The following is a 56,935-nucleotide window of genomic DNA, read 5'->3' as shown; positions in this document are numbered from 1 at the left end:
CATGATAATTAAGAATAACTTTATTTTCCGTATAACTATTGCCATAATTATCTTGTACATAGCTAGTTCCATAATATTCCACTGGCAAGTAAGTAATCACATTAGAGACAATAACTTACAAATTTTGTCAATTCAGTCGCGCGCATGGAAGCGCATAGAGGAAAGAGCTTTTCGTTATATGGGCCACATACTAGACAGTTTGGTCCATGAAAACACTTCCTTGCCTTTATCAGATAAACCCCAAATTTTTACTGGTGCATATTATGGTGATCAAAAGGTCTATTATTGGCGTACAAATTATTCAAGCTTGTCTAAATATTTTTTGTTGGGAGAAAGAGAATTTCAAACTTTTAGATCAAAGAAGGTTTGTGGATTGTTTCCAGATCGTAAAATTCATATGGCATGGCTTTGTTCTTATCCAACAAAGGCAGGACTGATAGTAGATTTTAAATTTATTTCTGAGGACTTAAAATTTATCTCTACCATACTTGGATTTTCTTCCGCTGTAGTTGATACGAGAAACCACTTGCTGGAGGGAGAATTTTTCAATTTGGATATTTCTAGTGTCAGCCATTCATATCCAACATCTTTTGATTCCCACAATAATGGGCATCACTATTTATTTTTGACACAACCACTTTTGGATATGCACTCATCACATTTGGCAACTCTTGTTTCTAGGGTTGACCAAACAGAGTTTTATACCAAAATAAGGCAGGAATACTTCGCATTTTTTATACTCTTAGGAATTTTGCTTGGAGTTACTTGGTTTTGGTTGATCTTGAGTATAAATGATGGTTTATCTTGGTTGACCAATGTTTATGGTCTTCTCTCCTCACTATCACGAGGAGAGGTTATTCCCCCTATATCTGGCGATTTGCTCGCCCATGATAGTGAATCAAGCCAATTCTTTCAGCTAATTTACGAGCTTAGGGAGAATCGTCTAAGGTACGACATGTTTTTGCAAGAGCGTGATCGTGTTACGGAAAAGCGAGCACGTTTGGTTAGAAGACAACTGGAGATTTTGGCTCAAACCCTGGACCATGAATCCGAAGAGCAAATTATTCAGGAGTTGGGGAGAACGCAGCAAAGAGGGCATAGTAAGAGTGCTTCTGGCGGTGGTTTTTTTTCTGATTTCGCTAGTTTTACCGCTCTTTTTAAAAAATTGACCAACATGGTTGTTGATCAGCAAAGCCGTCTACGTGTATTACTCAAACAGCTCCAGGTTGCTCTTATAAATGAGGCTCAGTTTCGTGCTTTACAGCAAGAGTTAGATATTGCTAGAAGTATTCAGGAAGCAAAATTGCCTAAAGATCCGCCATCGTTTAAGGAAATAGACCTGTTTGCCAAAATGATACCGTTTAGTGATGTCGGGGGGGATTTTTACGACTACTTTGAGCTTGGCAATTCATCCTTGTGTTTTGTCGTGGCCGATGTGTCAGGTAAAGGTATACCTGCAGCCCTTTTTATGGTTATTACACGTACCCTCCTTCGGGGGCTTGCAACACAAAATAGACCACTAGATGAAGTCGTCGATCAACTAAATGATTTGTTATGTTCTGATAATACTCAAGCTATGTTTGTTACCCTTTTTTGCGGGATGCTTGACATAACCACTGGGCGCCTGTCCTATGTTAACTGCGGACATCCATCACCCGTTTTAATCAACAACAAAGGGTCTGCCGATTTCTTAAAAACAGAAAAGAATATGGCGTTGGCTGTGATCGAGGGTTTTCGCAACAAGTGCCAAAGCTTCCAATTATTTCCCGGAGATGTGCTGTTTATTTACACTGATGGACTATCCGAATCACATTCTAAGGACGGTACGCTGTTCTACGGAGCTGATCGCCTGAAGACGCTCATGAGCGGCCAGCCTACAGTGTCATCAGCACAACATTACGCAGAGCTGGCGTTCAACGACATAGAAGAATTCTCAGGAATGCTTGCAGAGGGAGACGACACCACCTGCCTTGTAATAAGGTACCTAGGCTAGCCTCGTATAGCACCCATTCGCGCTGCAGGTGGTGTGGGCCTAGTAGCCCCAGTGTGCGACGACTGCGGGTCGCTTCTGTCGTAACCACCCCCAAGCTCTGGTTCTTCCAAGCTTTCCAGGCCTCTCTCCAGCCGTCCTCGCCAGCGTTCTACTTGATCTAGAAATTGCTCCAGGACTCCACTCAAGTACTGCGCAGTAGCAATCTTGAGGTCAACGCGCTTCCACAGTATGATTTCGTGATGTAGCTCATCCCACGCGAAACTGGCACCGCCAGTCTCGTTTCCATAAGCGTTGAGAGCCATAAGCTTGCGGCAGACCACGTCAGACACTGGTCCATCTAGATCCATTACCTTGGAATACAGGTGTATGACACCATCAACCGCGGAGTATTCTAAATTAACGGAGAAGCTTTTGTCAGCAATCAGAGCAGCCACACCCTGATCGTTGAGTTTAAGACTGGGTAATTTCAATAGCTCGCCAAGTTCAGTTATTAGGTTCTGAGCATCTTCCATAGTGTTCATTTGAGCACCTTTCCTACTTAATGTATCCCATGATCCCATTATCAGACAGACGCTTGTAGTGGGAGACTGAGAAGACGATAAGCACCTTTGTACTTCTTATTAATGGTATATCAGTACATGTTACATGTTTTTGTAGTTTTGCATGATAAAAATTTTTTCAATTACATTCTCTGTATAATAGCTTTAAACAAATCACTAATATCCTTTATTATAGCACTGGTGGTTTCTATAACAACTGTCCACGTTTGTATGTACATTTGAAGCGATAACATATCTATTGCTGAAGGGTCTGGTTTGGAGCCAATTTTTTTTATCATCTCTCTAAGGCGAGCGTCTGAAGCCTCTATGGCATATGACATAAGGGATGCTGCGTCCTCAAATCCTAGTGCGGATGTGCCAAACGGGTTTTGCATGACTGCTCCTTTTATTATTAATTAAATTTATCTATGTCTTACCGAAGCCTTATTAGTAGTTCCTACTACGACATCCTGTCTAAGAAAGAAATAGCTGAACAAACTGCCTTCAGGCAAGACGTATAGGACTCAAAGTCAGACTTTTTTGTTCCTTCTTTGATAACTTTCTCTAATCTCTTACGTGACTCAGCCAGCGTGTTACTATATTGTTCTAATTTTTTGCTCTTTTTGTTGCCAAGCTCTTTTCCAAAGTCAGTTAGTTTTGTATTTTCCATAGTTTCTACCTTCTCAGAACCAATTTCTGAGGTCCGTCAAGGACTATTTCGTTGTCATTAATTTCTGCCAAGCGGAAATTCCCAATATTACCGCCGACCATAACACGTTTTCCTCCTTCAGTGATGATATACTTGTTGGCCCCATTGACAACTCCATAGATACCATACGCACCATAGTCCTTTGTGCTTTTGTATATAGCGTTGGCATACTTTTCTTTATCTGTATGCGCTTCTTTTTGATTAGATGTTTGGTTATCCGGTGTTTCAACTATATTGGCTGATACAGAAACTAGAGATTTGTATTTCTTACCGAACTCACTTAATAGTTGGTCCCACACGTGCATGGATGAAGAATTTAGTGATCCCCTAACCTGTATGGTGTTGTTATAGTACTGAAAAGACAGTGATCCCAGTCCCCTTCTTATGGCCTCTTTCTTAAGTTCGGATGATATATCTGATCCAGATTTGATATCTCCATAATCTACAGATGATACTCCTGTGACGCTAGTTTCTACCGTAGTGCCAACTCCAGCTATTTCACTATTCGATCCGAATCCACTTAAACTTACTACACCTTTTAAAGATACGTTCTTGAGGTGGATATTGGGGAATTTGTCTTTTAAAATTTCTTGCACGCTCTCTGCAATTTCAGATACCACGAATACACGCAGCAAAACTTGTCGCGATAAAGATGATAGTTTGCGTTCGATTTTATGTACATCAGATCTATCTGGCACATATCCTTTAATAACTATTTTTTGTGAATCACTTCGTTCAATATGTATGTTAAACCGTGAGAATTCATATGCAAGAATTATTTTAACGCTTGCTTCTAGCTTCTCCAGTTTACTCATGGCTTTTTGATAGCTGCTGACCCTCTTGCTGTTAGAGAGTACGAAGTGTGATCCTATCAGGCACAGCACTACCGTAAGAAATACTATTAGCATTACAAGTGCTTTAGAGCGATTTTTCTTATTTACAACAGTTTCCGTAGTGCTACTGATTTTAATGACATCGTTTGCTGTATCGCCCGCAGCACTCCCACTTAACACAGTGTCTTCTATATTGTCATAATCATCGTCATCATCTTCGTCTTCATTGGGTGACGGAGATGCTTGATATTGCTTTGTCTGTTCGGGAGATGGTATTTCTTGCGGCCAAATTTGGCTAGACAAGGCTACACTTATTGGAACTACACCAAGCCAAAATACATCACCTGGGGATAGGGTAACTGGGAATGCTTTATCAGTTAGCTTTATAGACCAAGTTGATTTATCTATTGTTACAACTGCTGCCTCTGGTAGCATCCCAGGGTCACTGAGAACAATGTCACATTCAGGGGCAGAGCCTATTGTAATTGAACCAGACGCAGTCATTTTTGCACCGGCATGAATGCCAGCTAATATTCTGATTTCATGAGACATCTTTTCCATAATCCGTTCCGAGTTTCATTTCATCGCTGGTTCGAGCGTTTTTCTTTATTTCTCGACCCGCATAATGTATATTACTTCCTTTTGCTTACAGTGGTGGAGGTTCCCGTGAGTTGGACTGAGGGTATTGAGGATGGAGTTTATGTAATCCACCTCGCCGATCGCTTGGATGGCGCCTCTGCTTCTGATTTTGAGAGAGTTGTTACTCTTGTTTCAGAAGGGCAACACACTAAGGTGGTTCTTGATATGTCTGGTCTTGTATACATTAGCTCTGCTGGTTTACGAGTGGTTCTTTTGCTTGGCAAAAAAGTACGTTCCATGAAAGGTGTTTTGGTCCTGTCTTCTCTATCTAGCATGGTTCGCGAGATATTTGATGTTAGTGGGTTCTTGTCCCTTTTCCCCGTAGCAGATAGTCTTGAAAAAGCCAAAAAAATCTTTGAAGAAGAAGGTGAAGACTAAAGTTATATTATCCATTACATTTCTATACGTCCAAGAGGTTGTATTGTTACGTCTTGCGTTAGTTCTTGATACGAAAGTACTGGTATCTCATACAGATCTTGCTCTATCAATTTTCTGATATACCTACGAATGTCCATAGACGTTAGTAAAATTGGCTTTTTCGCAACGTTTTGTACGTCCCCAATTGTCTTTTTAATATTTGCTACCAGGCGCTTACTTGACTGTGGGTCTAGTGCTAAGTAGCTACCAGCTGATGTTTGTCTAATAGCGTTTCTTACCATATCCTCCACCGTTGGCGAAAAAAGGTAAGCTGGAAGAGAATTCTTTTCTTGAGCAAATTTATGGCTAATTTGTCGTTTTAATGCAGTTCTTACGTACTCTGTGAGTAAAACGGAATCTTTTTCTTTTTGTCCCCACTCGATTAGTGCCTCAACTACTGTACGAATGTTTCTAATTGAAATGTCTTCCGATACAAGTCTTTGTAAAATTTCAGCTATTTTTTGAATCGGCATGACCCTCATCATCTCTTTGATAAGGTCAGGGAATTTTGATTCCATGGATGTTAGTAGAGCCTTGCTTTCTTGAATCCCAATGAAGTCAGTAGCGTATTTTTTCAAAATAGTAGCTAAGTGGTAAGTCAAAATTTGAGTTATTCGCATGCATGTGATACTAGCTTGGGTCAGTGTGGGTTCAAGCTCCTCTCGAACCCAAATTGTTGCAATTCCGCCCAAAAAGCTCTCTCCTTCAACAAAATCTATATTTAAAGTTTGAAGGGTCTGTTTCGATTCACGAACCAATACATGCCGCGGCTTAAGTTTTCCACGAGAAATGGGGACTTCATTGAGTTGTATTATATATGTTTCACTAGGTAATCTGTCTGTATAACGTAATTGTATCCCAGGGAAGGGGACGCCCAAATCCAAGTACAATGCCCTTCTTATTTTTATCAATTCTTCGTTTAGTATATCTGTGCTAAATGTTTGATCTAAATCATTTGATACTTCCAATATAAGCGGAACGGTGGGAGAAAATTCGCGATCATCTTCGGCCTTTCCATCTGCAGATTTAGCGGCACCAGCAGCCGCTTTTCCTGCATCTTTTTGTTCTCTGGTTTTTTGTGCTTTTACCACCTCATCTTTACGAGTTAATAAGATGTATCCAATAGAACCTATTACAACCGCTATTACGAAAAACACAGTCGCTGGCATGCCTGGTACCAAACCTAGTCCAAGCATTATAGCTGAGCCAATTAGAAGAGCCTTAGGTTGAGCAAATATTTGTTCTCCTATGTCTTTACCCACGTTGCTCGGTCCACCATCCACAGACGATACCCGAGTTACAATCATACCTGCACAAATCGAGATAAAGAGAGCTGGAATTTGGCTTATTAGACCATCACCTATGGATAATACTGAGTAGGCACGCATGGCTTCACCTGCTGTTAGGTCTTTTTGCAGCATCCCTATAATTATGCCGCCTATCAAGTTAACAGCTACTATTATTAGCCCAGCAATTGCATCTCCCTTAACGAATTTCATGGCACCATCCATGGCACCGTACAATTGGCTTTCTTTTTCTACCATAAAGCGGCGTTTCTTGGCTTCTTCCATATTTATAGCGCCAGCACGCATATCGCCGTCAATTGACATTTGTTTTCCAGGCATAGCATCTAAAGAGAAACGTGCAGCTACTTCTGAAACCCTTTCAGCACCCTTAGTAATAACTATAAATTGCACTACAGTAAGAATTAAGAAAACAACAAGGCCAACGACCAAATTACCACCAACTACAAAGAAGCCGAATGTATAAATAATGTGCCCAGCATCACCGTTAAGAAGGATTAAACGAGTGGTTGCAATTGAAATACCTAGACGAAATAAAGTAGTTATAAGTAGTACAGACGGAAAAGATGAAAATGCCAATGGATTTGGCAAATACAAAGATACCATTAACAGTATTGCTGCGATACTCATGTTCATTGCAATGAGCACGTCGACCAGAGAAGTAGGCAACGGAATGATCATCATGAAGACAACCATAACAATAGCCGCTGCCACGACTAAATCGTTTCGCTTAGTTGCGGAAGAAACGAGTCTTATTAGCAATTGCTGCATAGAGCTTCCTGAAAGCAATTTAATTTATTATTAGAGCACATGTTTTTCGATGTTAAACGAAAACAAATACAACCCAGAAATAGCCAGGTTAGCCGATAGCACTAAGGTTTTTCCCCACTAACAGCATTTTCCATGGCCTGTTTTTGTTTCATTTTTATACGAACATACTGCTTATAGTGTCTTCGGGATTCATCTACATTACCAACCTCTTGCAAAACTTGAGCCATTAGCAAGTAATATTCCGGACTAGTCCATCCTCTTTTTTTAAGCTCATGCATGATCCTTAATGCATTTTTAGACTTTTTACAGCGAAGTTGTGCATATGCTAATAGTGGTAAAATAGACAAATCTCGTGGTCGTGATGTGTGAACCCCGACCAGAAGATCTTTTGCTTGATTAAACTTTCCATAGTGTAAGTATTGGTAGCTTAGCAAAAGCATCGTATCCCGTTCATCTTTTGACAGATGAGTAGATTTTTTATTTGCATCCTTTTGGTTGTCCATTGATACCAATTTTTAGCGAGCTGTTATACGGAAATTAACGAATTTCTTGAGTTTGACATTAATTCACGCAGAGCCATTTCCTCAATAAGGACATGAACTGCTTTGTGAAAATTCTTATTGCTAGTTTCCTTTGCTAGCTGACGAAAACATTCATCGGCTGCCTGCATATGCATTAAGAATACGTCGGTTAAAAATAGTTTGTCATTGTTTATCTTAGGCTCCAAGGATTTTAGAGTTTGCTCTGCCAAATATCCTTTGAAATCTAATGCTGTTCCTGCATACGGATCTAATAATTTGTCAGGAGGAAATATTCTCAAATCTTCAGGAATATCAACAGTTTCATCCGTTAAAATATTTTCCTTATGATGATCAACTGACAAAAGACCATAATCGAACGAGAGAAGTTTTGGTCCCGTTGAGTTTAGCTGATTGTCCATTTTTCCTCCTCCTATGTCCGATATCATAAAAGAAGGCTATTAATTTTTTTTAAAGTACGTGGTGGTAAATGGGTATTTCTAGCTAATTATTACCGTTAAGAATCTTTGCAAACTAATAATACAATCGTCTATTACATCAATAGAAGCCTTTTGAGGAGAAATTCTCATTATTGCAACCAGCCATTCTTGGTTGTTTATTTCAGACATGCTTACAGCCAGTCCAGTCATACTTCTCTGGCGTCGCATATCTACTGAAACTAGAGCTTTTTCTTTTTTCTCTGTGTCAAAATATATAGCAGGGGCTGCATAGAAAGGAATCACATGAACACGGTCACTATCAAGCCCAAATATCCATCCACGTGAAGTATCCTCCAGTTGAAACGCTGAACCACCTATGTCATCTGGTAGTTCCATATCTATATACCTTTGGTATTCAGCTATCGCTGCTTCTGGTGACAAAGCACGCCCCCTCTTGTATTAGCCGACTACTGGGATTTTACTCGTCGTTTCTCTGATTGCAAGAAATCAACCGACTCTACAGTGGTCATGTCAGTATCTAAGGTCTCTTCCGTGTCAATGAGAGAGTCCATGACCACAATTGCCTCATCAATGGTTTTTACCCTGCTTTCATCACCGTCAGGCATCATTTCTGCAGGTACCTCGCGAACACCACTTAGCATTGCATTCATAAAACATATAGCCAAACGTGTTTTGGAAAGACTGGCCTTGTCTGCTTCGTTGTTAGGATCATACACTTTGTGCCTAGTTAAGATTTGACTGTAATGGTTGCTGGTAACCCAGGCTTCCGTACTCAAGAGAACACATTCATCTGTCATGGTAGCTTGAGAAATTTCAAATCCGTGCTGTTTTTTCATGAGGGCCGTATGTTCCTTGCATGATTCATACACATTGCGGGTAGCGGCCAGGATCTTGAAATCTCTAAGCATTAAAGTTAGGTTGGTGGATCCTATGGATGGTTGCGAGCTATTCATGTCTGCTGATATTGCTTTTACCACCTCACTAAAGCCAGATTGAATGTTATCCAACCCAAATCGTTGCCTAACCATCAAGTATAGGGAGCGAAGAGATGAGTTTTGCAAGGCTTCCTCATGCAGTGCCTGCATTCCAGTTTCAGTATCTGGGGAATATGAGTCTGCTAGATTGGAGTAAACAGATTGAAAAGTTTTTACCCCAGATTTAAGAGACTCCTGATCTTTTTTATCTAAATTAGAACTTTTTATCGATTCTGCAAAGCTACGCGCCGCTGATGCTACGTTAAATTTAGCGCGGATAGTTTGTCCATGTTCCAAACGTAGCTCACGTAGTTGTTCCATGAGACTGGAAATATTACTTTTTAGCTCACGTATTTTACTCTCAGGAGTATTAGGGTCACTCTCCGCCTCCTTAAGGGCACGTTCAGCAAAGTTTAAGGAAAACTGAAGTGCCATATCCTGTGAAACCTCGTCATCTGGGTATTCCATTTCTGCCATTTGACGAGCACCCTTAGGCCTTTTAGATAGCTTTTTGGAAAATAGCATTAGGCCCGATAGATCAGACAGGGTAACTTCCGAGTATTTTTGAGCTTCAGTTTCTGATAGTTCCTCAGGGCGTTCCCCCTCAATCTCAAACTTACGTTCCTTGAGCGAGCGCACCCGCTTTGTTAGGGTTGATGCTGCCATGGACAACTCCTCAACCCCTGCTGAGGAAGTTGCCATATCTATGTAAGACAAATTAGCTACAAACTTTTGTGAGTTAAAGGTGCGAGTTGAGTGCATATGCTGAGCAATAGGGTTGCTTCTACGGGTTCGTTCATTTCTTATGCCACTAAGGTCACGATCCTCTGATGCCAGATCTTCTGACCCTTGCTGAGAGCCTCCTTGGGGAAATTTCAAGGCCTGAGTGGACACCGTCCTTGCTATACGACCAATCTGAGAAGGACCCATTGTCTTTTTCTCCTTTACTGTTGCCATCCTAATTTGTTTCTTTCCTACTGCACACAAGATGGTGCCTACCAATTCTATGTCCATGTGAGAAATTTGTCGTGTAACAAATTCCCTCTCATGGTAATTACTAATAGTAAATACACCACAAGTAGTGGTTTTTTGTTGTTGTATTAAGTTCGTCAGAGTTTATATATAAAATAACCAACATTGTTTGTTATGTCATATATAAATTAGATTATTTCGTTATGCTATGCTGCTTTACACTATCGTTATGTTTTATCCGTTATTTGATTTGCGTATGTAAAAATATTATGGGCGTCATTGAATTGATTTTTTTTTTAAATTTTTCAGGTAGGATCCATTCTTGTTATTCAGTTTGAGTCTAGACGTCTTCGGGATGTCTCGGAAAAGGGTGTTATGTCAGCCGATATATTAGAGATAGCGCGGGAAATTAAAAAAAGGGAGAGGCTGGTTAATCGAGCCCGTGAGATTGTTGAGGAAAATAAAAAGAATCTGGAGCTGGCCCTTCAAGCAGAAGGTGTTAGTATGGAGTTTCTGGATATTGCACAAAAACATCTTACTGATAAAGAGCGTGATACTATTCAGAAGATGTACGATGTTATCCAGAAGGAGATCTCCCGAATGGCAGAGGAAAAAGCTGATTCTTCTCCGGTTTCTAATCAGGAACAAAATGGAGAAAAAGATATTGTCACTGATGCTGATAAGGATGTGTCCGTTGCTGAAGTTCCTGTGGATGTTGCTCTTAAGGGAGGATTCGCTGCTGCAGGAGACAAGAAGGTGCGTAAAAAGAAGAAGAAGGACTGGATTTAGCTATTTTAGCTATACTACACTGTTTTGCATTTGATTTTAGGCGTTAAACGTAACGGAGGTTAGGAATGCCTACGAGTGATCCATGGTATGTTTCTTACAATTTTTCTTATCAGACACCACAAATTCAGGCTCTATTTGCACAAGGTCCAGGGGACATTGCTATGCAGGTGCTGATCCTGCTTGTTGGTACTATGAGCATGAAAAACCAAAATGATACAGTTAGTTTGCAGCTTTTGGAGATGGATAAGAAAAACAAGAGGCTAGCGCTTTTGAATAAAACTCTAGGTGATTTGCAGAGCTATAAGGCTACTTTTCCTCCTGATACAACTCCAGATAAGTCGGTTCTTCCTCTGCCTCAAGATATCGTTGATGATTTGACTGCATTAGGGCAGGATCCGACTAAGGTTACTAATTATGGTGAGCTGTTAGGAGCAATTGAAAAGGTTCGTGCCGCTATTGACCAGCTTAATTCTCTCAGCCAGCAAGACGCAACGCGCTTGCAGATGGGTGTTAACCAGTCTCAAGTTTATTCTGACATGACCACTAACTCCATGCAGACCTTCTTTAACTCCCTCAAGGCTATCGTTCGTAACCTTGTTTAGTTTAGTGTTACTGGTATGTTATTACTTATCAGGAATGTTATTACTTATCAGGAACAAACTGAGCTTATAGCAGACAAAAATACGTAGGCAAGCTTTTTGTGAGCTACGGGTGCTTAGAAGAATAAATATAAAGAGAGTTACCATGCATGGTTCTAGTGGGGATACGAAAAGTGACGAGTCGTTGTTTCATGATTTTAATCTATTGTTGTCGCATATTTTTAGTGGTGGTACCATGGCGGAATGGGAGGGTCGTTCGCCAGAGGCAATTAAAATAATTCATTATAATGCCATAAAACTTTACAATTCTGGGAACTATGATGATGCCCATATTTTGTTTCATGAGCTTGTTCGCCTAAATCATAGCAATTATGAATTTATGTTTAGCTTGGCTGCTTGTTTGCAAAAGAAAAAAAGATATGCTAACGCGGCAAATGTATATTTATCATCAATTATGCTTAACGAGGGTGACACTAATTTAGAACCATCGTTTCGTATTGCAGAGTGCCTTATTGCATCAAATTCACATTTGGATGAGGCTGAAAGATATTTGGAGCATGTAATTAAACATTGTCCTGATGAAGGTGAATTATCAGAGTTTGGTCCTATTGCAAAAGCAAAGTTGAAGCTTCTTAAAAAGAAGGGCGCTCAAAAGGAAAAAAATAAACAAAATTGAGGTGCTATATGCAATCTAATGTTAATTCAACTGGTTCTAACAGCACTTCTACTGTTTCTAGTAATAATGATGTTGTATCTGAATCTGCAGAATCTGAGCAAGCAAAGCAGGATAGGGCCGCTGAAGACATAAATGTAACCAAGGTTTTGAGGGCTGCTGCATCTGATACACAGGTGACTAATGATGCTGCCCAGAATGCCGTGAGAGCGCTTGGGGAAATTATAAACAAAAAGTCACCTTTTGATTCTTATGGGCCAGCAAAGCTAAAAATGCCATCTGGATATGAATATTTGGAAAACATGTCTCCAGAAGATGCGATGGTGGCAGTTAATAATGCTAGTTCTGAGATTATAGATAAGGCTATACAAGCTTCTGTAACACGGCTAAAAGGAAGCCAGCACGATTATAAAGTACTACATGATAGAAACATGCAAAAATTAGAAGAGTACATAGAAGAAGGAAGTTCTAGTATAGGAGATTTAATCCTAAAAATATTGTTTTTTTTAGTAATGATAGTAATAGCAGCAATTGCCATTGCTGCTGCTGTGCTTGTTCCTAGTCCAGCAACAATAATAGCTGCAATTTCTGCCATTATGGGCTTAATTAATTCAGGGCTATCGATAGCGAGTCAAGTGTCAGGTGAGGATATAACCTTTTCTGGCATGTTAAGACAAATGGCTGAAGGTATCAAAGTTTCATTAGTTAAAGATGGTATGGATTCAGAAAAGGCGGAGGGTGTTGCTAAAGCTATAGCTGGTACTACTGGTATTGTTACTGGGATGTTTTTAGGTGATCCCAAGGTTTTGTCTATGTACTTTGAGGGTATAGCTCAGAGTATGGGTATGACACAGTCTGGAGCTCAAATTTTTGGCATGATTATGTCGTTTATAGTGATGATAGCTTTGATGGGTGTAACTATGAACGCTGGTGGTGCTATTTCTTCTACCGCCACTAGTGTATCAGCAGCTACTACCTATTTAGGTTCTGTTGATGATGTTTCTAAGTTTGCTCAGATGAGTGCTGATATTTCACAAATTGCTCAAGTAGGGTTGCAAGTTGGTCAAGCCGGATATGCTATGTATCAGGCAAAAACTCAGTATGACAAGGCAAAAATTAAAGCAGATCTTACCAAGATGAGGGGTTTTTTAAACGCGATGAGGGATAGTCGTAAAAGAGAACAGGACATGATGAAGCAACTAATTACTCACATGGCCGAGATGCAAGAGTTAACTAATCAAACTATTCAGAGTGCTTTGAAGTCTTCTGGGGTGGCATTTCGTAACATGGTTTGAACTTACACTAACAATGCAGTTAGGGAGAGTGAGGATTATATGAATATAAATGCAAATGTCGGTGCTACACCTGATACCACTATAGATCCAGCACAAAAACCGTCCAATAAAGAGCTTGAAGAATTAATGGCTGAACTGGCTAAGATCATGTCCGGGAATTCTGACTCCAAGACTGGTTCCACTGCAGGTGGAGTGGCCGATTCTAAAAATGTGGGAATCACATCAATTGTTGAAAGTGGTTCGAGTGTTAACATAGCCGCAGCTGCTAGTCAATCAATGGGACTACCGGCTGAGCCGGTAGTGGCAAGTGATAGCAACGCCATATCAGATCTTACCTTAGGTTTTTCCAATGAGCAAAACTTCCAGGCACTTCTTGCTCAGGTTATGTCTGTTCTTATTGAATCCTCCGCTGAGGAATCAGCGAGCAACTGGAATGAACGAGCCTTAAACTCGCAAGAGGCCCTTCAGCATAGTATATCAGCTTCAGATCATATGCTTGAGGGGGCAAAATCAGCTTTTGTTGCTTCTATGGTAGCTTCTGGTGTAAGCATGGCTGCTGGCCTTGGAAGTATGGGGATGTCTGTGAAATCCATGCATTCTAGCACTAAGGCTGCTGACTTGAAATCTCAGGCTTCAGCTTTGCAGAATCCGGAGATGGCAGGTCTTGCAACAGCTAGTGGTTCGAATACGGTTAATGCTGCAGATGCGGTAGCTGAGACCGGTTTGGGCTCAGTTGATGCTACGAAAAAAGCTTTGTTAGACAAAGCATTGCTTAAAGAGCAGGAAGCGCAAAAGCTTTCTTTGGGAGCTGATGCCTTAGGCAGGACGGGTATGCCTTTAGGAAATGCCATTTCAGCTGTTGGCCAATTCCAGAATGCGCAATTTTCTGCAAAGCAAGCTAAGGAAGAAGCTCTTGGTCAAGTTGATCAGAATGAGGCAGGCATGGCTGCTGATTGGCAAAGTCGTATGAGCGAAGTTCGTACTCATATTCTGCAAGTTTTGCAAGAGGCAAGTCGTGCCAGTACGCAGTCACAATCATCTGCTTTTCGTAATACCTAGTTTTGCGGTAAAAATAGTAATGATAATGATAATTATAAATTAAGAGGTGATTAATGGGTAACGAGGTATCTCAAATTTACGCTCATGTTGATGAACTTGAAGATGTAGGTAAGAAAGCAATTTCGGATGATTCTGCAGAGATGATTTACTCTATTGCTCTTAATTTCTGGCGCAATAAGAAGTTTGATAAGGCAGAAGGCACGTATTCTTTTTTATTGACCATGAGGCCTCGTAACCATAAGTATTTGATGGGTGCAGCTCGTTGTTGTTACGATATGGGTGATTATAGGAGGGCTTTGGCGCTATATAGCTATGCGGGAGTGTGTGGTGCTGATTCTGCTACTTCTATGTTACGCATTGGCCAGTGCTATGTGATGTTAGGGGAAATTGGAACGGCTCGGGCCATGTTTAATTATGTGGTACGGTCTTCGCAGATTGATTCATCTTTTGTCGATGAGGATGTTTTGCAGCAAGCTGAAGCCTTGTTTTCTATTTTGTCTGATAAATCAAGTGCTGAATCAAATAATTCCTCTGAAGATACTAACTCTGCTGAAAGCATAAAACGCACAAAGGAGTAAAATTTTGGTCAAGAAACTTTGTTTGGCCAAGAAAATTGGATCTCATGAATAACTTTTTTTGTAGGTGCTCGTGCAGTAATTTTTAACTTAGCCCCGAAAGGGGCTTTTTTGTTATCAGGGTAAACACTTACAGCGTACACTAATTGCATAAAAATATTTGTTAATCTAATGAAAAAACATTCAAGAGCACATCTGATAGATTACACGCCAACGTATGATAATTACTTATATTTATCATCAGTCAAATTTACACATCACATTTTCTTTCATAATGGAATTTCTCTAGGTAATTATTTGCATATGAAAATTAGATAAATATTGCTACCTTGTAGTAGTAAATTTTTCCTCAATTACTCCTGACAGTAGAGAAACACTAAAGGGTATTGTTCTATTGTTTATTGGTAGGACGTCAACCATATTTATGATGTGCTATGGTAGATCTTCAAGGTAAGTTATAGATCTTTGGAGTGTTACCGTAGATATCTTGAATAAGAAGGGAGATTGTCGTGCGGGAGAAAGATTACTTAAATAGAGATGATGATTCAGAATCCGTCGTTAGCGGTTCTGAGCATGAAGGTCACGAGAGCGATACCGACGACGATGTTATGTCTCTGATTAATCATATCTTCGGCGGAGGTACTGTATCTTCCTTTGAAGGTCGTTCCAAAGAATCATTAGATGCCATGCATTTTGTAGCTTTGAAAATGTATAACAGTGGTAGATATAGTGAAGCCCATCCAATATTTCATGAATTGGTTAGATTAAAACACACCGAGCAAGAGTATATGTTTGGGTTGGCTGCTTGCCTTCACAAAATGGGACACTACATTAGTGCAGCTAATGTTTATTTATCAGCTTTGCTTTTGGATCTTGATGCAGACAATTTTGAGATTTATTTTCATATGGCTCAGTGTTTGATTTCTGCTGGTAAATCTTTAGAGCAAGCTAAGGAATATTTGGAGTACGTAGTTGATAGAGCTCCGCAAGATGGTGAATTAGGAAAACTTCGTTCAGTTGCCGAAGCGCAGTTGAAGCTGTTTAACAGAAACAATAAGCAGAGTTCTGTAAAGAGTAGTATCTAGTTAGGAGAAAGTAATGGACGTTACATCCACTGCCGAATTTGGTGCTAACAATGCAAGTGCTATCTCAGCCTCTGCTCCTGCTAATGGTAGCGGCCGTGATGATCGTGGCAGGCGCAATAATGATAGTAGAAGAGATAGTTCCACCGGCTCAGGTGGTGACAGTTCTTCTGCAGTTGGCAGCAGTGCGGTGACTGCTTCAATTGCCCCAGCCGTTTCATCTACGCCAGATGATGGTGTTCGTAATGATGACAGGGGTGGCGGGGGCGGTGGGCTGTATGAGAATAGCAAAGCAGATCGGGATGCTACTAATGCATTGGCTGCTGTTGGTGATTTGTTTGGTGAGGGTTTGACTTCGGGTCCTAATGGAATTAATATCCCGGACTATTTGGGTTGGCTAGAAAATTTGGATGTGTCTGCTTTGATTATTATGGTTAGTTCCGCCACCAATAAGCAGATGACACAGCGCATGCAGGAAGTTAATACTGCTATTAAAGGACAGGCAGAGGATTTGGAGAAATTGCATAAAGAGAATATTGAAAATATTGTAAAAGCTACTGAAGCCTCTAAGGCGGCGAACAACCCAATGAATATTTTTATGAGATTTCTTATGGCAGTAGTTATGCTTGTCTTAGCGGCGCTGGCTGTTTTGGCGTGTGTGGTTGCTCCATCTCCTGCCACGGTTATATGTGCTGTTGCTGCTGTATTGGCTTTAGTGAACTCTTTTTTGTCTATTGCAAGTTCATTTAGTCACAAGGATGTGACTTTAGGTGGTTTATTTGCGAAGCTGGCTAGTGTTATAAAGGCAGCTTTGATCAAAAGTGGTATGGATAAAGATCATGCTAAAGCTGTTGGTGATTCTTTGGCTGGCGTTGTCGGGATATTTACTGGTGCTTTTTTGGGTGATCCAAGTATTTTGGGTCGATTCTTTGAAGGTTCTGCTGAAGCATGCGGGATGAAAGCTAGTGCTGCGGCCATTTTTGCGATGGTGATGACCATAGTGGTTATGATTGTGATGATGGTGGTTTTCTTTAGAGCTGGAGCTGTTAAAGGGCTGTCTACAATTGCCGATAAGCTAGGGGGTGTTGTTAGATTGAAGAATATGGTAGAGGCTGTTGAGCATGCTGTTACTGGTTTTTCTTCTGCTGCGCAGGGTACTAGTTCCGCTTACACAATATATCAATCTGAGGAAACGTACAAATATCTTAAAGCGCAGGCACTAGTTGATATGGTTAGGGCTTTTATTGCTGAGGTTCGTGGTTTACAGGCCAACAGCAACAATGATTTTAGGGAGTGTGTTAGTACAATGAAGAAAGTTACGGAAACAGCTAATACTACGGTTAAGAGTTTCTGTGCAGCTAAGGATGCGGCCTTTGTACGGATGGTATAGGCAATTGCATTGAATATAGTTGTTTAAATTAATAAATCTGAAAGTGAGGGGAACAATGTATAATCAAGGGGATGGTTTGGTAGAGCATCATCATACGGCGAGTGGGGATTGTACTACGACTAGGGATGAAGGTTCAGTCGAAGATTCTAGTGGTCAGAGCACTTCTGGTGCCACTAAAACTGCCGGTTCAGGTAGTGGTGCTACTTCTACTTCTTCTGCCGCTGCTCCTGCTTCTTCTGCACCTGCCGCTGCCTCTGCTGCTGCCGCCGCTGCCTCTGCTGCTGCTGCCGCCGCCGCTGCTACTTCTTCTCCTCCTCCTACTGCTTTGACTGTGGTGATGGAAAAAGCTTTTGGAGAAGATTGGGGCGCTAAATTTGGTAGTGGTTTTGCTGATGGTCTTTTAGGCACTCCCAAGGATCCCGATCGTGATGATGATATTTTGGGTCGTTTTGGTGAGGTTGAGGATTTTTTTACGTTACGAGACGGGGGGAGTTTTTTGGCTATTCTTGCTGCAGTGTTGATGATGTTGGCTAAATCCTCCGGTCAGGAGGCTGCTAATGAGCGTATAGTAAAGATTAAAGAGCTTTTGAATAGTTTGACAGAGAATTTGGATGCTTCTAAGGCTTTGTCAGAAGGTGCCAATCAGGCCCTCGTTGCCGGAATTGTTGCTGGTGTCATAGGATTAGTTGGGGCAGGCGCGGGTATGGGCGGTAGCTTCTATGCTTCTAGGCTGAAGTCCAAGTCAGGTGATATGGCTACTGAATTGGAAAGTCTTAGTAGTTCTGAGGCAGCTGAGTTAATGCGTGTTGATATGCCAGGTGGTAATGGTAATGATATGCAGACAATGGATGCAGCTCAAATGCTGCAGGCCCAGAAGTCTGATTTGACAACCAGAATAGCTGCAATTGATAAGAAAGCTGCTACAGCTACTACCGTCAGTGAAGGTGTAGGGCGTATTTCAGGATCTGCTTCTGGTATGGGCAATACTGCCTCCACAATGGAATTAACTAAGGCTCAAGCTACTCAAGCGCATAGTCAAGCACTTGCTTCTCAGCAAGGTCAGACTTTTGGTATTGAGGATGATTGGCAAAAGGGTTTGATTCAACTTAGGGATATGGTTTTGGGTGTGATTGGTGAAGCTAGTCGTTCTATGGCACAGGCCAATTCTTCTGCTTTCAGGTCATAAGTAGTGCGAGGTAAAAGATGAGGTTGTGTTAACACATAACTTTTTGTTTGGGTTTGCTTTTTATTACTGAGAGGTGCTTTTATGGACGACTTGACCCGATGGTTTGAGGAAGAGAAGAAGCGCTTGGACGAGATTTCTTCCATGGTCAATTTGAGCGACGGCGCGGTTGAGGTTTTGTATTCTATAGCACTTAATTTTTGGAGAAACAATCAGTTACAAAAAGCAGCCGATACCTACTCTTTGGTTTTTATGGCTCGTCCCCATAATCCTAAGTACCTTGATGCTATGGCACGCTGTCGTTACGACATGGGTGACTATGAAAGAGCAAAGGTTTTGTATAGTTATGCAGGTACCTTAGGTGAGAGTCCGGCTACGTATTTGTTGCGTGTAGCACAGTGTCATTTAATGATGGGAAATTTAGAGCAAGCCTATCAAATGATCCAATACGTTGTTGAAGGTGCTAAAGTTGATCCGTCTTTTGTGCCTAAGGAATTGCTTCATCAGGCTAAATCCATGCTTGAGCTGTTAGATATTGAACGTAACAAGGAGTTAGGCGTAAAGTCAGGTGGTAAGAAGTCAATGGGTAAAAAAACTTCTTCTGTTCCTAAGCGTTTAGTTAAGAAGGCTTCCGGTAAGATATGATAGCTTTGTCATTGCTGAGGAGACTAAATAGTCTCCTTTTTTATTTTATATAAGCATTTTGCTCTTCGGGTAATTAACCAGTACTTCCTTTTTTATGACATATAATTAGTTCAATTCCAAAAACAATCTTGATAAAAATGAATAATAAAGTGCTTAACAAAGAAGAAATACACATTTTGGCAGAGGTTGCTTTTGCTGCCCTTGATTGGGGAGAGCCTCGTGTCGCTGAGGTTATTTTTTCAGCTTTACGTTTCGTTAATCCCCAGGAGCCCGGTGTTTATATCGGCTGGGCCCTTTCTTTTTTGCAGCAGAATAGGCACGAATTAGCATTGGATGTGTTACAAAAAGATGCAGTTATGGCAGGAGCAAATAATGAAGAAGTAGAATTATTTACTGCTATGACATTGAGACAGGTGGGGTTGGTAGTAGATAGTACTCAGCGGTTACAAAGATTAAAAAAGGATGCTTCTATACCATCTGTAAAGAATGTAGCTCTTATGGTTTCTCAGGTAAATTTTCCTTTATAAGGACGGATGATATGCCAGTTGATATGTTATCTTTAAATGTGGATCGTTCTAATTTTAATGCCGGTAAAAATAATAACGCTGATAATTCATCAGTTGTTAGTAGTCAGGATATACAGCGCTTTCAAGAAGCTTTAAAGAACTTTTCAGCCACAGCAGCAAATTCTGATATGGTAGCTAATAATGTTAATGTTGCAGCGGCTGCAGCCGAGTCTATGGGTGTAGGTGAAGCATATGACAAACGCAAAAAATCTATAGTTGAGAAATTATCAGAAGATATACAAGAAAGTATTGCTTATGGCAGTGATCAGTTTCAAAGTCTATACCATCATATTGCTGGAATACCATCTGCAGACAAATTAGCACGTGGTACGACAATGTTATCTGTTCAGTTAGAATTGATGCGTGCTACAGTGATTGTTGACATTGTAACTAAAATCGCTAACAAAGCAGCAACAACAGTTGACTCCATGATACGTTTGCAATAATTTAGGAAATGTCATGTTCGGTTTTTGTTTGTGCACATCTTATAATAATGATGGATTCCGTTTTCGTGCGCTATGGCCGAAATGCCGTGTGTTTTTTTGTGTGCTTTTTTCTATTTTTCTTGCTGGATGTGGCGGAAACGTAGAGATTGTTTCAAATATACCTGAAAGAGATGCAAACGAGGTTTTGTCTGCTCTTTTGGATTCCGGTATTGAAGCCACGAAAAGCTTAAATAAGGATGGTTTAGCAACCGTATACATTGATTCGTCTAAAGTTTCTACCGCCATTAATATTCTAAGATCCAGGGGACTGCCTAGGTTTGATTATCGTGGTCTTGGCGATGTATTTAAGAAGGATGGGATGATATCTTCTCCCATGGAGGAGAAAGCAAGGCTATTGTTCGCCCTCTCTGAGGAATTATCAGAAACTCTGTCGCATATTGATGGAGTGGTTTTTTCTCGTGTCCACTTGGTTTTGCCTGACCATGATCCTTTTACAGATACTACTATTGTGTCATCAGCTGCTGTTTTTATAAAATATCAGAAAGAATATAATATAGACATCTTAATTCCGCAGATTAAAAAATTGGTGGCCCGTAGTATTCCTGGTCTTACAGAAGATAGGGTTACTGTTGTTTTGATACCTGCTGAAGAATATACGACGCCTGATGTAAAACAACAACGCCTTGATTCTATTAATCCTGACAAATCCCAAATGTCTATTGGTAGTGATTTATCATTTGCGGTTATAGGAATATTTGTTGCAATAGTTCTATTTTTGGCGATAGGGTACTACCTAATTTGGACAAATAGGATATCTTTGCCTGTCAAGATTCCTGGTATTAATACAGATAATAGCGAAAAATCTAATAATCGGAAGTCATAGTCGAGGTTATATATGGTGAGCCAAGCTGACCAAAGAAAAAAATATTCGACTGCATATTTGGCTCAAAGTTTTTTGTGGTTTTATTGCCCTAGTGTTTATATGCATCGTAGTCGTATTAGTGAGAAGCTGCCGTATAAGCTTTTTTGCAATTTGCTTGGTAACGGTAGTTTGGCGCGTCGTAATCACTTTAGACTCTCACGTGCTTTTTCTAATACTAGTCCTGAAAGTATTGATGTTGCAGCAGACATATGGTCGTTTGTGACTATGAGTAACTATCACTTAGATTATGTAATACGTATAGTTGCGGCTTTAGAAGTAGGTATGCGTATTAGGACCACAATCTCAGGAGCACAGATTAAGCATTTACGTAAAGTATTTGGTGAGGATGTGGTTAACTTTGTTTTTCGTCGCCATGCTGGATTCTATAAAGGCGGTAGTGGTTGGCAAAATGTTGATTTTGAGGAAATAAATGAGAGATTGGCGAGCAAATTGGGATGGGCATTTCTACACCTTGCGGGGTCTACATTACCGCCTAATATGCTTGGTGTTTGGACTATGAGGTTACCTACATCAGTTGATATTAAACAAATTGATAGTAATCCTACACCAGAAGAGGCTTTCAAGTTGTGTGTTGCCATTTTTAAAGAAGTGAGTAATCTATGAAGTTTATTGTTCCTCATAAAGGAGTTAATCAAGAAGATTCTAAGGGAGCTGGGCAGATATTTCGTGTTGGTCTGTCGCAGAAAGTTATTAAATCTGACCGAGTTGCTGTTTGGAAGACGGCTAATGAAGTTATAAAATTGTCTCAAGATAAAGCAAACCAAATTTTGGCTGATAGCAAAATTGCTTTTGAAGAGGAAAAAAAGCGGGGCTACCGCGATGGTTTAGAGGCGGCTAGAGAAGAGCAAGCTGAGCATATGATTGAGCAAGTAGCTCGAGCAGTTGACTATTTTGAAACAGTTGAAAAGAGGGTCGTAGACTTAGTTTTATCCTCAGTTAAAAAAATTGTATACGACTACAAAGATGAGGAAAGGACTGTGGCAGTAGTAAAGAATGCTTTGTCTACTGTACGAAATCAAAAGCAGGTGGTTATTCGTGTTCACCCTAATGCCCTAACTAGTATGAAAGAGCAAATTAATAGTTTACTGTCAGAGTTTCCAGGCATTAACTATATAGATGTGATATCTGATAGCAGGTTAGAGAAAGATGGGTGTATGTTAGAAACTGATATTGGGTTGGTTGAGGTTAACATTTCTCATCAGCTCAAGGTGATTCGCGAGGCTTTTGAGCGCGTATTGGGCAAACAGCACGGTCTATAATAAGTAGGAAAACATGGTATGCGGCCATTCGATTACATTGCAGACCTGATGGAACTTGTACTGCAGGATTTGCAGCCACTTAACATTAAGGGACGTGTAGTCCAAGTGATTGGAACTATTATAAAGGCTGTTGTTCCCACTGTTAAAATAGGTGAGGTTTGTATTCTCCGCAATCCTAGTGAAGACTTTGAGATGCGCGCAGAGGTTATAGGCTTTATTCGTGACGCTGCGCTGATGACACCAATAGGGGAAATGCATGGTTTGTCCTCTGCAACAGAGGTTATTCCGACGGGACGGATGTATATGGTGCCTGTTGGCAATGCTTTGTTGGGGCGGGTTATTGATGGCTTAGGGCGTCCATTGGATCTGGAAGACAAAGGGCCATTGACTACTGAGACATTCTATCCTGTATTTTCTGAATCACCTGATCCCATGACGCGTCGCCTTATAGATAAGCCTTTATCCCTAGGGGTAAGAGCAATTGATGGCATGCTAACCTGCGGTGAGGGTCAACGTATGGGCATTTTTGCTGCTGCAGGTGGAGGAAAGTCAACTCTGTTAGGAATGTTGGTTAAGGGTGCTGATGTTGATGTCATTGTAATTGCCCTTATTGGTGAACGTGGTCGTGAGGTCAGGGAGTTTATTGAAAGAGAGTTAGGTGATGAAGGGCTAGCTCGTTCGGTTGTTGTATGTGCAACTTCTGACAAATCTTCTATGGAGCGATCTAAGGCTGCCTTTGTAGCTACTGCGATAGCGGAATATTTTCGTGATCAAGGTCAGCGAGTTTTATTTTTAATGGATTCTGTTACTAGGTTTGCTCGTGCACAGCGCGAGATTGGCTTGGCAGCTGGCGAGCCTCCCACACGTCGTGGTTTTCCGCCATCGGTGTTTTCAACGCTACCACGTTTGATGGAGCGTGTTGGTATGAATGACATTGGTAGTATTACGGCTCTTTATACCGTTCTTGTTGAGGGTGACGATATGACTGAGCCAGTTGCAGATGAGACTAGATCTATTTTAGATGGGCACATAATCTTATCGAGAAAATTAGCCGCTGCTAATCATTATCCTGCTATCGATATTTTGGCATCTAAAAGTCGTGTAATGACAGCTATTGTATCCAGGGAGCATGTGGCTTCTGCAGGTCGCGTTAGAGAACTGATGGATAAGTATAACGATGTTGAATTATTGATAAAGATTGGTGAATATAAAGCAGGAAGTGACCACTTGACCGATGAGGCTGTTCGTAAAAAAGATGCAATAGCAGCTTTTTTACAACAGGGGGTACATGAATTGTATCCCTATGATCAGACTGTTTCTGATTTAATTCAGTTAGCTGCAAAATAATTATATGTCCGTAATCGATCGGTTGTTAAAGATAAAGGAATTTCGTGAAAAAAAGGCAGAGATTGAACTTGCTAATGCTCGTGCTGATGTGAAGATAGCGGAACAAAAGGTTAGAGAAGCAAAGAAGAAGTGGCGTGACTATCAGGATTTTGTGATAGAAGAAGAAAAGAGGATGTTTTCTTCCCTATATAACAAGATGGTTAAGCGTTCTGATATTGAGAATGTTCGCTCAGCAGTTGGTGATATGCAAAAACAGGAGATACATTATGAAGATTTATTTGATGAGGCTAATGATCATTTAAGTAAATGTCATAATACTCTTAAGCAGCGTCAACAAGAGCATCAGTACGCAATGAAGGTGAAGCAGAAATTTGTTGAATTATCTGATTTTTTAAAGAAGCAAGCTGAGGAAGAGAGTAGCCGTAAGATTGATGAGGAAATGGACGAGATTGCTTTGTCTCTTAGTCTGCGGCAAGAAAGTCTTGAAGAGCAAGCAGGAGACGGTGCGCTGTGAATACTAACTCTAAGTCTGATATATCTAAAATTTGTTCCGACAAAATTATTGATGATGATTATGCGCCATTTTCTTTGCGCTCCCCGATAAATCCTAGCAGTAGCATTTGTCGAGATTTTCGCGCAGCTTTGCATGATGAGGGCGATGATCATATGTTGTCTAACACAGATACTAAGCAAGATAGTAGAGAATTTCTTGAAATTAAAACATTACAGGATTCTCCTCTTATCAAAATGCCCATACAGCGTAATGGAATATTAGTTTTAACACTACAGCAGCGAATAGAATGGAATAAAATAGAGGATCGTATCCGTGTTCGTTTGCAGCAGGGTGATCGCAGAAAGAGATATGAGATCACTCTAAGCAAGGGGGTTTTTAAGGGGACATTGATAAAAATATTTTATGATGAGAAGTGGTTCGTTATTGATATTAAGACAACGCCACCTGTTAGACCTATTATTAGTAGTCAGGTTTGTGATTTGATTGATCGTTTGTTTTCTCTTTCTGTGAATTGGGTCAGAGTGTTTTTGAGATACCATAGCCAATCCCGTTCACTTGGGCAATTTTGGACTGGTACGAATGGTGTAATTCGGTGCTGTGGAAATAAGGGTTAGGAATTGCTGATGGCTGGGTTGCCGCTCAAGTTGCATCGACTAACTGTGCATGATAAGTCTTTGTTTAGTGTTATTGCGTCGCGTATTGTTCCTGTACCCTTTTCATTGCATGGTGAATGGGAGTTTTTGTTTTTACCTCCTAGACCAAATGTTAGCTACAAGCCAGGTATTGATGATAACTGGGTGGTAGATTTTTTTTGGGGCAAGGGTGTTTTTTCGTTGGTTGTTCCAGATACAATTTTTTGTTTATTTTTGGAAGACTGGCTAGGTGATAAAACCATTCATATTTCATCTCTAGATCATACCATTTTGGTAGCTGTAGTAGATGCTGTTGTTGATAATGTTATTGAGAGTATTTCTCGTCTGGGTGTTGGATCTGTAAGACTGAATTCTGTAACTCGTCTCCCTAAGGGTGATTTACCTAAGTTGTCATGTGAGGGTAGATGGTTAAAAGCTAGTATGAATCGGTTAAATGGCAGAGAGGAACATGATCTTTGGTTACATGTCGATGAAGGTGGATCTCAATTTTTGCAAAAAGTTTTATCCATGCTTCCTCATTCTGGTGGAGGGGTTAAGCCTGAAGAAGTTCCAGTTGTAAGTCGTTTTTTGTTGGGATCTACTACTTTGCTTGCTAAAGAGTTTAAGCAGTTAGAAAACAATGATGTTATCTTATTTGATGAATGTTATTTGAAAGATAATATTTTGTTGGTTTGTGTTGGTGAGTGCATGGGATTTCGTGCCTTGTGGAAAGATAATCAATTAATTGTTCAAACAAAGCTGGGAATGATTATGGGTCAAAAATTTGATGACGACTTAGACGATTTTTGGGATGACGATGATACTACTTTGATGAGTGATGACGATGATGATGATGAGATTGACTTTGATGACGACGATGACGAAGAAGAGGATGACGATGATAGTATCTCTAAATCTTTGATATCTCGTAGTCCTTCTTTGCCGTCATTAGAGTCATCTGCGCCTAAAATAGGATCCCAGGTTAAATCTGCTCCAGATACGGGAAATTTGCCAGTTCATCTTACCTTTGATCTAGGTGAGAAACATTTAAAATTTAAGGATTTGAGTGCAATTTCCCCAGGATATGTTTTTGATTTAGGACGTCCATTAAATAGTGCTATTTCAATTCGTGCTAACCGCAAAATTATTGCTGACGGTGAATTAGTTGATATAGATGGGCATCTGGGTGTTTCAGTGACTTCTTTGAAAAATTAAGCGAGATCCCTATGGGAAATGATCCTCTTGTACTGGGTCTTGTCTTTTCGGCATTGTCGCTAGTTCCTTTTTTGATAGTTTCATCGACTTCATTCTTGAAGATATCTGTTGTTGTTAATTTAGTGCGTAATGCTATTGGTGTGCAGCAGATACCGCCAAATATCGTTGTATACTCGTTGTCATTAATATTAAGTGCTTATGTAATGGCACCAGTGGCAAATAAAATATACGATGAGGTTATTGTTCCAGGCCACTCCATTACTCATAGTTATCCCGAATTCTTTAGAGCCTTTAGCAAAGCTGTGGAACCAGTTAGAGGTTTTTTGAAGGCTAATTCATCTGTACACCAAGTAGTGTTTTTTTACTCGACTGCTAAGCGTCTTTGGACCAAAGAGTCTATGGGTAATACTAAGCAGACAGATTTCATCATTTTAATTCCAGCTTTTATGCTTACCGAGCTTGTGGAGGCATTTAAGATAGGTTTTTTGCTTTATTTGCCCTTTCTAGTGATTGATTTAGTTATATCAAATCTATTATTAGCGATGGGTATGATGATGGTTTCTCCTGTAATGATTTCTTTGCCAATTAAGTTGTTGCTTTTTGTAATGGCTGACGGCTGGACACGAATTGTTCATGCTTTAGTATCTAGTTACTCACAATAAAAAAATAAGGGACTAATATGAATAATACTGGCTTATCCAACTATGTTACTCAGGCCTTATACATAATGTTATTGATTTCGATGCCACCAATTGTTGTAGCGTCTGTGGTGGGTGTTATGGTAAGTATCTTTCAAGCGTTAACACAGATTCAGGAGCAAACTCTAAGCTTTGCTATTAAGCTAACTGCTGTTGGGGCATGTTTGTTCTACACCTCAGGTTGGATGAGTGTGATCGTATATAGATTTACAATAGAGATGTTTAACAATCTACCTGCCCTAATTCACTGAGCGATTGACATTCATGTTGTTGACTGAGCAGCCACTGATTATCCCAGATTTATGGCATTTTTTATTGGTTTGGGCCATTACTCAAGGCAGGCTGTTTGTTTTTTTCTCGTTTTTCCCAGCATTTGGTGGTAGCAATTTGCCATTTACTGTGCGTACAGTCGTTAGCATGGCTTTTGGATTGGTGCTAATTCCACACCTTATGCCTATTATTCCACATAAAATTGATACCGGTATTGTTTTTGCTTTTTTATTTAAGGAAGCACTTATCGGTTTAGGAATGTCCTTTATTTGCGCTATTGCCTTTTGGATTTTTGAGGCAATGGGGTTTTTTGTAGATAACCAAAGAGGTGCTGGTATTGGTGGGTTGATGGATCCTCTCACTGGTAATGAATCTGCTCCGTTTGGGCAATTTATGCATCAATTTTTTCTTGCAGCATTTTTCTTTACCGGTGGCTTAAACATTGTTTTGGGTATGATCTACCAAAGCTATACCGTTTGGCCCGTGATGGCACAAACAGTACATTTGAAGCTGTGGAATTCAGATATATTCGGCTTAGAGCTTAATAGATTGATGTATCAAGGGTTATTGTATGGTGCTCCCATATTGTTATCAATGTTTTTGGTAGAGTTGGGCTTAGCCCTTATAAGTCGTTTTGTACCACAAATACAAGTATTTATTTTAGCCATGCCCTTAAAAACAGCAGCTGGTTTTTTTGTTGCCATTCCCTACATGGCTTTTTTAGAGCCACATATTTTGGGTGAAATAAATAGAATGGGGTATATACTACACAAAGTATCAGTTGCTTTTCGTTAGGATAAAATAATATGGCTGACCAAGGTGGTGAAAAGACTGAGAAACCTACCCCTAAGCGACTACGTGATGCTAGGGATGAGGGTCAGGTCGCATACAGTAAGGACTTTAGTGCTACTATTTTGTTTATAGCAATTTTTTCTTATTTTTTGGCTAAAGGAGGTTCAATCTTTCAGGAAATGACAATGTGGGTAGAGCGTTCAATTCTTTACATAAAAGAACCGTTACAAGTCTCGCTTTCAACCTTTGGGCCAGCTATAGTTTATAGAGCTATAGTAATGTTGGCTCCTATTGTTCTGATAGTGATTATTTTTGGGCTATTTGCAGATGTCGTACAGGTAGGTTTTAAGATTTCACCCAAAGCGATGAAGATACGTTTTGAGAAGTTTAATCCGGCTGAGAATTTCAAGAATATTTTTTCCAGAAAAAACTTGGTTGAATTCATTAAATCTGTAACAAAGATCATAATCTCAGGATTTGTTGTCTACTATTTAATTAAATCTAATCTCCCTCAAATGCTCCTTATACCAAACGCCGATTTGCCTCATGCAGTAGCCATTTTCGGTGAGCTGGTAAAAAAATTCACCATAATAATAGCTTTGGTTTATTTTGTTATTTCTATTTTTGACTTGATTTTCCAAAAAATGAATTTGCAGAAGCAATTGATGATGTCCATGGACGAAATTAAGCGTGAGTTTAAAGAAATGGAGGGTGACCCCAGGATCAAGTCTAAAAGGAAGCAGTTACACCGTGAGCTGATGTCTAATAAATCAATAAAGCGTTCGAAGCAATCTAATGTTGTTGTGACTAACCCCTCACACCTAGCAGTTGCATTATACTACAAGGAAGAAGAGACGCCTCTTCCTATGGTAATTGCCAAAGGAAAAGACGATTTGGCGTATGCTATGGTGGATGCTGCGCGTGAAGTTGGTGTGCCTATCATTCAGAATATTCCACTTGCGCGTGCTTTAATGGAGCGTGTTCCTGTTGATGAGTATATTGCCGGTGATTTAATTGAACCAGTAGCAGAGGTTATACGTTGGGCCGATGATGTTAGAAGAAAGCATAAAGAGGTAATTGATGGAGAGCATATCTAATGAGTTTATTAAAATCTTTTTAAGACAAAGAGATGTGCAGGCTACCGCTTCTGATGATGGTAGTATTGTTTGTGTTTTTGATAAGCGCTATAGAGTTCATCTTACGCCGCTTGCGTTTGACAGAATATTATTGTGGTCTTTTGTTAGTTTTTTACCAGCACAGGAATCTAAAAAAGAATTATTCATTCAAAAAGTGCTAAAGGTTACTCAGGCTAATTTATTTTCTACTCAAACTTCTTTATTTGTTAACCAAGAGCAACAGTCTGTTTATGCTCAATGTGATGTTTTTGATATTATCAACGTTAATGACCTTGAATCTGGTATTGAAAACTTCCTGAATGTACTTGAGTTTTTTCGTCAAGTTCTAAAAACAGTTTAAGAATTAAACTTGATGAGAATCAATCATTATTTTATAAGAATGACTTATTAAGATTTTGTGGTAGGGTTTTATCAATAAAACCGATTACTCTCGGTTAAACTGTACTCCGGTATTTCTCGTTTTCTGTAATTTGGTTGGGTTAATTTGAGCTAAAAATCATGGTTGGTTCTTTAAAGCGCCTTTTTGCTACAGCGTTAGCGGGTATTCTACTGAGCTTTTCTGCTTTTGCAGGGCGTACTACTTGGCCAATGGATCCGTATAGCTACTATGCTAATAACTCCTCTGTAAGGCAAGTATGTGAGGACTTTGCGTCAGGTTTTGGTTTGATCGCGCATATAAGTCCCAAAGTACACGGTATACTATCTGGACGTTTGTCAACGAGCAATCCGACATCCTTTTTAAATAGCCTATCTAGTATGTATGGTTTGACTTGGTTTGTAAATTCAGGTGTCCTATACGTTAATTTAGCTGAGGAATTATCAAGTCGGTCAATTCGTGTTTCTAGTGGTACAGCTCCTCAAATTTATAAAGCTCTAATGAGTTTAGGAGTTGTTGATCCACGATTTGGGTGGGGTATTTTGCCAGAGCAAAATATAGTCATGGTGTCTGGTCCACCTCCATACTTGGATTTAATTGAGCGAACTATCAAGGAATTGCCGATAGTAGCTGGTGGGATGCAAGTTGCTGTTTTTCATGTTAAGAATGCATCTGTTATAGATAGGACTATATACTATCGCAATAACAAGATTACCTCTCCAGGATTGGCAACCCTTTTGCAACAGCTACTATCAAATGCCCAGGGCGAAAAAGTTGCACTAGCACAAAGTTCAGAAGTTAGAAAAGATGTTCAAGAACTACGTGCCTCTATATATGGTAGTGAAAATAAATCTGATTCGTCTACTAAAGGTGGAAAAGGTGCTGCCGCTAATAGTAAACCAGAAATGGCACGACCTAAGTCATACAATGGTCCGTCCATTCAGCCTGATCCACGCACCAATTCAATTGTTGTTAGCGATTTGCCTGAACGAATTTCCATGTATAAAAAGCTCATTGATGAACTGGATATTCCAATTTCATTAATTCAGGTTCAGGTTACTATTATCGATTTGAATACAACACATGATCGTGAATTGGGTATCAATTGGTCTGCTGGGTATGACAATGGTGCAGTGTCAAATGGATTAACTTCAGGCGGAATTAGCGATAAAGATATTGGTATCGCAGTTGGTCCATCTGGTGCTAGTGTTAACCCAACAACCTTAGTTGTACAGTCGGCAAGGTATTTCTTAGCTAAAGTTAGGATGCTTGAGGGTAGAGGGGATGCAACAGTTCAGTCTCGTCCTTCAATTCTTACTACGGAGAATACTGGTGCGGTTTTGGATTATAGTGATACATTCTATATTCAAACAACTGGTGAGCGTGTGGCTTCAGTAACACCAGAGACGGTTGGTACCTCTTTACGTGTAACACCTCATTTAATAAGTAGTGGGTCTCAAACTGGCATTAAGCTTACTATTGATATTCAAAATGGCTCTATTTTAGATAAAAAAATCGGATCATATCCTGTTATTAGGAATAGTACCGTTAGCACAGAAGCTATTGTTCATGAGAACGAGAGTTTATTAATTGGAGGTTTTTACTACGACTTTAGTGAAACTGGTAGTGAGGGCATTCCTTTCTTGAACCATATTCCAGTTATTGGACATTTATTTGCCCACTCTCATCATAATATCCAGAGACGTGAAAGGATCTTCTTAATTCAGCCAACGGTTCTAGATCCAGATCGTGTTTTAGGTAATGAAGGTGTTAAATCTAATAATGAGGTTGTTCCATCAGAAGATGTTATGTTACCTGAAAAGCTAAAAAATAAGGTTATGTCATCTTCCACAGATTCATCTGGGAACGTTAACGATAAGAACACTGAGGATAATGCTGACAGTGACGTTATGCACGTAGATAAAAAAGATACAAAGGAAAATAATCATAAAGCTAATCATTTTTATTTCTTACATAGATCTAAGGAAAATAATCCAAAAGTTGTAATGCGATTTAGACAGCAGCCGCCAATAGAAAAATCGTCTTCAAGTAGATATATGTTTAAGAGCAATAGGCGTAACCACAGGCATAATATGGTATCGCCAACTGCTATTTCACATAAAGAAGAGACTTCCAATCCATCATACAATCCTGATAAATCCTATGACAATGTTTTATCTTTTTTGCGTGCTCGTGAGGAGAGCGTTGGAAATGATAAAAGCCCGTGCTCTGGTTGTGACAAAGTTTCGCCCCCGCGTCCATCCGATGAGGATGCCTTGGTAATGGATGCTTCAAAATATCACAATGATAGTTCTCGCCCTAAGAGTAAGATGGTTGTAGTGCGAGCTTCCAGTGACGGTACTAACACATCTGCCGATAATTTGCCAGAAGAAAATGCGGTTACTACTGATCGGGATAAGGTATTCTCAAAGCCGGTTCTTAACCTTTAGTTAGGTTAGGTACGTTTCTGTGAATTAAGGAAATTACTTTCTCTAGCTGTCCGCTTTGAACCTTGTTCCAATGGTTATCAAAGAAATCTCGTGCCAGCTGTCTTAGCTCATTACTTTCTGATGATGAAAGTGCACCGAGTACAAAGTTTGGCACAGACTGATTGGGGTTAGTTGGTCTACCGATACCTACCCTTAGACGCCAGAAAGAGTTTGACTCAAGACCCTCAGCTATGCTTTTTATTCCATTATGGCCAGCACTGCCGCCACCAAACTTTATGCGCAATTCTGCAAAAGGTAAATCCAGTTCATCATGTACAACAAGGACCTGATCTAGAGGTACTCGGTAAAAACTAACCCACTTCCTTGCTGCAATTCCAGACAAGTTCATGAATGTTTGGGGTTTCATAAAGGTAACATCCTGCATAGATGCCACCTCTGCAGAAAATTTTTGTTGCTCAGAAAAAAACGCAGCGCTGTCTTTTAGCCATTCGTCTAGCCACAAAAACCCAACATTATGGCGAGTTAGACAATACTGTCGTCCAGGATTACCCAGACCAATAACTAGCTTAAACTTTTGCGGGTACGCTATATCCAAAGTAACAACTATTTCTTAGGCGTATTTTTTGTGTTTTTTGCTGGAACTACCGGGGTGGGAGTTTTCTCAGCAGTAGGTGTCGCTGTATCCTCTGACGGTGCATTAGTAACTATAGTCGCTATTGGCAGATCCTCTCCCTTATTAAGACACACAGCCTTTACATTTTTAGGCAAAATAATGTTCGATGCCACTATAGAGTGAGAGGAGCGGAGACTTTGCAAATCTACGACCAACTTGCTAGGCAGGTATTTGGGTAAGCACTGAACTTCAAGCGAGTTCATGACATAGTTTACCATCCCCCCGTCTATTTTTACACCATCACATGTTTCGGCATTAATAAACTCTAGGGGAACAGATACGATCAGATCCTCGTTTTCGTTAACCCTCTTGAAGTCTATGTGGTAGATTTGGGCTTTAAATGGGTGCAGTTGGTAGTCCTTAAGCAAAACGGTTTGCTTTTTTTTGCCTATAACTAAGGTAATTAGGGATGCGTAAAAAGACTGATGACGCATGTGTTTAGCAAGTTCAATGTGGTTAAGCAGGATGTGGTCATTTTTTTTACCAGCACCATATACGATCCCGGGAACGGCTCCGCTTTGCCTAAATTTTTTTGATGCTGGGCTGCCAAGACGTGTTCTCTCTTCAGCAGAAAGTTCAAATATCATGTTTGTTTCTCCTTTAAACTAAGCGTTGCTGAAGAGAGTGCTGACTGACTCTTCCGCGTGAATTCTAGCAATAGCCTGAGCTAAGAGGCTTGCTATGGATATCTGCCTGATTTTGTTACACATTATAGCTTCATCACGAAGAGGGATAGTATCCGTAACTACCAATTCGTCAAGGCAGGAATTAGTAATTGTTTCTACAGCATTACCAGAAAGAATAGCATGGCTGCAGTAAGCAACTACTCTGTGAGCACCACGGTTTTTTAGCTCCGCTGTTCCTTTGCACAATGTTTGTGCCGTATCAACCATATCGTCTATGATTATACACGACCGTCCCTGAACATCGCCGATTACGTTCATAACGTCCGCTTTGTTGTGCTCAGTGCGTCTTTTGTCCACTATTGCCAGGTCACATGATAGTAGTTTTGCTAGAGCTCGAGCGCGTAAGACAGCACCAACGTCTGGGGCTACAACAATTGGGGCCGCCATGTCTTGACTCTTATTTTTGTTTATATCTTCTAGAATGACTGGTGTGGCGTATATGTTGTCAACCGGTATATCAAAAAAGCCTTGGATTTGGTCAGCATGCAAATCTACAGTCAACATGCGGTTTATGCCGACACATGTCAGTATATTGGCTACAACCTTTGCAGATATAGGTACACGAGCAGAGCATGGTCTACGATCCTGGCGTGAGTATCCAAGGTATGGCACAGCTGCCGTAATTCTCCCGGCAGATGCCCTAAGCAAAGCATCCGCCATGACAACAACCTCCATAAGGTTGTCATTGGATGGGTAAGATGTAGGTTGCAGCACGAACACGTCGTATCCCCTGACGTTTTCGCAGACCTCAATTGCTACCTCGCCATCTGAGAACCTACCAACCTTGGCTTTACCTAGTTCTACATCAAGACAGTTGGCAACGGCCAACGCTAGCAATGGATTTGCACTGCCAGTGAAAATTTTCAAACGACCATTGTTTGACACAAATTGTCCTATAAGCAAGGATGGCTGGGGTGGAAGGATTCGAACCTTCGGATGTCGGAATCAAAATCCGATGCCTTAACCACTTGGCTACACCCCAGTCACTTGAGACTACCTATGAAGAATACGTAGTATGATAGCGAAACTACGTCAGGCTGCCTAGATTACTAATCCACCTTTTGTTAAGCCCACTTCCTGCCAAGTACAAAAAGCCGCTGGACTGCAGATCTTATCAAAAAATGCACATGGTCCAGGGCATATTTTTTGCTGTAATTTGCCCAAATGATACACTTTTATTATTGTAAGATTTGAATGGTTAAAGTTTTTATGATAGACGCATATATTGATTTAAAGTACATCTTCTACATACATGTGTGAATTGATGTTTTCTAACTAGGTAATTAAATGATAGCGATATGATGAAGGTAGGTTATTTTTATAAATTGAAAGGTGAACAGTGAGAATGTACCGAATTTATCTATCAATTATTTTGAGCCTAGCTTTCTTCCTCAGTAATGGATGTTTTGCTCAAACCTTTCCTGGTTGCTCTTTTGTTTATGCTGATCCGATAGATGGTATTAAAAGTGTTCCCGTTAATCACCACGTAGCTATTTACTACCAGGCACAAGAAGCTGGTTTGTGTAGGAACGCAATTTCTCTTAGATCAATGTCCAGTGAAGATGAAATGAAACTCCGTATTCTCTCAGATCGTGAATGGACTGGTGTAGTGGGTGGAGGTAAAGTTATTTGGGGAGAAGTTGTTGCTGAGCCTGAGATTGGATTTACCCTGGGTGAATATTATTCTCTTGAATACAATGGAGAGGTGGCCTCCAATTTTAGAATTAGTCCCGATGAAAATGTAAGCAGAGGGAGAGTACTGTCTGTCGGTGAATTGCCACTAAATTTTAAAAATTTTCCTCACCAATCTTTAGTAACAAAGAAATATGTAAATAGAATGTTCGAGGATGTTCTTAGAGGAATACTTTCTTCTAGTGCAGCAGGTTTTGAGGGGGAAAATGAATTTTACAACAGCGCTGAGAGGGGTGATGATTCTCACTGTTTGGGGCAGCTGGTTGATATTTTTTCAAACATGTTTGGCTATTATTCTAGTTATGGTGAGCCAAAGGGGTTTTCTGCCGATGGAGTTGGAAAAATACTTTTAGGTTTGCTTCCATACCTAAGGAGACAGTACCCCAATCTATTTTATCCTAATGCCAAATATGACGTACGTGTTAAACGTATGATTTATTCATCTGTGTCTCCTAATGGTGAACCAGTAAACTTGTCAGCCGCTTTGATTTATCCCAACAATTTTAAAAATTCTGAACACCCATTTTTTGTGAATATTCATCACCCAACAATGCCGTCTTCTTCTGCTCAGTCCCACGGTGATACGGTAGATGTATTTTTGGGTGTTTTGCTTGCATCGCACGGTAATATCGTTGTGTTGTCTGATTTGTTAGGCCATGGAGTAACGTCTGGTGAAGTAGAGCCGTATCTAATTAATCTTCCAGCTAACGGTGAGTACTTCGATGCTATGTGGGCTGCGCAGAAATACTTCCGTGATTCGTTGTCTGAGGATATTTCTAGTCTGCCCATGGCATTAGTAGGTATTTCTCAGGGTGCCCACGACGCCATGGAGTTTGGTCGCTTTATAGATGATATGGGGATTCGTAGAGTATCCCGCGTAATGGTACTTGCCGGCCCATATAATGTTTATGACTCTGTTTTGGCAGTTAATTGTGTTGTTTCTGGTAGCCTGAAGTGCAGTGACAAGTACTCTGAATCTTACTTAGGTTATGAGTCAGAAATTCATCGCTTTGCCTATAAGATGGCCCAAGGCGCTGTTTCTTACCGTGGATTGCCGGAAATGCTTTTGAGGAGATTTTTCGATGAGTCTAATAACATTAGCTCTGAGGCTTCTAGAGCATTCTATTTATTCGGAGATTACAGAGGAATACACAATATATCTGCAATGGGATCTTTGCCAGGTAGCGATGAAACATTCAACAACTCCGAAATGTCTGTAACGTTGTATCACTCTGCTAGGGACCATATCATTCCGGTACAAAACACTATAGACACTATAGAGTTTCTACGTTCCCCAAGAAATTCCTTGGGACGGATAGATTTTGGAAATTGCAGAGAAAGCTCTCTTATTTCCTATTTCGTACAGAAAATCTGGGTGCCCATAAAAGGTGACCCGTTGGCGTCGCATATAGTATGTATTCCTTACTTTCTTAATGACGTTTTTAAAGAGCTATCTTCTCAGTAATTATTAGCTAGGTGGTAGTGTGGGTGTTGAGCCAAGGTTTTGGTAAGGTATATTTTTCCGAGTCGGTGTGTTTTGGAATTTTTAACAACTTCGAGTGCTGTTTCAATATTGTTAAGCAAGCAGAACACACAGCTTCCAGATCCAGTTATTTGCGCGCGACCCCACCTGCCTAGCCAAGCTTTTGCTTTACCTACTTCTGGGTGATTGTTTATGACAATCTCCTCCATGTCATTTCCATGGTGATAGGATTCCTTATCGAATAGCTCATACCGTATCCCCTTGGTAGTAATTGGAAGTTTATCATAGATTTTGGATGAAAGTACTGAGATAGGTGGCATAAGAAGTATGCAGTACGGAGGTACTCTAATGCCAGTAGGTGGGATTTTAATGAGGCCGCCTTTTTCTATTCCCCAACTGGGTTTTCCAGCTATGAAAAACGGTACATCCTGTCCCAGCTTTGCACCTATTTCTTGTAACTGTTGGTTTGGTATGTGTGTTTTCCATAGGATATTTAATGCTATCAGTGTTGTTGCTGCATCGGAGCTTCCACCTGCTAGACCGGATCCTGATGGTATAGCCTTGTTTAGTATTATCCGGCAGCCGTTCTTGACTTTTGCAGTGCTTTTAAGATATTCGGCAGCGCGCCAAACTAGATTATCTCTATCTGCACAATCTACTGACAAACCACGTGTTTCTAGATGTAACTTTTTATCATCTGTTACCACGAAGTTTAGAGTGTCACACAGTGTGATGTTTGCAAAAGCTGTTTGCAGCTCGTGATAATTATCAGGCCTTTTGCATATAAGGTTTAAGAACAAATTAATCTTTGCTGGTGCCCACCATTTTGCTAAATATTGCCGATGTAAGATCATGGCCTATCTACTGAGATATTTATATTTACTTTAGGTACCGATATCTGTACTACCCTTAGCACATCTTTTTCTTTTCCTGATGATGACAATTCTTGTACGCAAATCAACCAACCCTCCTCTGAGAAACACTTGCGGTTATTATTATCTGAGGTGATAATTTTAGCCTCTTTGCTATCATGCGGATGCCCATTAATCCAGGACAACACCGCATCTATGGTAACGTCTATGCCCAAGTGCGCATACACCCATGACGATAAAAGTGTTGTTTGTGGAATTTCATTGTAGCTATGGCGTAAACTGAGATCTTTTCCGACTATTGTAGCATCGGCTATTAGTTCACCTTTATGAGAGACAATAATTACGCGGTTGGCCTTTTTGCCATGCATAACTGTGATTTTTCCGGTAATCAGTCCATTGTGAGACACTGCTGTTAAGTTGCCCGATATTGAGTAGGTCGGTTTAAAAGTTTCAATTGTGCTAGCAAAAGTTTCAGTCGTGTTAGTCGTAGATGGTTTGGTGATATTATTTTCCTGTTGTCTACCAGGATGACTAATGAAAGTGCTGTTACCCATTGATAGGCATGCAGACAGAGTAAAGCTTAAAGCTAACAGACATATCTGCCTAACAGTGGTCTTTATTTTATTCATTAGTAGTCCTTTTATCTCGGGGGAAATGTGCTATTAGTATACGGTTTAGCACCCGCCCATTTTACTATTATGTTACCTATGTGTTGGATTATTTGTTATGCCAGAGCTACCAGAAGTTGAAGTTGTACGTCGCGGTTTGGAAAATGCTATCGTTGGTGCCCGTGTGGATCGCATTGATGTGCGTCAAAGTGCTCTTCGTTATCCAGTAACGGATAATATTTCTGGGTATTGCAGTGGTTCGTATTTTCAGTCTGTCTCTAGGAGAGCTAAGTATCTCATTTTGGCTTTGTCAACAGGAGGTTATTTGTTGGTTCATTTAGGTATGTCAGGGTCATTATGTGTGCTCCCAGAAGATGTTTCTCCTGGCAAGCATGATATTGTTGACATAGTTTTGCATGATGGCAGGGTTATTAGACTATGCGACCATCGTCGTTTTGGTTGTTTTCTTTATGCAGATACACTGATCGGCTTTTCTTGCTTGCGTAATATTGGTTGTGAGCCGCTTTCTAATGATTTTTCTGCTTCCTACCTTCGCAGATTAGTTATGAATAGGCGCTCTAGCATAAAAGCTTGTTTGATGAATTCCCAGATAGTTGCTGGTATAGGTAATATTTATGCAAATGAGATTTTGTTTGAGTCTCGGATAAATCCTTTGCGACACGCTTCTTCCTTAACTACCGGTGAGCTGTCACGCTTGGTTAAGGAGATTAAAAGAGTTTTAGAGCGTGCTATCGATAAGGGAGGAACCACTTTGCGTGATTTCCTAAATGCATCAGGTCAACAAGGCTCTTTTCAAAATAGCTTACGTGTTTACGGGCGAGCAGGTATGCTGTGCCTGTCTTGCTTACACTGCAAGGTCGAGACGGTTCGTTCAGGGCAACGAAGTACCTTCTATTGTCCATCTTGTCAAGTATGAGAAGTCTGTGATTCAAGTATGAGAAGTCTACGATTTGGGATTTTGATTTTGCAGACGCGTATATTTTTCTAACAGCTGCGCGTGAGTTGCCCTGTGCTCTGGATGTTCCGTTATGCATGCTACAGGACACACCTGGACACATTGTGGTTCGGAAAAATGTCCCACACATTCAGTGCATTTGTTGACATCAATTTCGTATATAAGAGGGCCTTCATATATTGCTTGATTGGGGCATTCTGGCTCGCATACATCACAATTTATACACTCATCAGTAATTAAAAGTGACACGGTTAGGCTCCACAATACCTAGCAATTAGTTTTTAGTTGCAACATATCAGCAACACAAGGATCTACAAACTGGTCTACATTACCGCCAAATGCTGATATTTCCCTAACGGCTGTAGAGGACACAAACAGATTCTTGTCCGAAGGTAGTAAGAATAGCGAGGTATATCCTTTATCCATTTTTCTGTTCATGCTAGCCATTTGAAACTCGTATTCAAAATCAGAAATAACCCGTAGTCCCCGCAAAACAGTACTAAACCCCGATTCTTTCATGAAACGTACCAACAAGCCATCAAATCCTACCACATCCACATTTTTGTACTTTCGGACTATTTTTGTGATCATTTCTATTCTTTCAGATAACGTAAACATGGTCTTCTTATGGGTTGACTGTGCTGCAACAGCCACCGTAATATGGTCGAATATATGGCTTGCCTGCTCTACTATGTCCTCGTGTCCGTAGGTAAACGGGTCAAATGTTCCTGGATAGACGACACGGCTTTTACTGGAGCTCATCTCCAAAGAAGTTACCCCCTCAGATATCCTAACCACCATAATACTACGGTAAATTTTTATGGAACAGTATTTAAAATTGTTGAAAAAGGTCATGGACCACGGTGAAGATAGATCTGATCGTACTGGTGTTGGCTCATTAAGCATATTTGGTGAGCAGCTGGTTTTTGATTTTTCTGATGGATTTCCTTTAGTGACAACTAAGAAGCTTCACCTAAAGAGTATAGTTTCAGAGTTGCTATGGTTTTTGTCAGGAGGGACCAACGTAAATGCTTTGCATGAACATGGAGTAACAATATGGGATGAGTGGGCTGACTCTGAAGGATATCTGGGTCCTATCTATGGGTTGCAATGGCGTGCTTGGCCGGGCCGTGATGGTACCACCATAGATCAAATAGCTCAAGTTGTGGATAAGATCAAGAATACGCCACATTCTAGGCGTATTTTGTTTAGCGCGTACAATGTTGCATACCTTCCAGATGAATCTATTTCTCCTGAGAAAAATGTTGCCTTGGGTATGATGGCACTACCCCCATGTCATATGATTTGTCAGTTTTATGTCCGCAAGAAAAAGTTCTTGGATTGTTTGTTTTTCATGAGGAGTGTGGATTGTTTTTTGGGGCTGCCATTTAATATAGCTTCTTATGCATTGTTGACATCCATGCTAGCTCAGCAAACTTGTCTGTTACCAGGAAAGATAACAGTAATGATGGGTGATACCCACATTTACAAGAATCATTTGGATCAAGTGCATGAGCAACTATCACGTGATCCTTATCCTCGCCCAACTTTGATAATTAAACGTTGCCCTAATTCGCTGTTTGAATATGTTAAAGAAGACTTTGAGTTTTTCAACTACTTTTTCCATCCACCTATAAAAGCCACTATTGCCGTATAGGTTAATGCGATATTAGTTGTTATTTGTGTGACAATATGCCGGTAGGCCCTTGATTTCTTGTTTTACCTCAAAAACTCTGGCAAAGGTGCTTCCTTTCTATGATTAAGAAAGAACAGGGAAAAGGCTCCAGTGAGTACAATAGGATGCTAGATTTCCCTAAAGACGGTGCAATGGGCAACTCATTATCATCCGATGGGGATGTGTCTTCGTATACGTATAAAGAGTTAGAGCAATCTTTAGTAGATATGCGACTTTCTGTTTCCGCGGCTCTAAATACTGATAATCTTAATGATCGTATAAAGGCTGTATGGTCTTTAGCTGTTTCAAGCAGTGCTGTTATTAGCGCCTCCCTATATGCCTTTAATTCTGACGCTTTGCCTGATAGACAGGGATTTTGGGAAATTGGCTGTTCCTTCATTGATAAGCTTGAAGAAGCTATGTCTAAGTGCATAGATTCTTTGCCGGATGAAGCACCTAGGCTAAGGTTGAATTTATCCCGGGAATACCTTTACCTAATGCGTATGAAGTTCTTATGGTACGCCGCATACTACCGTGCTGTACCGGATAAGTGGTGGGTTAACTGCTTCAAGGCTTTTGGTGTCATTTTCACCTACCATAAGAGTATTGACCCAGAAAAACTCTCTGGCCACCATAAGCTCTTTTTAAGAGAATTTATACACACTATTGTTTGCTCTATTTGCTCTTTTCAGTCACTAAATCCTGCTGAAATATTTATTGTAAACAATGTTTTGGCTGAAGTTTCTGCTGATGTCAAGTTAAGTAGTGAGCCGTTGCCTTTTTGCAGGTTCTTTTTTAACTTAGATGAACCTGAGAAGAGCGTTCGTCCACTATCTGAGAAAAAACCAGATGAAAAGGTGGATTTTTATCTAGGCCTGGAAAATATTGGTGAAAGTATTGTAACGGCATTTGATGTTGCTGAATATCCAAGCATACTGGAGGTTCAAAAGAACCGGCTGATTAATTTGCTAAAAATTCAATGGGGCGGATATGGTGAGAGTCGCCGTCTGCATGAGAGGCATGAGGCTGGTTTTGAGGCATTTGGAGTATTTGGCTATGAAAATATTTTGGGGATCATAAAAACTAATCCAAGAGAATATTTATCCAAATTATCAGCTGATGTACTCTGGAAGGTTACCGATATGAGTGCCAGCAGTTTCGGGGTTGTTATACCAGATTTGAGAGGTAGCCCCATTGTAATACACACAATTTTGGCTTTAGCATTGCCTAAAGCTATGTCTTGGCGTATCTGTTTAGTTAGACGTTTTAAACGTACTGAAAACGATAGTGGTTTTATTGGAATAGAGGTGCTCTCTGCTCAACCTGCCGTAGCTTTTTTTGAGGGTAAGAAGGGAGATAGTCCGATAGTTAAAAGAAATGTATTTTCTTTTCCTGACTATGACTCCCTTAAGGATAAGTTGGATGCCGTAAATAATGTATTTTTAATCCCTACTGATCTTACTAGTAAAGGTTTTGATTGTTCTCTAGTGTCCGTTATGAGTGGTGATTGTAATCAAAGCTTTGCTAAGAATGAAATTGAGGATGTTTTTTCTGAAACAACGCTAATTCGCTGCTTTTCTTCTGATGATGGCAACTCCTCTACATTCCCGTCTGGTATTGATGATTGGTTTCTTGATAGCTAAAACACCTATGTTTAGTTACCGCTAAAAAATAATTACTGATCACAATTACTGCGTAAACTTCTTGAAATTGTTATGATCCTCTCCTTGCTGGTGTTTTGTGGATATGGGAGAGCTATGTCTAAAGATAAAGTAGAATGTGAATTTTCCATGAGTAGTCGTGATTTATCCGATCTATCAATGCATGTTTTAGATTTATGTAATTCTGAAGGTGCTACTCAGGCTGATGTAGATGTATCAGAGTCATATGGTTTGTGTGTTGTCGTTCGCAATGGAGATAAGGAGACTGTAGAGTTTAATCGTGATAAGTCATGTTCTGTTACTGTATACGTAGATAAGAAAAGAGGTTCTGCCTCAACGTCTGATTTTTCCGTTTCTTCAGTCGAACAAATGGTCAAAAAAGCTGCGTCGATTGCTCAGTACTCTGAAACTGATGAAGCTGCAGGCTTAGCTGATGAAGAAGAGCTGTTTAAAGGCACTGTTCCTGATTTATCTTTATTTCACCCATGGGAATTGACACCCGATAAAGCATCGGAGATTGCGTGTTACTGCGAAGATGCAGGATTGAGTTATAGTTCTGAGATCACCCAATCCGAGGGAGTCTCTGTTTCTACAGCACATAGCCAGTTTGTATCTGCAAACTCTGCTGGATTTCACGGGGGATATTCTTCATCTCGACATTTCTTATCTTGTTCTTTTTTGGCAGGATCTGGTGATAAAAAGCAGAGGGATGGCTGGTTTTCATCACGTCGTGATTGGAAGGATCTTTCTGATCCTAGTGAGATTGGTGTATATGCCGCCAAACGAACGTTGTCCCATTTGGGTGCTAGGCAAGTTAAGACACAACAGGTGCCAGTGATTTTTGAGGCCCCCGTTGCTGTTAGTTTGTTGGGTAATTTGGCTGTTGCTTTGTCTGGACAGCAATTGTACCGGAAGACATCCTTCCTTAATGATTCTTGCGGGCAACAGATATTTCCAGATTTTGTGCAACTAGACGAAGATCCTTTTATACCCAAAGGGCTAGCTAGCTCTCCGTTCGATGATGATGGTGTTGCTACTTGCTCCAGGCGCATTATTGATAATGGTGTTTTGACCGGATATTTTCTTTCTGTGTATTCTGCACGCAAAATGGGCTTAAAAACCACTGGAAATGCCGGAGGAACTCATAATCTGTATTTATCAGATACTGGACAGTCCCTTGATGAGTTGATTGCTCTCATGGGTAGAGGTTTATTGATTACAGAATTGATAGGGTTTGGTGTTAATTACATAACTGGTGACTACTCTCGAGGAGCATCTGGTTATTGGGTAGAAAATGGTGTTATCCAGTTTCCAGTGCAAGAAGTGACCGTTGCGGCTAATTTAAAAGATATGTATCGTCGTATTGTAGCGATAGGTAATGATCGTGTGGTACGTGGGTCTAAGACTTGTGGATCAATATTGTTGGATCAAATGACTGTCGCTGGATCTTGATTTAGGGAATATTTCTATGCCTACTGCTTTTGCTGCTCCTGTTTATGATGACGAAGTATGGGAATCTATTCGTCGAGAAGTTTTGCGACAATTTCAGCATTTAGAGTTAATCGCGTCTGAGAACTATACATATCCAGAAGTTATGGTAGCTCAGGGGTCGCAGCTAACTAACAAGTATGCTGAAGGCTATCCTGGTAAGCGTTACTATGGTGGATGTGAGTTTATTGATGAAGTTGAAACACTTGCTATTGAGCGATTAAAGACACTTTTCAATTGTTCGTATGCTAATGTCCAACCTCATTCTGGGTCTCAGGCTAATCAGGCAGTTTTCTATTCTGTGTTGGATCCGGGTGATTGTGTGCTCGGTATGTCTTTATCCGATGGAGGGCATTTAACACATGGTTCTCCGGTTAACATATCCGGTCGTTATTTTAACGCTGTGTCGTATGGATTAGATCCAAAGACAGAGCTTATTGATTATGATCAAGTTGAGAAATTAGCGAAAGAGCATAAACCTAAACTAATAGTTTGTGGTGCTTCCGCTTACTCTCGTATCATTGATTGGAACAGGTTTAGATATATTGCTGATGAAGTTGACGCGTATTTAATGGCAGATATTGCTCACGTTGCTGGTTTGATAGCTGCTAAGCAGTACCCATCTCCAATTGGTATTGCAGATTTTATTACTTCTACTACCCATAAGACTCTTAGAGGACCTAGAGGTGGTGTTATCATGTCCTCGTCTGAGCACGAAAAAATGTTGAATTCTAATATTTTTCCAGGATTACAGGGAGGTCCATTGCCTCACGTTATTGCTGGCAAGGCCATAGCTTTTAAGAAAGCATTAACCGAAGAGTTTGTTGTTTATCAGAAGCAGGTTATAGAAAACGCAAGTATTTTAGCGGATGAATTTATAAAACACGGGTTTCGTGTTGTATCAGGCGGTACTGACTCACATCTATTCCTAATTGATTTGAGGGGTGCAACTGATCTTACAGGTAAAGGTGTTGAGAAGTTATTGGGTCGTTGCTATATAACTATCAATAAGAATACTGTTCCTAATGATACTCAAAGTCCGTGGCAAACGTCGGGAATACGTCTTGGTACTCCAGCTTTGACTACTCGTGGTTTTGGTCCAGAAGAGATGGTAAAAGTTGCTAAACTAATCGTAGATGCTATAAATTCACCTGATGATGAAGTTGTTATTGGACGCATACGTGATGAAGTTTTATCCCTGTGCGGTCATTTTCCTGTATATGACAATACAGGCGTTGAGTATTGTTCCGGGATGTAGGCATGCATTGTCCGTTTTGCAATGGAGAAGATACACAGGTTTCCGATTCTCGTGTCGTTGCAGGTGGTTTGGTTGTTCGCCGTAGGCGCAGGTGTTCTGCATGTGGAAAGAGGTTTACTACTCATGAGCGTCTGAGTCAAAAATTTCCCCAGATTGTTAAAAGAAGTGGTATTCGTGAAGAGTACGATCGTAAAAAGTTGGAAGCTAGCATGCTCATTGCCTTGCGAAAGAGGTTGATTTCAGCTATACAGCTTGACGAAGCAGTTATGGAGATAGAATCTAGTTTGATCCATACTGGAGAAAGAGAGATATCATCCCGCTTTGTGGGTGAGCAGGTTATGCGCATGTTATTTATGTTAGATAAGGTTGCGTGGGTACGGTTTGCATCTGTTTACTACAATTTCGACAATTTGCATGATTTTCAGGATTCTCTTACTAAACTTGGTGCGAGTGATAATTCTTAGATGGCTGGAACTTTTTAGGAGTAGCAATTTATGGGTTCATCTCATTCTGGTTCTTTTTTTGCTAGGGCATTTTTGGCTATTAGTTTACTGATTTCTGCCTCAGAGCTACTTATTGCTTACCTTATGCAGCAGCGGTTATTTATTATGCCGTGTCCACTTTGTATTATTCAAAGATACATATTACTTCTTGTAGCTATATTTAGTTTTGTTGCTTTTTTTTCCAAGGGTTGTATACGACTGATCTATATGTATATGGGCCTGCTTTCAGCATTTGCTGGTTTGTGTGCTGCGCTTTATCAAGTGTATATTCAAATTTTTCCAGTTCAAGAAGAACAGTGCAGTGTGGCTGTTTCCAATTACTTAAACGATTTTTTTCTAGCAAGGTGGTTTCCGGATTTATTTTTGTCAGCTGGTGATTGCTCTGTTATTCAGTGGAGGTTGTTTGGCGTTGTTACTATTCCTGAAATTTCTGCTTTCTTGTTTTTTACTATTACTGCGTTACTAAGTCTGTCCATTTCTTACTATAAGTCTGCAGGATGCAATTCTGATGGTGATAAATCAGGCGGATGTCATTCCCAATCTTGTAAGAATTGATGAGATTGAATGATTTGGCGTCTGAGAGTTTTTCTACAGTCGTTTTTATCAAGGGACGAGATTCGTGTCCAAGTATTTTGCTACTTACGTAGCATAGCAGTTCATCGCATTCTTCGTGGTAGAAGCTAGAGCTAAGAGTGGTTCCTGCTTCTACTGTTATTTCGTTCATTTGCTCTTGTTTTCCTAAGTACTCTAGGAGAAACTTTAGGTCTACATGTCCGTCCTTTTCTGGACATAAAACGGTTGATACCGATTTTTCTGATAATAGGGCCTGTTTTACACTATTTTTTAAGGTGTGGGCAACTATTATCTTTCTTTTGGGAACACTAATGCACTTGGCAGATATCGGTATTTTTAGATTTGAGTCGAGAATTACCAATGTTGTTTGTCTTGTAGTTTCTACATGACGGATGTTCATTAGTGGATCATCACTCAATACTGTCCCTATGCCCGTAATGATCCCACAGCTTCTAGCACGCCAATGATGGGCGTCTTTGCGAGATTTTTCGTTGGTAATCCATTGGCTCTCTCCAGATGAAAGTGCTGTGCGTCCATCCAGAGAAAAAGCCATCTTCAACCTAATCCATGGCTTTCCATATAACATGCGTTTAAAAAAACCACAGTTTAGAGCTATAGCTTTGTCGGACAAGAGGCCAATTTGCGTCGTAATCTTACTGGAGCGTAGTTTCTCTATACTTTTTCCGCACACCAAAGGATTGGGGTCTAGTGATGATATAACTACTCTGCTAACTCCCCCCTCTATGATTCGATTTATGCACGGCGGAGTTAGTCCATGGTGATGGCAGGGCTCCAATGTTATGTAAAGAGTGGAATTAAATAGATGGCTTTTTTCTAGCTTATCTAGACAGTCAATTTCAGCATGTTTTTGCCCTGCGTATCTATGACACCCTACGGATAAGACCTCACCACCCTTAACCAATACACAACCTACTCTGGGGTTTGGTGTTGATGTGTAAAGCCCCCCGTCTTCAGCCGCCGATAGGGCCAGATTCATATAGTTTACATCGGAATCCGAGAACACCCTGCTACTTTGCTTTGGCTATCTTCTCACTATTCTTTCTAGCCATCTTAATGGTTTCATCTAGGGCCTTAAATAATTCACTCTCAGAACCTGCAGTTTCAATAGAAACAAGGTATCGTCCATCGACTACAAAAGATGGAACACCAGATATGTTATAATTTTTTACTAAAGCTTCACTTCTGCTTACCTTCGTAATAACTCCAAAAGAGTTAGCAGCTTTTTGATACTTGTCCCATGATACCCCGTTTTCTTCTAGGAACTGTTTTAAAACATCAGCGTCATACAAATTGGTGTGTGATATATGCTGAGCTTCAAATATTTTCTTGTGTAGTCTAGACATTTGACCCAACTCTTGAAGCGAATAGTACAAAATTGCCATTCTCCTCCAGTAAGTATTGGTTACAGCAGGTATTATCTCCATCTTAACGTTTTTGGGGAGGCGATGGATCCACTCGTCTAGCTTAGGTTCCAACTGGTAACAGTGTGGACAGCTATACCAAAAGAATTCTTGAACGGTTACAACACCACGGTCAGTTTGCGATGGGTGAGGTACCAATGTGTACACATTAGCCTTAGAAAGCAGCGGTACCGCTAGCAAAACCGAAGTTGCCAAAAATCGCGACAGTCTTTTCGTGAATTTCAGAAGCATCATACGTCTCTCCTCTGCCAACAGCATGGGAAGGTTACCACAGCTCCAAATAGCTTGTCAGCAGTTGTGTGATTAATAAGCAATTACTTTTGCGACTAATCCACTTAATTTTAGTTGTTTTTGTGCATCTTCAGCTTGTTTTTGATACGGGAAAGGACCTATACGTAGCTGATGCACAATGGTCTGCGAGCTTTGATCAATTTCGCTGTGTATAGAAGAATGTATACCAGTTAAAGCCAGGCGAGTGCGTATGCTATCTGCTTTTTCTACAGAACGAAATGACCCAATTAGCACATAAAACGTGTGATTAGTGCCATCATATGATTCTTGAGCAGTATTTGTATCATTAGCTGTATCTTCAAGGGGAGCTGTTTCTCCGTTTTTGATAGTGTTGGGTTGATCAGAGGTGTCTTTATTGTTGTCTCCGTCGTTATTACTGTCTACAACCGGCTCTTCTTTATATGTTTTGTTCTTATTTTCATAGAAATTTATATGCTCAACAGGTGCTGCAGTTCCATAGTCAAGCTCCTCATTGTCATCCTCATCGGATGGAAATGATCTTCCACCTAGAACATCTACTCCCTGCACAAGACGAGCCGGGGTAGGATTGTTCTTAGCTTGATTATTGCTCACAATGTGTCCAACTACTTTTGTTAGGAATGGCAATTGGCTGAAATTTATGTATAGCGCAATCGTTAGGGCAACACCCAGGCCTAACAGAATGCCAATAAATAAAGCTACGACAGTGTTTCCGCTACGCTTGGATGTCTTATTGTATCGCCTGTGTTTCATTATGCTATCACATTTGCTTAGGTGCACTAATGCCGAGTATTTTAAATCCTGTCCTTAGCACTTGTTGGGTTGTCATCACTATACGCATGCGAATTGAACGCATTATGCTATCGTCAGACAGGACGCGCTCCGCATTATAAAACCCATGAAATACCGCAGCTAGTTCTTTCAAGTAATGCGTTAGAGCATGAGGTGATAGTTCCTCACTACACTTTTTTAGAACATCAGGAAATTCAGCAATATGTACGAGTAGGACGCGTGATGTTGGTCCAAGCTCTGGGAGTTTAGTTACTTTGCCAAGGTCAAGTTGGATCATCCCTCTGCTATTGGCTTGATTTATGATGGCACAAGACCTAGCGTAGGCGTACTGAACGTAAAACACCGGGTTGTCTTCACTTTTTTTTAACGCCAGATCAACATCTAGAAGCACTTCTGAGTCGGGCTTACGTGATGCCAGGAAGAATCTAGCAGCGTCTCTTCCTACCCAATTTACAAGGTCTCGCAGAGTTACATAGTATCCAGAACGTTTGGAAATCTTAACCTCCTTGCCGTTACGAAAAACCTTGACCATGCTGTGCAGCAAAAACAACGGGTAATCTTCAGGTATACCACACCTAAGTCCCTGTAGTCCCGCCCTAACCCTAGCCGTAGTGCCATGATGATCAGTGCCCTGAACGTTTATGGCTTTTATAAAACCTCTTTCCCACTTTCTTAGGTGATAAGCAATATCCGGAACAAAGTAAGTAAACGAACCATCACTCTTACGCATAACACGGTCTTTGCTGTCATTATACTTGGTAGAGCTAAGCCATAAAGCTCCTTCATGTTCATACGTCTCGTTTTGTTCAGTTAACCTATTAATAATCCTATCAACTGTTCCATCTTTATAAAGTGAAGATTCTAGGTAGAACTGGTCGAAGTGGATGCCAAATAAATCTAAATCATCTTGCTGCTCCTTCCGTAAAAAGGACACCGCAAAGTTGCAAATGGCCTCTGTGTCTTCCTGATCTCTCTTCCCAGTGCATATTTTACCGTCTATTTCTACATTAGCACCTTCCATGTAGCTTTTTGCAATTTCAAATACATAGTCACCTCTATAACCATCTTTGGGCCATTTATCATCATCAGGTGATATTCCATTAATACGTGCCTGTACCGATGCAGTCAGGCTGTTAATTTGGTTTCCAGCATCGTTGTAGTAAAATTCCTTGTGTACATCCCATCCTTGCGTTGAGAGTATATTAGTCAGGATGTCTCCTATGGCTCCCTGTCTGCCATGGCCCACGTGTAGAGGACCGGTTGGGTTGGCCGATACAAATTCAACAATTATTTTCCCCTTTTTTTCGTTCGAGTATCCGTAATAATCCTGCTTATCTTCTACGAAGTTCATTAATTCCAAGAATGCATGACAAGAAAGCCTAATGTTTATGAAGCCGTTTGCAACCACAGATACGGATCCTATAACATTGTTTTCGGATATATTTTTGACTATGTTTTCTGCTATAGATTTAGGCGATTGCTTAAGCTGTTTGGCAAGTCGCAGTGCAACGGCCGAACTTATATCACCCCAAGAAGGATCCTTAGGGCGTTCCAAGATGTGTTCTTCAGATACACTACTTCCTGGGTAAGCTGTAAGCAACGCATCACGTACGATAGGCGCTACAGCCTTCTTCAACGGATTAATCATGGCAAGGAGCAAAAGTCCAAAATGATCAAACGATCATTATTCTAGCACATTGATGTTTAGTCCTTGGACAAATATCCATCCAGTCTTTGTAGTACGATATTTTTCCCTAGCACTACCAAAACTTGGTCAAATGGAGCTGAGTGTTGGGTTCCAAGTAAACATAGACGAAGTGGTATGGCCACTTCCGACAGTTTTAGTTGTTTTTCCTTTGATATATCCCTAACCAACTTATCTAAGGTTTCCTTTTCCCAACTTATTGCTGATAGTTTGTTTTTTAACTCACGCAAAATGTCTTGAGTTTTTTCTTTTTTCAGTAGCAACAGGCTTTTTTCCTCAAGTTTCCTTGGAGAGTAGTACATTGATATGTTTTCTGCTAATTCTACAATGGTGCCGGAGCGCGATTTGTTTATATCTACCAGCGAATTGATATCAATCGAGTCATCTATGGTAACGTTTAACTGCGATATAAATTCTTTTACTTTGCCTACTATATTGGAAGACACAGAGTGTTGCAGGTAGTGCCGGTTTATCCATAGTAGCTTTTCCGGATCAAATCTTGCTGGAACACCAGAAACATTGTCTATATCAAACCATTCAATTAGTTGTTCGCGACTGAATATTTCATCGTCTCCGTGTGACCATCCCAAACGTGATAGGTAATTTATAATCGCTTCAGGAAGATATCCCTCATCACGGTATTGGAGCACAGATATAGCCCCAGAGCGTTTTGACAATTTTTGACCATCATCAGAGCAAATTGTCGACAGGTGGGCATACTGTGGAACCGTAGCACCCAAAGCTCGTAGTATATTAATCTGCTTAGGAGTGTTATTTACATGGTCATCACCTCTTATTACATGTGTGATTTGCATGTCCCAATCATCTACTACGACGCAGAAGTTATATGTGGGGGTTCCATCTTGCCTTGCTATAACAAAATCGTCTAGCTCCTCATTGTTGAAGGATATATTGCCCTTTATTAAGTCTCTCCATTGAACCACACCAGAATCAGGATTACGGAATCGGATTACGGGCTGCGTTCCTGGTTGGATCTTTAAGTTCAATTTGGCCGCATTTTCTGGCCGCCAGTGTCCATTATATCTAGGTTTTTCGTTATGTCTGCGCTGCTGTTCCCTTAATGTATTTAGTTCCTCCAACGACATGTAGCAGTAGTAAGCTAACCCATTCCCAAGCAAGGTATCGATAACAGCTTTGTATCGATCTAGCCTTTTCATTTGGTAATAAGGTCCTTCATCATAGTTAAGACCCAGCCACTCCAAGCTTTCTAATATTACCTGTGTGGCGGCATCTGTGGATCGTTCGCGATCAGTGTTCTCTATGCGTAGTATGAATTTACCATTGTTGTGTCTAGCAAATGCCCATGCATATAGTGCCGTTCTTACTCCACCCATGTGCAAAAGTCCGGTTGGGCTTGGTGCGAATCTCGTCCTAACCATGGTTACTACCTTGAATTGATTAGATTGTTTTGTGGCGCGCCTGGCGGGAATTGAACCCACGACCTTTGGCTTCGGAGGCCAACACTCTATCCGCTGAGCTACAGGCGCTATAAAAAACTGATTTAGTTGAGGATATAGAAACAGACATAAGACGTCTACATGATATTATACGCCTGCCTTGTTTAGCTACATAAGAGAGGAGCTTGGACGTGTCGTCATCTAAAGGTATTAAACCGGCCCAATTGACAATTATAGTAATATTGGGTTTTGCTATTCCTATACTTGTTTGTATTCTGGCAGCGAGATTTTCTATTTTTGCACTAGACGATCATATGATGGATGATCCGGAAGTGATTAGTGAAACGGTACAGCGTATTTCTCCCATAGGTAGTGTAAAGTTAGCAGATAGCAGTTCTTCTGTGGCCGGAAAATAGCTTCCGTGGCTGATAAAATAGCTTCTGCGACTGATAGATAGTAGCAGTTCTTCTGTGAATGTGCCTTAAATAGGTAGGTGGGAGGACTATTTAGTAGTATAGGGAAACTGCTGAGCACAGTATGGGGCGACTATTATGGTGGTATTTGGGCGTGCAACTTACTTGATTACGGTTGGTCTGCTATTTGCGTATCCCTTTGTTTTGCCTGCTGATACCGGTGATAAAGTGTATGGCAAAGTGTGTGCGGTTTGTCATGCTGCAGGAATTGCTGGGGCCCCGCGTTTCGGAAATAAGGAAGATTGGAAGAAACACAAAAAACCCATAGAGGAGCTTTATAAGCATGCTATTAATGGGTATGGGGTAATGCCCCCAAAGGGAGGCAATTCATCCCTTACAGATGACGAGGTTAAAGCCGCCGTCGATTATATGATAAAGTCCAGCGGATAAACTTAGCAAAGTAACTTTGCTCTTTCCCTCTGTGGGTTAGCAAGGTAGTTTTGTCTTTTTTCTCTGCGATCCTAAACTTTTCATCCTATCTAGGTAGTTTTGTTTTTCTTCTTGCGTAGGTATTTGTGTGTTAGATGTTTTATTAATATCTAGCCCCATTTCCTCTATGAATCTAGAAGGTAAGCTCTCTACTAATTCACCTCCAGTTTTTCTTTTCTCCGTAAAGCTTATGGTTAGTTCACGTCGAGCCCGAGTGGTTCCCACGTACATTAGACGACGTTCCTCTTCTACAGAGTTCGTATCTATAGATTCCTGATGCGGGATAATCTCATCGTTGCATCCAACAATGAATACATGATCAAATTCCAAGCCCTTAGCTGCATGTAATGTACTCATTTCCAACATTTTCTCTTTTTCATCTTCTTTCTTGGAGATGATGTTCATTAGAGTAATGTTTTGAGTAATTATTGATAGATTCCTATTATCTTTTTCCTGTTGTCTTTTTATGAATTCACAAAAGCTAATAATATTCTTCCATCTTTTACTTGCTTCCTTGTCATGAAAATTATCTAACAAATATTCCTCATAACGTATGCTGTCCAGTATATCCTTGACTATTACGTCAGCCGGCTCAGATTGTGCACGAAATGCAATATTGTTAATGAAATTTCCAAATTCTCTAAGTATGTCAACTGCTTTTTCATTTAGGTGAAATGTTAATCCTGTTTCAAAAATCGCCTCAAAAAGACTAATCTGTCTTTCAGATGCATATTGGCCCAGTTTTTTAAGTGTTGTTGGCCCAATACCATTACGAGGCCTAGTGGCAGCACGAATAAATGATACATCGTCTTGGCTATTAATAATAATCCTCAAATAGGCCAAGATATCCTTAATTTCTGTGCGCTCGAAGAAAGACTGCCCACCCGATAGATTATATGGGATTCCATTTTGTTGTAGGTAATTCTCAAACAAGCGTGATTGGTAGTTGCTGCGGTACAATATTGCGTACTGAGACCAGTTGTTACCGTGTAGTAGACGGTGTTGAATAATTGAGAGAACCGTATGCTTTGCTTCTAGCTCTTCTACCCTGTACGAAGTAAGAGTAATCGGTTTTCCTTCCCCCAGTTTTGACCATAGGTTTTTTTCAAATAGATTCTGATTTTTTTTAATTAAGTTATTGGCTGCTTTAAGTATATTGTTGGTAGAACGGTAATTTTGTTCCAGTCTAACAATTTTAAGATGTGGATAATCTTTCTGAAGGAGTTGGATATTTTCACGCGTTGCTCCACGCCAAGCGTATATTGCCTGGTCATCATCACCTACAAAAGTGCACCTTCCCTCAGGGTATGTAAGCTTTTTTACTAGGTTATATTGTATCTGACTAGTGTCTTGATATTCATCAACAAGAAAATAGCGAATCTGGTTTTGCCAAAATTGTAAGCGCTCATGGTTTGTTTCAAATATAAATAAAGGCAGGGCTATGAGATCATCAAAATCAACCGATTGATACCCCATTAGTGTTTGCTGATAACGATCATATATAACTGCAGTTTGATGTTCTTCTTCAGTGCTGGCTAGTTGGAGAGCCTTATCTGGAAAAATATTGAGATTCTTCCACAGAGATATCTGATTTTTGATTTTGGCTGAGCTACTCTTGCTTTTAGTGGAAGTTAAATCCTGTAGTATGGACAGCGCGTCATTGCTATCCAAAACTGAGAATTTATCTTTTATCCCTATAAGAGGAGCTTCTTGTCGTAGAATTTGTAGTCCCACAGTATGGAAAGTGCTTACAAGGGGTGAGTTTCTTGTGCCAAGCCTGACCAATTTACTTAAGCGCTCCCGCATATCACGGGCAGCCTTGTTCGTAAATGTTATGGCTGCTATTTGGTTGGGCTTACAATACTGTATGTCAATCATATGTTTTATTTTATGGCTGATGACCCTTGTCTTCCCGCTTCCAGCACCTGCAATGACTAGTAACGGTCCCCCAAAAAATTCTACTGCCTCTTTTTGCTGAGGATTGAGTTCATCCTTCATCAATATTCTCTGTGTTTGCCGTTTTCCATAAATTAGCTTTTGCTTTAGTAGGGTAAGATAAGCATTTCCCTTTTCCCTTCAGCAAAATCTCTTTCGGTTCATCAAATAGTTCGGGATTTTGGCAAAGTTTATACGTCATTTCGTCAACCAAGATGCTTTGAGGACTGCCTTCATTGCTCAGCCTGCTAGCAATATTTACCGTATCTCCCCAAACATCAAACATGAATTTTCTTGAACCCAGTACGCCAGCAACTACTGGTCCTGTGCTTATTCCTATTCTAAGCTGAAGTTTGTCTTTATTGTGAGCGGATAATTCATTAATAATGGTCTTCATTTTAAGTGCTAATTCTACCGCCGCTAGGGATGGATTATCTGGACTGTCAGGAGATATCCCACCAGCAACCATGTATGAATCACCATTGGTTTTAATTTTTTCCAAATGTTTTTCGTTGGTTATTTTATCAAACTCTAGAAATATTTTGTTTATCATACGAAAAAGCTGTGAGGGAGTAACTTTATGTGCCATTTGTGTGAACCCCACCAAATCGGCAAATAGAATCGTTGCCTTTCCGAAGCGATCGGCTATAATCCTTTCCCCCTTTTTTAATCTGCATATTACTCTTAGCGGTAAAGTATTTAGAAGTATTTCTTCTGTTTTGAGTCGTTCTTCAGTTTCTGCTGCTATTAATGATGCTGCTACCCGCATTTTTGTATTTTGATATTTTGCATATGTTGCATGCACTACAAGAATAACTGCTGATAGAAGAATAAGGTTTTTCTGATAATAACCATCTAACAATGCTATTTGTGCGGTCGTATACACTATGAAACGAGTCCCGCAAAAACGATAAGTCATAAACCCCATTAAGGACAGAGTATAGGTCCACATTAAGGTCATTTTGTAGCGAAATTTGTGGAATAGACATACGTACACTATGAATACCAAGGGCCAGGGAGCTATAAGAAGGTAATGGGTAAAAGGAATATGGTGATTTAATCCTGGCAAAATTGAACCTGCGCAGAGCATGAAGAGGGAAATTTCTTGATTAGGTAATTTGGGTGCCCTTTTTGTGCAGAGCAATATTAATGACACTATCGTATTAATAATTGATATTGCGAGTAATAAACCCGATAAATTTCTTGTAAGAAGTGGTATTTTCTCAAATCCAATGCAGTTTAGCGAAGCAACCTGAACAGCAATTGTTAAGGATGAAATGATATGTAACAGCACAGATGGCGGTTTTCTTCGGCTACCCAGCAGCAAGGAGATCATTGTTTTTTCAGGGATAACGCACATAATTCCAGGGCCATAGATTGTAATGTCTTACCCATACCAAGTGTATAATAATAGCTTTTGTGGATAAAATACACACGAATCCGCGCACGGACACGGTTTGGGCAAAAGAAAGAGAGAACAGCATATGTATGGTTTCTCAGGTAAAGCTATACACTTATCAGGTGTTGACTTTTTTCGCGAGGAAACAAGAATTCTGTCAGATATTAGCCTTTCTGTTAATTATGGTGAAATTGTAGCTGTTATGGGTTTTAGTGGAGGGGGTAAAACAACTCTTATTGAACTTATGGCAGGGTTGTTGTTTCCATCCAAAGGTTATGTAGAGGTCTGTAAGCTTAATTTATCTCATTGTTCTTTGAGTGACCTGTTTAGCATTCGTCGGCAAATGGGGATTTTGTTTCAAACAGGGGCTCTGTTTTCAGATTTATCAGTGTTTGATAACGTAGCATTCCCACTTAGAGAGATTACTTCTTTTTCTGGGGAAGCTATAAGCGATTTAACATGGATGAAGTTAGAGGCTGTTGGCTTGCGTTCAGCTGCTACTTTGTTTCCCTCTGAACTGTCAGGAGGCATGGCACGTAGGGTATCTTTGGCGCGTGCCATTTCATTGGATCCCCGTATATTGCTATGTGACGAACCTTTTTCTGGTCTTGATCCAGCAGCTGTTAATTCTATATCTAATCTTATACTTTCCTTGACCCGTATTTTTAATCTATCGACAGTTATTATTACCCATCATGTTGGTGATTTAATAAACATATTTGACAGGGTATTGCTGCTTGTAGGTGGTTCATTAGTGTTTGATGGTACGCCTGGTGAGTTTCTGTCTAGTGAGAAAAATGAAGTACAGAGCTTTATACGAGGTGATGTTAATTTAGTCCATAGGTCTTCTGTAAGTAGTT

General features: G+C 40.3%; 62 protein-coding genes and 2 tRNA genes (2 of these 64 only partly in view). 39 read left to right on the top strand and 25 right to left on the bottom strand.

The window, feature by feature from the left end:
- Positions 1-12: the 3' end of a hypothetical protein gene (locus A6733_RS01040; protein ID WP_092402515.1), read on the top strand. Its footprint begins 1,803 nt before the window's first position; 12 of the gene's 1,815 nt are visible here — the last part of the coding sequence; its start codon lies off the left edge, out of view; the stop codon is at positions 10-12.
- Positions 2-1,993, top strand: coding sequence for a PP2C family protein-serine/threonine phosphatase (locus A6733_RS01035; RefSeq protein ID WP_092402512.1), 1,992 nt, complete (start codon positions 2-4; stop codon positions 1,991-1,993). The genes A6733_RS01040 and A6733_RS01035 overlap by 11 nt, the downstream gene beginning before the upstream one ends.
- Here the strand turns inward: A6733_RS01035 and A6733_RS09595 are convergent.
- The 4 genes from A6733_RS09595 to A6733_RS01015 all read right to left on the bottom strand — a co-directional run bounded on the left by A6733_RS09595 (position 1,990) and on the right by A6733_RS01015 (position 4,635).
- On the bottom strand, positions 1,990-2,505 hold the full coding sequence (locus A6733_RS09595; protein ID WP_176696084.1) for a type III secretion system chaperone: 516 nt from the start codon (positions 2,503-2,505) through the stop codon (positions 1,990-1,992). The two genes, A6733_RS01035 and A6733_RS09595, sit on opposite strands and share 4 nt — an antisense overlap.
- A gap of 170 nt (positions 2,506-2,675) precedes the next feature.
- Positions 2,676-2,927, bottom strand: a complete 252-nt coding sequence (locus tag A6733_RS01025) for an EscF/YscF/HrpA family type III secretion system needle major subunit (protein WP_092402508.1) — start codon at positions 2,925-2,927, stop codon at positions 2,676-2,678.
- A 65-nt stretch (positions 2,928-2,992) separates the two neighbouring features.
- Positions 2,993-3,202: a hypothetical protein gene (locus A6733_RS01020; RefSeq protein ID WP_092402505.1), complete on the bottom strand. Its 210-nt coding sequence runs from the start codon at positions 3,200-3,202 to the stop codon at positions 2,993-2,995.
- A gap of 5 nt (positions 3,203-3,207) precedes the next feature.
- On the bottom strand, positions 3,208-4,635 hold the full coding sequence (locus A6733_RS01015) for an FHA domain-containing protein (RefSeq protein WP_092402504.1): 1,428 nt from the start codon (positions 4,633-4,635) through the stop codon (positions 3,208-3,210).
- 105 nt (positions 4,636-4,740) lie between these two features.
- Here A6733_RS01015 and A6733_RS01010 point away from each other — a divergent pair, with 105 nt between their 5' ends.
- Entirely contained in the window at positions 4,741-5,091 is a 351-nt protein-coding gene (locus A6733_RS01010; RefSeq protein ID WP_242641446.1) for an STAS domain-containing protein, read from the top strand.
- 14 nt (positions 5,092-5,105) lie between these two features.
- Here A6733_RS01010 and sctV read toward each other — a convergent pair whose 3' ends face one another.
- From sctV to A6733_RS00985, 5 genes are all read right to left on the bottom strand, one after another.
- The gene (gene sctV / locus A6733_RS01005; RefSeq protein ID WP_175330488.1) at positions 5,106-7,205 is read right to left on the bottom strand and encodes a type III secretion system export apparatus subunit SctV; all 2,100 of its coding nucleotides are present in this window, start codon (positions 7,203-7,205) and stop codon (positions 5,106-5,108) included.
- A 101-nt stretch (positions 7,206-7,306) separates the two neighbouring features.
- Complete coding sequence (gene sctY, locus A6733_RS10160; RefSeq protein ID WP_092402498.1) at positions 7,307-7,708, bottom strand: type III secretion apparatus assembly chaperone SctY; 402 nt, start codon at positions 7,706-7,708, stop codon at positions 7,307-7,309.
- Between the two features lie 23 nt (positions 7,709-7,731).
- A complete protein-coding gene (gene sctX / locus A6733_RS00995) occupies positions 7,732-8,145 on the bottom strand; it encodes a type III secretion apparatus assembly protein SctX (RefSeq protein WP_092402496.1) in 414 nt (137 codons plus the stop codon).
- A gap of 78 nt (positions 8,146-8,223) precedes the next feature.
- Positions 8,224-8,604 (bottom strand): hypothetical protein, encoded by a 381-nt coding sequence (locus A6733_RS00990; RefSeq protein ID WP_092402494.1) that lies wholly within the window; start codon positions 8,602-8,604, stop codon positions 8,224-8,226.
- Between the two features lie 26 nt (positions 8,605-8,630).
- Positions 8,631-10,088, bottom strand: coding sequence for a hypothetical protein (locus A6733_RS00985; RefSeq protein ID WP_139057432.1), 1,458 nt, complete (start codon positions 10,086-10,088; stop codon positions 8,631-8,633).
- Positions 10,089-10,505: 417 nt separating this feature from the next.
- Between A6733_RS00985 and A6733_RS00980 the strand changes: the two genes are divergently transcribed.
- From A6733_RS00980 to sctC, 25 genes are all read left to right on the top strand, one after another.
- Positions 10,506-10,919: a hypothetical protein gene (locus A6733_RS00980; RefSeq protein WP_092402490.1), complete on the top strand. Its 414-nt coding sequence runs from the start codon at positions 10,506-10,508 to the stop codon at positions 10,917-10,919.
- Positions 10,920-10,984: 65 nt separating this feature from the next.
- The gene (locus A6733_RS00975; protein ID WP_092411367.1) at positions 10,985-11,521 is read left to right on the top strand and encodes a hypothetical protein; all 537 of its coding nucleotides are present in this window, start codon (positions 10,985-10,987) and stop codon (positions 11,519-11,521) included.
- Between the two features lie 142 nt (positions 11,522-11,663).
- Positions 11,664-12,194 carry a tetratricopeptide repeat protein gene (locus A6733_RS00970; protein WP_092402980.1) on the top strand — a complete coding sequence of 177 codons (531 nt, stop codon included), beginning with the start codon at positions 11,664-11,666 and terminating at the stop codon, positions 12,192-12,194.
- Positions 12,195-12,202: 8 nt separating this feature from the next.
- Positions 12,203-13,486: a hypothetical protein gene (locus tag A6733_RS00965; RefSeq protein WP_092402978.1), complete on the top strand. Its 1,284-nt coding sequence runs from the start codon at positions 12,203-12,205 to the stop codon at positions 13,484-13,486.
- 39 nt (positions 13,487-13,525) lie between these two features.
- A complete protein-coding gene (locus A6733_RS00960) occupies positions 13,526-14,545 on the top strand; it encodes a hypothetical protein (protein WP_092460247.1) in 1,020 nt (339 codons plus the stop codon).
- Positions 14,546-14,598: 53 nt separating this feature from the next.
- Positions 14,599-15,123 carry a tetratricopeptide repeat protein gene (locus A6733_RS00955; protein ID WP_092402975.1) on the top strand — a complete coding sequence of 175 codons (525 nt, stop codon included), beginning with the start codon at positions 14,599-14,601 and terminating at the stop codon, positions 15,121-15,123.
- 506 nt (positions 15,124-15,629) lie between these two features.
- Positions 15,630-16,205, top strand: coding sequence for a tetratricopeptide repeat protein (locus A6733_RS00950; protein WP_092402973.1), 576 nt, complete (start codon positions 15,630-15,632; stop codon positions 16,203-16,205).
- Positions 16,206-16,218: 13 nt separating this feature from the next.
- Complete coding sequence (locus tag A6733_RS00945) at positions 16,219-17,592, top strand: hypothetical protein (protein WP_092411363.1); 1,374 nt, start codon at positions 16,219-16,221, stop codon at positions 17,590-17,592.
- 55 nt (positions 17,593-17,647) lie between these two features.
- A complete protein-coding gene (locus A6733_RS00940; protein WP_092460245.1) occupies positions 17,648-18,778 on the top strand; it encodes a hypothetical protein in 1,131 nt (376 codons plus the stop codon).
- A gap of 81 nt (positions 18,779-18,859) precedes the next feature.
- Complete coding sequence (locus A6733_RS00935) at positions 18,860-19,420, top strand: CDC27 family protein (RefSeq protein WP_092402383.1); 561 nt, start codon at positions 18,860-18,862, stop codon at positions 19,418-19,420.
- Positions 19,421-19,557: 137 nt separating this feature from the next.
- Positions 19,558-19,947 carry a hypothetical protein gene (locus tag A6733_RS00930; protein WP_092411156.1) on the top strand — a complete coding sequence of 130 codons (390 nt, stop codon included), beginning with the start codon at positions 19,558-19,560 and terminating at the stop codon, positions 19,945-19,947.
- Between the two features lie 11 nt (positions 19,948-19,958).
- Entirely contained in the window at positions 19,959-20,432 is a 474-nt protein-coding gene (sctI, locus tag A6733_RS00925) for a type III secretion system inner rod subunit SctI (RefSeq protein WP_092402378.1), read from the top strand.
- 13 nt (positions 20,433-20,445) lie between these two features.
- Entirely contained in the window at positions 20,446-21,315 is an 870-nt protein-coding gene (sctJ, locus tag A6733_RS00920) for a type III secretion system inner membrane ring lipoprotein SctJ (RefSeq protein WP_092402375.1), read from the top strand.
- Positions 21,316-21,327: 12 nt separating this feature from the next.
- Positions 21,328-21,978: a SctK family type III secretion system sorting platform protein gene (locus A6733_RS00915; RefSeq protein WP_092402372.1), complete on the top strand. Its 651-nt coding sequence runs from the start codon at positions 21,328-21,330 to the stop codon at positions 21,976-21,978.
- A complete protein-coding gene (locus A6733_RS00910; protein WP_092402369.1) occupies positions 21,975-22,634 on the top strand; it encodes an HrpE/YscL family type III secretion apparatus protein in 660 nt (219 codons plus the stop codon). The genes A6733_RS00915 and A6733_RS00910 overlap by 4 nt, the downstream gene beginning before the upstream one ends.
- Positions 22,635-22,652: 18 nt before the next feature.
- On the top strand, positions 22,653-23,981 hold the full coding sequence (gene sctN, locus A6733_RS00905; RefSeq protein WP_092402366.1) for a type III secretion system ATPase SctN: 1,329 nt from the start codon (positions 22,653-22,655) through the stop codon (positions 23,979-23,981).
- Positions 23,982-23,985: 4 nt separating this feature from the next.
- Positions 23,986-24,495, top strand: a complete 510-nt coding sequence (sctO, locus tag A6733_RS00900; protein ID WP_092402363.1) for a type III secretion system stalk subunit SctO — start codon at positions 23,986-23,988, stop codon at positions 24,493-24,495.
- Positions 24,492-25,109: a hypothetical protein gene (locus A6733_RS00895; protein WP_092402361.1), complete on the top strand. Its 618-nt coding sequence runs from the start codon at positions 24,492-24,494 to the stop codon at positions 25,107-25,109. Before sctO ends, A6733_RS00895 begins: the two co-directional genes overlap by 4 nt.
- Positions 25,110-25,118: 9 nt before the next feature.
- Entirely contained in the window at positions 25,119-26,342 is a 1,224-nt protein-coding gene (gene sctQ / locus A6733_RS00890) for a type III secretion system cytoplasmic ring protein SctQ (protein ID WP_092402358.1), read from the top strand.
- An 11-nt stretch (positions 26,343-26,353) separates the two neighbouring features.
- Positions 26,354-27,004 (top strand): type III secretion system export apparatus subunit SctR, encoded by a 651-nt coding sequence (gene sctR, locus A6733_RS00885; protein WP_092402354.1) that lies wholly within the window; start codon positions 26,354-26,356, stop codon positions 27,002-27,004.
- Between the two features lie 17 nt (positions 27,005-27,021).
- Positions 27,022-27,291, top strand: coding sequence for a type III secretion system export apparatus subunit SctS (gene sctS, locus A6733_RS00880; protein ID WP_092402351.1), 270 nt, complete (start codon positions 27,022-27,024; stop codon positions 27,289-27,291).
- A gap of 13 nt (positions 27,292-27,304) precedes the next feature.
- Positions 27,305-28,105: a type III secretion system export apparatus subunit SctT gene (sctT, locus tag A6733_RS00875; protein WP_092402348.1), complete on the top strand. Its 801-nt coding sequence runs from the start codon at positions 27,305-27,307 to the stop codon at positions 28,103-28,105.
- Between the two features lie 11 nt (positions 28,106-28,116).
- Positions 28,117-29,199: a type III secretion system export apparatus subunit SctU gene (sctU, locus tag A6733_RS00870; RefSeq protein WP_092402345.1), complete on the top strand. Its 1,083-nt coding sequence runs from the start codon at positions 28,117-28,119 to the stop codon at positions 29,197-29,199.
- Entirely contained in the window at positions 29,183-29,578 is a 396-nt protein-coding gene (locus tag A6733_RS00865; protein ID WP_092402342.1) for a type III secretion system chaperone family protein, read from the top strand. The genes sctU and A6733_RS00865 overlap by 17 nt, the downstream gene beginning before the upstream one ends.
- A gap of 158 nt (positions 29,579-29,736) precedes the next feature.
- Entirely contained in the window at positions 29,737-32,064 is a 2,328-nt protein-coding gene (sctC, locus tag A6733_RS00860; protein ID WP_092402339.1) for a type III secretion system outer membrane ring subunit SctC, read from the top strand.
- Here sctC and pth read toward each other — a convergent pair.
- From pth to A6733_RS00840, 4 genes are all read right to left on the bottom strand, one after another.
- The gene (gene pth / locus A6733_RS00855) at positions 32,054-32,659 is read right to left on the bottom strand and encodes an aminoacyl-tRNA hydrolase (RefSeq protein WP_175330612.1); all 606 of its coding nucleotides are present in this window, start codon (positions 32,657-32,659) and stop codon (positions 32,054-32,056) included. The two genes, sctC and pth, sit on opposite strands and share 11 nt — an antisense overlap.
- Positions 32,660-32,667: 8 nt before the next feature.
- The gene (locus tag A6733_RS00850) at positions 32,668-33,324 is read right to left on the bottom strand and encodes a 50S ribosomal protein L25/general stress protein Ctc (protein ID WP_092402333.1); all 657 of its coding nucleotides are present in this window, start codon (positions 33,322-33,324) and stop codon (positions 32,668-32,670) included.
- Positions 33,325-33,342: 18 nt separating this feature from the next.
- Positions 33,343-34,308 carry a ribose-phosphate pyrophosphokinase gene (locus tag A6733_RS00845; RefSeq protein WP_242641447.1) on the bottom strand — a complete coding sequence of 322 codons (966 nt, stop codon included), beginning with the start codon at positions 34,306-34,308 and terminating at the stop codon, positions 33,343-33,345.
- Between the two features lie 21 nt (positions 34,309-34,329).
- Positions 34,330-34,405, bottom strand: a tRNA-Gln gene (locus A6733_RS00840).
- Positions 34,406-34,795: 390 nt separating this feature from the next.
- Between A6733_RS00840 and A6733_RS00835 the strand changes: the two genes are divergently transcribed.
- The gene (locus tag A6733_RS00835) at positions 34,796-36,580 is read left to right on the top strand and encodes a hypothetical protein (protein ID WP_141662997.1); all 1,785 of its coding nucleotides are present in this window, start codon (positions 34,796-34,798) and stop codon (positions 36,578-36,580) included.
- Here the strand turns inward: A6733_RS00835 and ispE are convergent.
- A complete protein-coding gene (ispE, locus tag A6733_RS00830) occupies positions 36,574-37,452 on the bottom strand; it encodes a 4-(cytidine 5'-diphospho)-2-C-methyl-D-erythritol kinase (protein WP_092460243.1) in 879 nt (292 codons plus the stop codon). The genes A6733_RS00835 and ispE overlap by 7 nt on opposite strands.
- On the bottom strand, positions 37,449-38,099 hold the full coding sequence (locus tag A6733_RS00825; protein ID WP_092401242.1) for a lipoprotein insertase outer membrane protein LolB: 651 nt from the start codon (positions 38,097-38,099) through the stop codon (positions 37,449-37,451). Before A6733_RS00825 ends, ispE begins: the two co-directional genes overlap by 4 nt.
- A gap of 97 nt (positions 38,100-38,196) precedes the next feature.
- Between A6733_RS00825 and mutM the strand changes: the two genes are divergently transcribed.
- Positions 38,197-39,015, top strand: a complete 819-nt coding sequence (gene mutM, locus A6733_RS00820; protein WP_092401245.1) for a bifunctional DNA-formamidopyrimidine glycosylase/DNA-(apurinic or apyrimidinic site) lyase — start codon at positions 38,197-38,199, stop codon at positions 39,013-39,015.
- Between the two features lie 27 nt (positions 39,016-39,042).
- On the opposite strand, the gene A6733_RS00815 is transcribed toward mutM, so the two are convergent.
- Together A6733_RS00815 and coaD are read right to left on the bottom strand one after the other, a co-directional pair.
- Positions 39,043-39,303 carry a YfhL family 4Fe-4S dicluster ferredoxin gene (locus A6733_RS00815; protein WP_092401248.1) on the bottom strand — a complete coding sequence of 87 codons (261 nt, stop codon included), beginning with the start codon at positions 39,301-39,303 and terminating at the stop codon, positions 39,043-39,045.
- A gap of 18 nt (positions 39,304-39,321) precedes the next feature.
- Positions 39,322-39,816, bottom strand: coding sequence for a pantetheine-phosphate adenylyltransferase (gene coaD / locus A6733_RS00810; protein ID WP_092401402.1), 495 nt, complete (start codon positions 39,814-39,816; stop codon positions 39,322-39,324).
- Between the two features lie 58 nt (positions 39,817-39,874).
- On the opposite strand from coaD, the gene A6733_RS00805 reads away from it, so the two are divergent.
- The 6 genes from A6733_RS00805 to A6733_RS00780 all read left to right on the top strand — a co-directional run bounded on the left by A6733_RS00805 (position 39,875) and on the right by A6733_RS00780 (position 46,194).
- Positions 39,875-40,711, top strand: a complete 837-nt coding sequence (locus tag A6733_RS00805) for a thymidylate synthase (RefSeq protein ID WP_092401251.1) — start codon at positions 39,875-39,877, stop codon at positions 40,709-40,711.
- A gap of 98 nt (positions 40,712-40,809) precedes the next feature.
- Positions 40,810-42,372: a hypothetical protein gene (locus tag A6733_RS00800; protein ID WP_092401254.1), complete on the top strand. Its 1,563-nt coding sequence runs from the start codon at positions 40,810-40,812 to the stop codon at positions 42,370-42,372.
- Positions 42,373-42,486: 114 nt separating this feature from the next.
- Positions 42,487-43,842 (top strand): metalloprotease PmbA, encoded by a 1,356-nt coding sequence (gene pmbA / locus A6733_RS00795; RefSeq protein ID WP_175330566.1) that lies wholly within the window; start codon positions 42,487-42,489, stop codon positions 43,840-43,842.
- 16 nt (positions 43,843-43,858) lie between these two features.
- Entirely contained in the window at positions 43,859-45,136 is a 1,278-nt protein-coding gene (glyA, locus tag A6733_RS00790; RefSeq protein ID WP_092460241.1) for a serine hydroxymethyltransferase, read from the top strand.
- Between the two features lie 2 nt (positions 45,137-45,138).
- Positions 45,139-45,600 (top strand): transcriptional regulator NrdR, encoded by a 462-nt coding sequence (nrdR, locus tag A6733_RS00785; RefSeq protein WP_092401261.1) that lies wholly within the window; start codon positions 45,139-45,141, stop codon positions 45,598-45,600.
- Between the two features lie 30 nt (positions 45,601-45,630).
- Positions 45,631-46,194 carry a disulfide bond formation protein B gene (locus A6733_RS00780; protein ID WP_092401265.1) on the top strand — a complete coding sequence of 188 codons (564 nt, stop codon included), beginning with the start codon at positions 45,631-45,633 and terminating at the stop codon, positions 46,192-46,194.
- Here A6733_RS00780 and ribD read toward each other — a convergent pair.
- The 6 genes from ribD to A6733_RS00750 all read right to left on the bottom strand — a co-directional run bounded on the left by ribD (position 46,091) and on the right by A6733_RS00750 (position 51,929).
- Positions 46,091-47,209 (bottom strand): bifunctional diaminohydroxyphosphoribosylaminopyrimidine deaminase/5-amino-6-(5-phosphoribosylamino)uracil reductase RibD, encoded by a 1,119-nt coding sequence (gene ribD / locus A6733_RS09845; RefSeq protein ID WP_092401268.1) that lies wholly within the window; start codon positions 47,207-47,209, stop codon positions 46,091-46,093. The two genes, A6733_RS00780 and ribD, sit on opposite strands and share 104 nt — an antisense overlap.
- A 31-nt stretch (positions 47,210-47,240) precedes the next feature.
- Complete coding sequence (locus A6733_RS00770; protein ID WP_175330565.1) at positions 47,241-47,888, bottom strand: thiol:disulfide interchange protein DsbA/DsbL; 648 nt, start codon at positions 47,886-47,888, stop codon at positions 47,241-47,243.
- Between the two features lie 69 nt (positions 47,889-47,957).
- Positions 47,958-48,677, bottom strand: a complete 720-nt coding sequence (locus A6733_RS00765; RefSeq protein ID WP_092401273.1) for an SPOR domain-containing protein — start codon at positions 48,675-48,677, stop codon at positions 47,958-47,960.
- A gap of 7 nt (positions 48,678-48,684) precedes the next feature.
- Positions 48,685-50,364, bottom strand: coding sequence for an arginine--tRNA ligase (gene argS / locus A6733_RS00760; RefSeq protein WP_092401276.1), 1,680 nt, complete (start codon positions 50,362-50,364; stop codon positions 48,685-48,687).
- A 56-nt stretch (positions 50,365-50,420) separates the two neighbouring features.
- Positions 50,421-51,821 (bottom strand): glutamate--tRNA ligase, encoded by a 1,401-nt coding sequence (gene gltX, locus A6733_RS00755; RefSeq protein WP_092414828.1) that lies wholly within the window; start codon positions 51,819-51,821, stop codon positions 50,421-50,423.
- Between the two features lie 32 nt (positions 51,822-51,853).
- A tRNA-Arg gene (locus tag A6733_RS00750) sits at positions 51,854-51,929 on the bottom strand.
- 101 nt (positions 51,930-52,030) lie between these two features.
- Between A6733_RS00750 and A6733_RS00745 the strand changes: the two genes are divergently transcribed.
- Entirely contained in the window at positions 52,031-52,255 is a 225-nt protein-coding gene (locus A6733_RS00745) for a hypothetical protein (RefSeq protein WP_092401282.1), read from the top strand.
- 135 nt (positions 52,256-52,390) lie between these two features.
- Positions 52,391-52,702 (top strand): c-type cytochrome, encoded by a 312-nt coding sequence (locus A6733_RS00740; protein ID WP_092401286.1) that lies wholly within the window; start codon positions 52,391-52,393, stop codon positions 52,700-52,702.
- A 36-nt stretch (positions 52,703-52,738) separates the two neighbouring features.
- Here A6733_RS00740 and A6733_RS00735 read toward each other — a convergent pair whose 3' ends face one another.
- Both A6733_RS00735 and A6733_RS09325 read right to left on the bottom strand, forming a co-directional pair.
- Entirely contained in the window at positions 52,739-54,739 is a 2,001-nt protein-coding gene (locus tag A6733_RS00735; RefSeq protein ID WP_092401289.1) for an ATP-dependent helicase, read from the bottom strand.
- Positions 54,729-56,036, bottom strand: coding sequence for an adenylate/guanylate cyclase domain-containing protein (locus A6733_RS09325; RefSeq protein ID WP_092401292.1), 1,308 nt, complete (start codon positions 56,034-56,036; stop codon positions 54,729-54,731). The genes A6733_RS00735 and A6733_RS09325 overlap by 11 nt, the downstream gene beginning before the upstream one ends.
- Before the next feature lie 124 nt (positions 56,037-56,160).
- Between A6733_RS09325 and A6733_RS00725 the strand changes: the two genes are divergently transcribed.
- Positions 56,161-56,935, top strand: the 5' portion of a protein-coding gene (locus A6733_RS00725) for an ABC transporter ATP-binding protein (protein ID WP_092401295.1). The gene runs 35 nt beyond the window's last position; 775 of the gene's 810 nt are visible here — the first part of the coding sequence; its start codon is at positions 56,161-56,163; the stop codon falls past the right edge of the window.

It is taken from the genome of Candidatus Ichthyocystis sparus (genome assembly GCF_900078745.1).
GTDB lineage: Bacteria > Pseudomonadota > Gammaproteobacteria > Burkholderiales > 2013Ark19i > Ichthyocystis > Ichthyocystis sparus.
This window is presented reverse-complemented; position numbering and strand designations above follow the sequence as displayed.

What these genes read in the sequence shown, in the direction of transcription:
- A6733_RS01035 (WP_092402512.1), top strand. Translation starts at nt 2, where the DNA reads ATGATAATTAAGAATAACTTTATTTTCCGTATAACTATTGCCATAATT.
- A6733_RS09595 (WP_176696084.1), bottom strand. Translation starts at nt 2,505, where the DNA reads ATGGAAGATGCTCAGAACCTAATAACTGAACTTGGCGAGCTATTGAAA.
- A6733_RS01025 (WP_092402508.1), bottom strand. Translation starts at nt 2,927, where the DNA reads ATGCAAAACCCGTTTGGCACATCCGCACTAGGATTTGAGGACGCAGCA.
- A6733_RS01020 (WP_092402505.1), bottom strand. Translation starts at nt 3,202, where the DNA reads ATGGAAAATACAAAACTAACTGACTTTGGAAAAGAGCTTGGCAACAAA.
- A6733_RS01015 (WP_092402504.1), bottom strand. Translation starts at nt 4,635, where the DNA reads ATGGAAAAGATGTCTCATGAAATCAGAATATTAGCTGGCATTCATGCC.
- sctV (WP_175330488.1), bottom strand. Translation starts at nt 7,205, where the DNA reads ATGCAGCAATTGCTAATAAGACTCGTTTCTTCCGCAACTAAGCGAAAC.
- sctY (WP_092402498.1), bottom strand. Translation starts at nt 7,708, where the DNA reads ATGGACAACCAAAAGGATGCAAATAAAAAATCTACTCATCTGTCAAAA.
- sctX (WP_092402496.1), bottom strand. Translation starts at nt 8,145, where the DNA reads ATGGACAATCAGCTAAACTCAACGGGACCAAAACTTCTCTCGTTCGAT.
- A6733_RS00985 (WP_139057432.1), bottom strand. Translation starts at nt 10,088, where the DNA reads ATGGGTCCTTCTCAGATTGGTCGTATAGCAAGGACGGTGTCCACTCAG.
- A6733_RS00980 (WP_092402490.1), top strand. Translation starts at nt 10,506, where the DNA reads ATGTCAGCCGATATATTAGAGATAGCGCGGGAAATTAAAAAAAGGGAG.
- A6733_RS00975 (WP_092411367.1), top strand. Translation starts at nt 10,985, where the DNA reads ATGCCTACGAGTGATCCATGGTATGTTTCTTACAATTTTTCTTATCAG.
- A6733_RS00970 (WP_092402980.1), top strand. Translation starts at nt 11,664, where the DNA reads ATGCATGGTTCTAGTGGGGATACGAAAAGTGACGAGTCGTTGTTTCAT.
- A6733_RS00965 (WP_092402978.1), top strand. Translation starts at nt 12,203, where the DNA reads ATGCAATCTAATGTTAATTCAACTGGTTCTAACAGCACTTCTACTGTT.
- A6733_RS00960 (WP_092460247.1), top strand. Translation starts at nt 13,526, where the DNA reads ATGAATATAAATGCAAATGTCGGTGCTACACCTGATACCACTATAGAT.
- A6733_RS00955 (WP_092402975.1), top strand. Translation starts at nt 14,599, where the DNA reads ATGGGTAACGAGGTATCTCAAATTTACGCTCATGTTGATGAACTTGAA.
- A6733_RS00945 (WP_092411363.1), top strand. Translation starts at nt 16,219, where the DNA reads ATGGACGTTACATCCACTGCCGAATTTGGTGCTAACAATGCAAGTGCT.
- A6733_RS00940 (WP_092460245.1), top strand. Translation starts at nt 17,648, where the DNA reads ATGTATAATCAAGGGGATGGTTTGGTAGAGCATCATCATACGGCGAGT.
- A6733_RS00935 (WP_092402383.1), top strand. Translation starts at nt 18,860, where the DNA reads ATGGACGACTTGACCCGATGGTTTGAGGAAGAGAAGAAGCGCTTGGAC.
- A6733_RS00930 (WP_092411156.1), top strand. Translation starts at nt 19,558, where the DNA reads ATGAATAATAAAGTGCTTAACAAAGAAGAAATACACATTTTGGCAGAG.
- sctI (WP_092402378.1), top strand. Translation starts at nt 19,959, where the DNA reads ATGCCAGTTGATATGTTATCTTTAAATGTGGATCGTTCTAATTTTAAT.
- sctJ (WP_092402375.1), top strand. Translation starts at nt 20,446, where the DNA reads ATGTTCGGTTTTTGTTTGTGCACATCTTATAATAATGATGGATTCCGT.
- A6733_RS00915 (WP_092402372.1), top strand. Translation starts at nt 21,328, where the DNA reads ATGGTGAGCCAAGCTGACCAAAGAAAAAAATATTCGACTGCATATTTG.
- A6733_RS00910 (WP_092402369.1), top strand. Translation starts at nt 21,975, where the DNA reads ATGAAGTTTATTGTTCCTCATAAAGGAGTTAATCAAGAAGATTCTAAG.
- sctN (WP_092402366.1), top strand. Translation starts at nt 22,653, where the DNA reads ATGCGGCCATTCGATTACATTGCAGACCTGATGGAACTTGTACTGCAG.
- sctO (WP_092402363.1), top strand. Translation starts at nt 23,986, where the DNA reads ATGTCCGTAATCGATCGGTTGTTAAAGATAAAGGAATTTCGTGAAAAA.
- sctQ (WP_092402358.1), top strand. Translation starts at nt 25,119, where the DNA reads ATGGCTGGGTTGCCGCTCAAGTTGCATCGACTAACTGTGCATGATAAG.
- sctR (WP_092402354.1), top strand. Translation starts at nt 26,354, where the DNA reads ATGGGAAATGATCCTCTTGTACTGGGTCTTGTCTTTTCGGCATTGTCG.
- sctS (WP_092402351.1), top strand. Translation starts at nt 27,022, where the DNA reads ATGAATAATACTGGCTTATCCAACTATGTTACTCAGGCCTTATACATA.
- sctT (WP_092402348.1), top strand. Translation starts at nt 27,305, where the DNA reads ATGTTGTTGACTGAGCAGCCACTGATTATCCCAGATTTATGGCATTTT.
- sctU (WP_092402345.1), top strand. Translation starts at nt 28,117, where the DNA reads ATGGCTGACCAAGGTGGTGAAAAGACTGAGAAACCTACCCCTAAGCGA.
- A6733_RS00865 (WP_092402342.1), top strand. Translation starts at nt 29,183, where the DNA reads ATGGAGAGCATATCTAATGAGTTTATTAAAATCTTTTTAAGACAAAGA.
- sctC (WP_092402339.1), top strand. Translation starts at nt 29,737, where the DNA reads ATGGTTGGTTCTTTAAAGCGCCTTTTTGCTACAGCGTTAGCGGGTATT.
- A6733_RS00850 (WP_092402333.1), bottom strand. Translation starts at nt 33,324, where the DNA reads ATGATATTTGAACTTTCTGCTGAAGAGAGAACACGTCTTGGCAGCCCA.
- ispE (WP_092460243.1), bottom strand. Translation starts at nt 37,452, where the DNA reads ATGATCTTACATCGGCAATATTTAGCAAAATGGTGGGCACCAGCAAAG.
- A6733_RS00825 (WP_092401242.1), bottom strand. Translation starts at nt 38,099, where the DNA reads ATGAATAAAATAAAGACCACTGTTAGGCAGATATGTCTGTTAGCTTTA.
- mutM (WP_092401245.1), top strand. Translation starts at nt 38,197, where the DNA reads ATGCCAGAGCTACCAGAAGTTGAAGTTGTACGTCGCGGTTTGGAAAAT.
- coaD (WP_092401402.1), bottom strand. Translation starts at nt 39,816, where the DNA reads ATGAGCTCCAGTAAAAGCCGTGTCGTCTATCCAGGAACATTTGACCCG.
- A6733_RS00805 (WP_092401251.1), top strand. Translation starts at nt 39,875, where the DNA reads ATGGAACAGTATTTAAAATTGTTGAAAAAGGTCATGGACCACGGTGAA.
- A6733_RS00800 (WP_092401254.1), top strand. Translation starts at nt 40,810, where the DNA reads ATGATTAAGAAAGAACAGGGAAAAGGCTCCAGTGAGTACAATAGGATG.
- pmbA (WP_175330566.1), top strand. Translation starts at nt 42,487, where the DNA reads ATGTCTAAAGATAAAGTAGAATGTGAATTTTCCATGAGTAGTCGTGAT.
- glyA (WP_092460241.1), top strand. Translation starts at nt 43,859, where the DNA reads ATGCCTACTGCTTTTGCTGCTCCTGTTTATGATGACGAAGTATGGGAA.
- nrdR (WP_092401261.1), top strand. Translation starts at nt 45,139, where the DNA reads ATGCATTGTCCGTTTTGCAATGGAGAAGATACACAGGTTTCCGATTCT.
- A6733_RS00780 (WP_092401265.1), top strand. Translation starts at nt 45,631, where the DNA reads ATGGGTTCATCTCATTCTGGTTCTTTTTTTGCTAGGGCATTTTTGGCT.
- ribD (WP_092401268.1), bottom strand. Translation starts at nt 47,209, where the DNA reads ATGAATCTGGCCCTATCGGCGGCTGAAGACGGGGGGCTTTACACATCA.
- A6733_RS00770 (WP_175330565.1), bottom strand. Translation starts at nt 47,888, where the DNA reads ATGATGCTTCTGAAATTCACGAAAAGACTGTCGCGATTTTTGGCAACT.
- A6733_RS00765 (WP_092401273.1), bottom strand. Translation starts at nt 48,677, where the DNA reads ATGAAACACAGGCGATACAATAAGACATCCAAGCGTAGCGGAAACACT.
- argS (WP_092401276.1), bottom strand. Translation starts at nt 50,364, where the DNA reads ATGATTAATCCGTTGAAGAAGGCTGTAGCGCCTATCGTACGTGATGCG.
- gltX (WP_092414828.1), bottom strand. Translation starts at nt 51,821, where the DNA reads ATGGTTAGGACGAGATTCGCACCAAGCCCAACCGGACTTTTGCACATG.
- A6733_RS00740 (WP_092401286.1), top strand. Translation starts at nt 52,391, where the DNA reads ATGGTGGTATTTGGGCGTGCAACTTACTTGATTACGGTTGGTCTGCTA.
- A6733_RS00735 (WP_092401289.1), bottom strand. Translation starts at nt 54,739, where the DNA reads ATGAAGGATGAACTCAATCCTCAGCAAAAAGAGGCAGTAGAATTTTTT.
- A6733_RS09325 (WP_092401292.1), bottom strand. Translation starts at nt 56,036, where the DNA reads ATGTGCGTTATCCCTGAAAAAACAATGATCTCCTTGCTGCTGGGTAGC.